The sequence below is a fragment of the Lacibacter sp. genome (assembly GCF_035299325.1).
Lineage (GTDB): Bacteria > Bacteroidota > Bacteroidia > Chitinophagales > Chitinophagaceae > Lacibacter.
Map to the genome: position 1 here is coordinate 1 of NZ_DATGWT010000022.1, position 57671 is coordinate 57671.

Here is a 57671-nt window from a genome sequence, read left to right on the forward strand (position 1 = left end):
GTTTTTATGCTACAAAAACAACTAATCTTTTTATTAACTTCAGGGGGTCAGTTTGCAATGGCCGAAAGGGGTCACATTACTATGGCCAGTGGGGGTCAGTTTAAGCCGGTAGCAGGGGGTCAATTTGAGTGGATTTTCCAATGCGTTTGACAATATGCGTAATTGGAATATTCCACTTATAATAATATGAGTCATCTAACAAATCGTTATAAGCATTGCCAATTTCGTCCGTAAATACTACTGAATTCCATTGATAGAATTCATAAAACTGTTCACTAAATTCCTTTATATTGGTTATGCTTCTGAGGTTGTCCAAAGATGCTGTATCAAGAAATTGTGACTTGCTTTTTTCAGATTTGTTTTGGCGGTCGTAAACTTCATCAGCGTTCAAGCTATCGGCGTACTGTAGGGCACTCTTCTTATCCTGATAAGAATTAGTCATTGTAAAAGATTTTCAGTTAAAAATGATTCAAACCTTGTCTTCGCTTCAAACAAATCTTTTGAAGTTACAAAATCATAAACACTATCGATATCCCTCGGGGGGGCATGGCCCATCATTTTCTTAATTGTAGCCATATCTCTTATGCCAGATTCCCGTATTAATTGGCGGAAGCTGTGCCTGCCAATATTTGTGCTCAGGTTAAAAGGGATGTTCGCTTTCGCACCAATGATCTTTAATTGGCGGTTGATAAATTCACCTACCCGTTTCGGCAAGAGATTTTCAGCACTAGACATTTCCGGGAGCTCTGCAAATTCATTCAGAATAGCCTGGGAGTATTTGTGTAAAAAAATCAGTACTTCTTCATTCGACTTTTCTCTTCGCTTCCTGATCAACACTTCGCCATTATCCCTTTTCAGCAACATAGACTTTTTAAGAGACATGACGTCCTTAATTGAGAACCCGGTAAAACAACAAAGCAGGAAAACATTCTTCGCCAGATTTAAGCTGTAATTGTCACTGCAATCCAAAAGGTATATACGTTTCAACTCACTAATATCCAGTCGGGGCTTCTGAGGATTCTTCGTGGTAATCTTTGTGCCGTAGGTCGGATTCTCAGGAATTAATTTCAGTAACACTGCACGGTTGAACGCAGGGCGTAATTTCTTTACGACACTCCCAGCCGAATTTGGTTTCATTGGCTTGGGCAACCGATTTCGATCTGTCAGGCTTTCATGAAATTTCACAAACGCTGTTTTGTCAAATTCCTTTAGCTTGATTTTTTTGAGCGCCGATGATTCCAGATACTTGGTTAATATGGTTAATGCGGTTTTGAAATTCCTTGGTGTACCACCGGCAGAATCAAACTGTTTTAGAAGCACTTTCTCATAGTAATCTGTCAGGTAGGTTAACAAAAAAATGTCAGTAGGATCAGCTTCAATATCAAATATTTCGGCAATTTGTTCAACCTCCAGTTTGCCTAATTCAAAATAGTTATCAGATACAAACTTGTCAAATTTCTGTTGCCAATCTGAGAGCAATTTATTATAGAATGGAGGAGCGGAAGGTTTAAATCTGCTTTTTATCATATCCCAATTGCCTAACTGATCCTCAGGTATTCGGATTACAAGCCTCTCTACTTTTTTGCGCTTAAATATAATTCTGGCTTTTAATGGCACCGAGCCATTAGCAGAGCGTCTTTGCACTGCCAATTCAAATACAAGCGTAGCTGTACCCATGTCTTAGTTTTTTTGAGTGAAACAATTTCGTGACTTCGGTGAAACATTGGCGAAGCAAAAACCGACGAAAACCGACTTCAAGTGAAGGTTTGGGCATGAAAAAACCCCTCATTCAGCCTGAAGTGAGGGGTTTTGAAGCCTTGTAAAGCTATTGTTGTGACCGCGTCAGGATTCAAACCTGAAACCTTCTGATCCGTAGCCCCTTTTTTATACTTTTCGAATTTGAATTTATTTTAATCAATTTTATCCTAATCAAAAGAATTTCAATTTGTTGCACGAAATTTGCTTTTTTAGCTTAATTCCGGTTTAGGCTGGTTTAACAGTGTTTTGTTTGCAAATTGTTTGCAAATCCATTGATGGTTTATGATGTGAAAAACGAATTGTGAAAACGTAAAATCATAAATTATGTCAGCTACCATTTCTGTTATTCTTGACACAAGAAGAGCAAAACAAACTAATAAGTACCCTGTTAAATTGAGGGTCACTTTTCAGCGAACTACCGAGTACTATCCAACTATTTTTGATCTCACACAGGCCGACTGGAATAAGTTATCAGCGACAAGGCTAAGCAATGAACTACAGTCGAAAAAGGACAAGTTGAAAGAAATTGAACGAATGGCCACAACTGCCATACTTGAAATCTGTCCGTTTGTATTTACTGAATTTGAAAAGATTTTCATTAAAGATCATCCGTTTTTCAAACAACGAAAGACAAAAGAGGTTTCGTTTGAATCAAACGGAGATAGCTTTGACTACTCCCCTTTTTATAAAAAATTCCCCCTTTTACTGAAACCACTCGGCACACCCGGATTTATTTCCTACTCATATACTATACAGATTAAAAAGCTGCTACGGGAAGGCCGTATTGGCACTGCAGTTAATTATCACTGCAGCTATAGGTCGTTGAAAAAATTTCGAGGTGATGTTATGTTTCATCAAATCACTCCTACCTACTTAGTAGAGTTTGAGAACTTGCTAAAGCAACGGGAACTTTCTAAAACAACCATTGGCATGTACATACGTCCGTTAAGGGCAATATTTAATGAAGCGATTGAGGATGGAATTATTAAAAGAGAAAAATGCTACCCTTTCGGAAAACGTAAATACCGGATTCCAACTTCCAGGAATGTAAAGAAAGCATTGGAACTTTCTGATATAGAGAAAATATATTTCTACAAATGCAATCCCAATGAACCAGGAGAACAACAGGCTAAAGATTATTGGCTTTTCAGCTATTTCGGGAATGGCATGAACCCAAAAGATATTGCCAACCTTCGCTATAAAAATATTGATGGCGACTATCTCATCTTTGAGCGCAGCAAAACAGAAAACTCATTGCGCAGCGATCCAAAGCCTATCACTGTTTTTCTGAACGAGGATATGAAAGCTATTATAGAAAGATGGGGCAACAAAAATAAATCAGCCAACAACTACATCTTTCCAATACTGGAACCTGGTCTTACACCACTCCGACAATATGAACTCAATCAAAACTTTGTTGGCTTTATCAATGGATGGATGAAAACAATTTTATCGAATCTTGGTATTGATAAAAAAGCCACCACCTATGTGGCCAGACATACATTCTCTACTGTGTTGAAGCGTTCAGGAGCAAGTACTGAATTTATACAAGAAGCACTTGGACATACTGATTTAAAAACTACAGAAAGTTATTTAGGCAGCTTTGGAAGAGAAATGAAGAAAGATATTGCGCAACGTCTTACTTCATTTAAAAAAGAAGCACAGTTATAAACTGATTTAGCGTGATAATTGAAAACTCAAAAAAATAGTTATGCAAATTGACAGAACCTATGTGGACTTAATTACATCCATTAAAAAACAAATTATACAAAGCCGATACAACGCTGCAAGGCTTGCAAATAGTGAGCAACTGATGCTATACTTTAAAACCGGATTGATGATTTCGGAAAAGATAAAAGCTCAGAAATGGGGCGCAAAAGTTCTTGATCAAATTTCGGCAGACCTGCAAAAGGAATTGCCGGGGCTAAAAGGCTTTTCGCCGGGGAACCTGAAGAAGATAAGACTGTTTGCAGAGGCTTATACCCCATATCTTACAATTGGTTCGGCGGCAACGAACCAATTACAGCAGCCTGCTTCAGAGGGTTTTTCAATAAGTTCGTCACTAACGAACCAATTTGAAAATAATGCCTTTTGTGAAACTTTCACTAGTGTGAGCTTCACCCATCATTTTACCATCATAACCAAAATAAAGACTTTGGAAGCAAGGATATTCTATATCCAGTCAACCGCTTCTAATTTATGGTCTGTTACAGTTCTGGAACATCATATTGCGAACAACCTTTTTGGCAAAGAGGGTAAACTGCCAAATAATTTTGGTGGTACATTGGCTGAAAATCTTAAGACCTCTGCTATTAAAATGTTTAAAGATGAATACCTGCTGGATTTTATTGCCGGTGATGAATTGGATGATGAACGGCATATTGAACAACAGGTGGTATTAAACATCCGAAACTTTATCTTACAAATGGGTAAAGGGTTTTGTTTTATTGGCAACCAATATCGGCTGGAGGTGGACGACGATGAGTTTTTTATTGACCTGTTATTTTTTAATCGCTACCTGCAATGCCTGGTTGCTTTCGAATTAAAGAAAGGGAAATTTAAACCCGCTGATGCCGGGCAACTCAATTTTTACTTAAATGTGCTGGACGAAAAAGTAAAACTACAGCATGAAAACAGCAGCATTGGCATTGTTCTTTGCAAAGAGAAAAATAATACTGTGGTGGAATTTGCCATTAAGAGTTTTGATAAAGCTATGGGTGTGGCAACATATAAAACCTCCAAACAAACACCGGTGCATATGAAAGGGATATTGCCCAATACGGATAGGTTGGGGGAGTTATTGGAATAAAATTAATCAAACCATATCAAGCTAATTACATACCCATAGCTATCGGAATAGTAACACTGCTCATGCATAGTCCTGTTTGCCCTTTTATCATTTGCATAAAACCAATTATCAGGATCAACATCTTCTACCGATGTATACTTACTCTCAGTCCTAGTAAAAAACTCTCCAGCAACCGTTGCGGGCGGAAGTTGCTGACCTACTTTAAACCGAAAAGACCATTTCGGAAAATCCTTGCTCTGGGCAAACCAACTAACGATATTGTTTTTAGATATTACGGCAGTCATTTCATGCGTACCAACTTCGGCAAATCGAATTACAGTAGCCAGAATGCTTGTCTGAAAAGCATTTGAAAGATTAATAATTGTATCAAGTGAAAAATTTTTGCCCCTTCCTCCTGAAAAGCTTCTAAATCGCTGTTCTGGCATTAGAAGACAACTTGCAAAATAGTCAGCTTCATATTCAATAATATTTTTTTGATTGACTTCATGAATCGAACCATGTGCTTCAATTTTACCTGTTTGTAAACCTATTCTGTGTTCATCAATAAAATAATGGCCTAATTCATGAGCAAACGTGAAATTGCCCCGCTTTGTTAAAGAGCCGTTGCCTCTGTCAATATTTATGTGAATATGAAAATCTTTTTCATCATAAAGCAGCATCCCATCAAATGTATCTTCATAATGGTCATGATAAAAATTCAGTCCTTCAAATTTTGCAATAGCAGCCAAGTCTGTTGCATTTGACTGATAAAATTGTGATGCAACATTATGTGCAGCATCACTTATTATTTTCTTCCTCAGAGGTGCTATCATCTGACTTTTTGTTGGACTGATTTTTTTTCATTTTATCAAGAATATGCTTAGGTAGATTACTTCCGTTTCTCGCTACCATCTTATACGTTGAGAAATCTGGCTCTATCGAGTTAGAGTTATTCATTTTTACAACTTTTGCAGGAGTCTGTCCATTAAGAATTCTTTGCGGGTCGATTTCTTTTCCTGTAAGTTGTTCATCTAAATCACCAAACAACTTATTGAACCTGGCTAATTCAAGTTCATTAGTAGGAAACAAGAAACCCGTTGAAGCCAGCCAACCGTCAAAGTTATCGGCGTTTATGATTTTACTTTTTTCCATAAATAGTAAGATATTCAGTGATTTTATCAAAAGCCTCTTTTTTGTAAACCTGAATTGAACTCTGTGTTAAATTCAATTCTTCTCTTAGATTTTCCAGTAGCTTTCTTGGTAGTTTATATCCCTGCTTGGTATAATATTCATAGCCTTTGTAAGTAAGATAAATTATTTTATGCTTTGGCCCCAGGCTACCTAGCACCCGCTTAACAACTTCGTATTCATTTTGAAGTATAGCCTTCCTCTCTGCATTGAATTGCATGTTCTCAATATCAGGGAACTCCCGTATTATTTCTTCTTCGCCTGTAAACGGGCTTCCTTCTCCGTTTGCGGATTTCCTGTAATCGGCCAGTAAGTGAAAAGCTATTTTGAACAGATATAAAATAACACCTGTATCCCATTCCTTAGACTTCGATTTTTTTATATCAAAATTTGGGTACTTCCAAAATCTATCAAATGCTTTCTCGGCAACCAAATCTGCTACTTCATTGTCAAACCCCCAATTACGGGCAACTACTCTCGTTTTCCTGATTAATTCTTCCTGGAATCTGAAAAAGAACTGGAGGAAAGCATTTTTGGCCATGTCTTCATAACCGGCCTCATCTTTCCATTGCATATATGCAATCAAATTCTCAGTTGTTTCATCCGTCAGAACTTCTGAACTCATTTTGCAGGTTAAGGTTCAACCTTACTACCTGAAACCGTTAGTCATGGTTTTAGTAGTAAAGAGTAATTAGTGTTTCAATTTCTAAAATAACACATAAATCATTAAATATGAGCCAGTACAGCACAAAAAGTAAACTTCATGTCCGCATCAGGAACTTTGTATCCTGGATTGCTCCCGAGAAAAAAACAAGGGATGTCATAAAAAAACAATCGGATGAGATTAGGGAAAAAATTAAGAAAAAGGCAGAAGATGATGGCGTTACAGTTACGAACATGCCTTACTCTGGTTCTTTTGCCAAAAAAAATGGGTTGCGTCGTCATCTTCAAGGTGAAACCACCAATGAAGGTCAGGATGTAGACTTGGCATTCGTGGTTAAAAGGGATAAGGAAACTGAGTTTGCACCACTGATTGAAAGATTTAAAAAGTATGCAGAACAGGCATACCCTGATACAAAAATAACTGTGACCAAAAGTTCGGTAAAAATGGAGTTTACAGGTACAAAACTAACCTACGATATAGTGCCAATGTTTGCAACTGATGACCCGGAAAAACAGTTGCTTATTAGGAATAATGGCGATGAGATTAAAACATCTGTACAAAAGCATACTGCCTTTGTACGTAACCGAACAAAAGAAACAAATGAAGAAGATGGCATAGTGGTATTTAATGATTGCAGCAGATTGTTTAAATGGTGGCGCAGCCATAAAGAACAATCAACAAACGACATCATTGTTCTGCCAAGCTTTTTGATTGACATGCTGGCTGCAAAGGCATTGGAAAAAGCCGAGATTAATACAACCTATGCTCAAACGTTGGCAAACTGGTTCTCTTATCTTGAGCATGTTGTAAGGAAAAAAGAAACGATATGGTTTGATGATTATTATAAAACGCCTAAGCCCGATAATTCGAAACCCTGGAATGTGTTAGATCCTGTAATGCCAGATAATAATGTAGTTAAATCCTGGTCAGGCTGGCAGGTAGATGAATTGGCTGACTGGCTAAGAGACGCTGCGGAAATAATGAACAGGGCGATAGTTGCTGATCTTCAAGGTCGTGATAGCGACAGTCTGGAGCAAATGAAACTTTTATTTGGGAAAATATTTTCATCACATTGCGATTAAACAATAAATTTTAAATAAATGAGTACATATACATTTACAGGAACAGACTCCTACTCAGTATCAGATGTAAAAGCAGTTATGCAAAACACCTATGAAGACATCATTGGCTTTGCAAATCGGCAGATAGTGGAATATGGAAATGCAGAAAAATGGATTGACGATTTAACCTACGCCCTCAACAAGAAAGCAGTAAAATCTTTTGAGATTCAATTATATAATTCATTGGGTGTAAGGTTCAAAAGTTATCGGTATGACGTCTGCACATCGGGGTTAGTAACATCCGGCGATAAGTCAGGCGGTATTAATTATTTTGATTTTCCCACCACAACTAAGGTTGGGCTCTTTGCTCAGCTTGACAAGGATAGTTCAAATTATGCGGCCGTGTTAAAAGAGCTGACTGAAAACCGTGGATGGGGTACCAACGGAAGTGCAATGAATGGTACTACTACCCGTGAAAGAAACTATGTCAGCAATAGTCTGCAATTAAGCAGATCTGTAATTACAAAATAAAAAATCATGGATTTACAATTATACGAAGTACGACATCCAAACCCGGTTGCTCAAAACAACTATGACAACCTTATCGCAATTGATGAGCAGAAGTCTGCATTACTGAATACTCTGCATCTTTTTTTTGATACCGATAAGGTAAACAAATGGCATAAAAAATACCACCATTCAAAACTCAATTTCTTTGAAAATATTCTTTCGGGCACGCCGCTTGTTATTTTAGAAGGTGATGTTGGATGTGGTAAAACAGCCCTAGCACACACGATCGCTACGCCATTGGGTAAGTTGATTGATAAAAGGGTATTTTGTTTTGAAACGCCTTCCAATATTCGTGGTGCTGGAAGAGTTGGAGAAATATCTAATCGCATTACTGAAGCGTTTACCCAAGCCAAGAGCAAGGTAAGGGGAAATGATATTGGCATTTTGATAATTGACGAAGCAGACGATCTTGCCACTGACCGGGAGCAAAATCAAGCTCACCATGAAGACAGAGCTGGGTTAAATGTACTTATTAAACAAATTGATTCTGTAGGAAGAGAAAAAACAAATCTTGCTGTAGTGTTAATTACAAACAGACTGAAGGCCTTAGATCCGGCGGTTGTGAGAAGGGCCACTCAAATAATCCGCTTTGACAGGCCAGATAAAGACGGTAGAAAAGAAGTATTCAAGTATATTTTTGCCGGAACTGATATTTCGATAAAAGAAATTGATGAGTTAGTGAAAGCATCAGAAAGAAAGGATACTGCCTATAGCTTTTCTGATTTAATTCAAAAAATTGCAAAGCAGGCTCTTTTTCATGCTATTGAAGAAGATAAACCCTTGGATAAAAATATGTATATAAAAATACTGGAGAAGGTTCAGCCATCTCCATCAATAAAATAAGGAATATGAAAATAATTGTAATAGCTCATTACGGACTAGACAGAAAGATAACGAAAGGTGAATGTGTTGCAGCGTTGGGTGCCGAAATACCACATGAGATTGAATTCATAGATTTTGAAGCAGGCCATGCGAAGTTGAGTGAATTATATGATTTGCCTTTTGAAAATCTTGCACTGGCGCAACAGCGGAAGTTTGCCGAAATCTTAAAGCCAGTCCTTGATAATAATCCTGATGCACACATTGCCTACTTTGGCCTTACACCAATACCCATATCTTTTCATTTGGGGTATCTCGTAGGTAACACTCATACTTATACCGTTTATCAACTTCACCACAAACAAAACAAATGGTTGGCTGATGCTACAATTCCTTACGAGGGTTACAAATTTGAAATTGTTGGGCCCACTCTTCCAAAAGAAATTCAAAAGGGTAAAGGTGATGTCGCTATACGAATAGGTACATCATTCAATGTTGATCCACAATCAACTTATGAAGTGTTACCAAACCCTGCAAACGAATTTGACATTACACTGGAGACGCCCCATGTAGATTCGCTTTTTTCGCAGAAAAACATTCAGGCTGTTGTCGAATCATTTCAGGAAGTGCTTAATGCTTATGCCAATAAACTTACTGACCGGGAACAAATTCATTTATTCGTTGCAGGTTCTGCCGGCCTGCCTTTTGCACTGGGCACCAGAATAAACCCAACAATATATCCCTATATTCAAACGTACCAATTCAGCAGGGAACAAACTCCGAAATACAGAGAAGCAATCCTTATCACAAAAGAAATTAATGACAGGGTTGATCTTGACGAAAAAGATAAAGAGCAAGCCCATAAATTAAGAGAAGCATGGGAGTCTCAGTTGCAAAACAAATTAAAACCATTCATTAAAACAATTACCGCAAGGAAATGGAATGACTGGGTACATTCGGTATGTGAGTCAGATGATGAATACAATTCTCTAAGTAGTTATTTGAAAAGACCCTGGAGTGATGTAATAAACTTAGGTCTTACTACTTTAAAAGACGACAAGATAGATTTAAGTCAGAGAAACATTGATGACGGATTTGAATACATTGAGAAAACTAATTCATGGTTACTGGATGATGGATTTTTAAGTAGTGTAAGAAAACGTCTGGAGAAAAATGCGAATACTGATATCATGCAGGCGGGCAGATTATTCTTGTTTCATGAAGCCTTGCATTACAGCAGTGATGGGCACAGATTGACAAGAGAAGTGGCAAACGGTATTGGGCAGTTCCCCAAAGTAATTGAGGAAGCAGATTACCAGGCGGATGTTTGGGCTTTGCTTACAGAGTATAAGTATTGCTGCATTTATGAACCAGACAAATTAAGAAATGGTATTAAAGAGTTTTTTTGCAATGCTATTGAAAGCGCAGTGGAAACTATGTGGAGTTTTATGGACACTGGCATTGAATTAAGTGCTATTCAAATAAGAGGGATGAACCGCTTTCTTAACTGGTACTGGCAATGGACGTTAATAGAAAATATAAAGGATAAAGGCAGCTTAGTTGAAATTGTCCAGATTCTTTTAGATAAGCCAATTATTGAGTTTGCTGGTGTTCCGCTTGACCTCCGAGGCTATAGAACCTATTATAAGCTAAACGTTCGTCAGCAATCAAGAATGCAGTTATCTGCATTTGCAAAAAACAGAGTGTATAGATTTGCATCAAACGAAATACAAGGTATTGTTGACGGCTTCAGGCAGTTAAATGGAGAAAAAGTAAAAGCAGCCTTAAAGAGTTATCAGGTTACATTGTAAAATCAAATGTGCGGGAGGAAGAAGCCAGCGGTAATCAATTCGCTTTCTCTGTCCTCAACCTTCTTACTTCCTCCCCAATCAACCTTTTAATATCCATCTTCACCTGATAAAAATTATCCATTACCTGTTGTTGAGTCACACTGCAAATCACAGGTATGTTTTTATATGTAGCCGCTTCAGCATTTAACTTATCAGCATCATTGATAATTTCTGCATGAAACATCTTCAGCTTGATCTTCTCATCAGGGTTGTCAGCAATCAAACCCACAAATTCCCCGGAAGAAAGAGCAGCGATCTTTGAAGCAGGTATCGCAGCATCCAACTGTTTAGAGTGACTGACAGAAGTATCTGTGCGATTAACAGAAACACTTTGCCTGTCCTGCATAATTTTTCCAAAGCGTTCACTTAACAGTTTAGAAGTCTCTCCCATCACCTGCCCGCTGATAATATTTCCTGTGATGTTTACAATCACATCTGCCTGTTCACGCCCATAATCTTTTTTCAGCTGGCTAAAATCCTGCATAGCCAGTGTGGTTGCCACTTTGTTACTTCTTGCAGTTGCAATCAAACTATCGATGTTATTAAAATAGATCGTCGGAAATTCATCAAACACAAGACTGCATTTGTGCATCCCTTTTTTGTTTACCTGACGCACAAGTCTTGAAACATACAAGGACAGCACAGCACCATAAATCTGTTGCTTCTCAGGATTGTTCCCAACGCATACAATTTTGGGATGAAGAGGATTGTTGATATCGAGTGTAAAATCATTCCCGGATAATACCCAATACAATTGCGGAGAAGCTAAACGGGCCATACCAATTTTTGCAGAAGCAACCTGTCCTTCGAGTTGTTCCATGGCATCATTTTGATAAGCAGTGATAAATGGATTTACCAGTACTTCTATTTCCGGTTGTGTGTTGAGTACAGGGAACAGTTCATCATATTCCGACTGCATGAGTTCAATCACATGTGGAAGAGTGCAGTATTTTCCATTGGCGTATTTACGCAGGAACCAGATTATAGCCGTTACAAAGTTGATCGGTGACTCTACAAAAAAATCTCCCTGCTTATTGATCCACTCCCTGTTGAGTCCCAACAAAATTGTACGGGCACTTTCCGTTGCATCGGTAATATCATTCATCGTAGAAGGATCGAGCGGATTGCAACGATGCGACACAGAAAGGTTGTCAAAGTTGATCACATAGAACGAAGGTGCGTCTGAATATCGATGTTTGTTTTGCAGCAGCCAGTTGTAAACGATTCTGCTCAGATCATCATACTTAAAATCATAGACAAACATGGCAAACCCTTTTTCAATATGCTGTTTGATCACATGCTGAATCACAAACCAGCTTTTGCCTGCACCGGGACTTCCGATCACCAGTAATCCCCGAAACGGATTAATGATATTGATCCAGCTTCTACGCTCCCTGCCTTTCAGGTTATATTTCGCAGGAAGGTTAATGGAGAATTCATTGGTGAGTAAGCGTTCTTCCTGCGGGAATGTTTCGTTGAGGGAATTAAATACATCATCGGACAGGTTCAGTTTGATTAAACGACTCAACAGATTACCTCCCGCCAGCACCAATAAAAATCCAATACCTGTAACCAACATATAAACGACTGCTACTGCTTCAATTGTTTCGTTCAATTTCAATAGCCAATTGCTTCCGAAAAAAAGCAGCAGCCCGATCAGTAAATAGGCAGCAATACTGCGCCTGTTGATCTTCTCCTCTTTTTTACCCTGTGCACCTAACAAAGAAATCAACAGCAGACTTAATGCGATCATTTTCGATTTAAATAGATCATCAAACAAACCTGTCCGGCTGATATTTTTCAACAGCCTGTCACTGATCGTACTGGTGATGTCCCATTGCGCAAAAGCCTGGTAGCAGAAATAGTAAAAATGCAGCAGCAAAATAAAGATGCCTGCAAACCTGGTGAGATCAATTATTTTCCGAAGCCCCTGTTCGTTTTCGCCTGTAGCTGACATAAGTTATTTTTAATAGGTTATGTATCCGGGTTCTTCCGTTTTTTCTTTCGTTTCTTTTTCAGCAGTGAGTAGGGTGTATTTCCGGATTGTTGTTCCGGTGTAATCAAAACAGTAAGCAAATTGTCTTTTGATGATAAAAATTCAACGGACTTCTCTTTGATTTTTTCGATGTGTAATTCCTTTCCACCCGTACCTGATGTTTTTCTCTCACCATCATCAATTTGTTTTCCTGCAATTTCAACTGACGGATTTGCAAGCCTGGTTTGTATAGAAGCTACACTATAACCCTTCCCTAAATCGCTCCCATTAAACACACATTTATTCTGGTTGTCAACAAATGTGATTCCGTAAACCCTGCCTTCAGCATTTTGACGCAGTAACGTATAGATATTTTTTTTCTTCAATAATTCAATTAAACCATGCACAGTTGCAGGAGATTTCGCAAGGCATTCCTCCAGCTTTGTTTTTACAAACGGTTTTAAGGACTCTTTTGCCACTTCATTTGCTGCAAACTTTTTCTCCAGGTTTGTCAAAGTAGGTTGGCATCCAATTGCACTTGCTTTGATGGGAACACCGACTTTGCTTCCTCTTTCGTCCAGTACTCTGTAAACCAGTCCACGATTTTTGTATATCCTTCCCTCCTCTTTTCCCCTGTCTGCGACGACATTAAATTGTTTGAGTGATGCATTATATTCCGGAAGTGAACAGAATTTATAACTGCTAAAAACGGCACTCACCACATTAGCGATTCCCCGATGCGTTTCGGATTTTCCATAAATGACTTTTTGAACATCAACAGGCTTGATCATTGGGCTTCCCAATTGCTGTTGACGTTCGGCTTTAATCAATCCATATTGTTGTTCAATTTCCTTTCTTGCTTTTTCAGATTGATTTCTGCCGATGTTATGGGTATTAATCCTGCTTCCATCTGCCTTGATCGTGGTACTGACAATATGAATATGCGGATGCCCGGCATCTTCGTGTTTGTAAACAAGGTAAGGCTGCTCGGCAAAACCAATTTTCATCATGTAATCAGAAGCAATTTGTAAAAGCTTCTCTTCATTCATTTTTTCAGATGGATCAAAGTTGAGTGAAACATGCAGCGTCCTGGTCGTTGCCCGTTCATTTAAACGATTGCGTTGTTCAAAGCCTGCGAGCTTTTGGTAAAAACTCATTTCACCTGCATCCTGTAAATAATTAACAGCCTGCAAACAAACTGCATTCCCTTTCTGCACTTTTTTTTCATTGTAGTTGAGTGCAGCTTCAATACGTTTCGGTGTGGTTATTTTTGCAACCATTGCTCGTAGAGTTGATTCATACGGTTTTTGATTTCATCTACTTTGCTGATCAATCGTTTTTGCAGCCCATCATATTGCTGCACCCAAACCCGGAACTCAGGTATCTTATCAAGGATATGCAGTTTGTGTACAGCCTGGTTAAAATTATTTCCGATAGCGTTGAGCTCTTTTTTCAGATTCAGCATATCAAGTAAAAAATCATCAGCGCTTTCATTTCTGTACTTCACTGTAACAGGTTTTTGCAATGCTATTTTTCGCAGATAACTGCCGGTGTTTTTTTCTGTAGTTTGTTGTTGAAACTTTTTCAGGTATTTATACTCCTGTTCATTCATCCGTACCACCACCATTTTTCGTCGCACATCATGTTCAGGTTTCTTCATCGTTTTAAAGTTTTCTGTTTCAATTCCCCGTAGCGACTCCGGAGCGAAGGGCAAGATGCCCCAAACGTATAACGTTTGTACATCTTGCCATGTGCAAGACCGGGCACATTACACCTGTCAGCAATCCGAATTTCAAAAACTGAACAATGCCATGAATTAAAGGATTTGTTCAGCGTTTTTCGCTCAGGATAATTAACAGCAAATGCGGTGCTGTTTATAAGTTTTGCCTGACTGTTTTTTGGTCTTCTATTGAAAAGAATTATTATTGCTTTATGAGGGACATATTGAAAACAGCTCTTGGCAAACAAATCACATTGGATGACGGAAGAAAATTCCGGTATTTCATTTCCAGGACAGAAGTGCTCAATGCCCTTGGTGTAGTAGCTGCGGTACTGGACGAATACTTCATTACAGGTGAGGATGGAGCAAACTATAAATTACACAAAACAAAAGAAGGTAATTGGTATAATCTTGAAGGACAAAACAATGTTTCAGAGCAGCCGGTTTTGCAGCATCTAAAACGTGCAATCGATGCTCAAGTACAGCAAATTTCCGAATAAAAAAAGGGACTATAAAAGCCCCTCATCAGCAAAGCTGTAATACGCTTCGCTGGTCAGAATAATATGATCCAGCACTGTAATATCGTGAAAAGCTGCGGCTTCTTTTATTTTACGTGTCATCTGTTCATCTGCACGGCTTGGTGTAAGGTTTCCACTTGGATGATTGTGACATAAAACAATTGCAACAGATAAAGACTTCAGTGCTGCTGCCAGTATCAATCTGGGATCTGCAACTGTTCCGGTGATTCCACCTGAAGAAACTTCATACAACCCTATGATCCTGTTTCCTCTGTTTAATAACAGCACTTTAAATTCCTCCAGCATCTCTATTTTATTCTCATCCCATAACTGACGAAGAATATGATAAATGTCTTTTGAAGAGTTTACTTTTGGTCGTTCAGAAGCTTTGATGTTTGTCTTGTAAATGAGTTCAACCTCTGTCACTCTTGTCCATTCCGGTAATTGCATGCTTGACTGTTCCATAACATTCATTTAAAAATTAAAAAATTAATGATGGAACCATGTCCGTCTTTTTGTGACCAAGACCATGAAGCAACGGAATAAATCAACTCTCAAAGAGCAACAGCGCAGCTTTGTTTATGCCGGAATTTCATGGTCGCCACAGAACAAAAAGGCGAACTTTGTGCAGGCATGAATAAAGAAAATACCGGTCAACAAACACCCATCTCCACTGCAATAAAATCCAAGCTGCCCCGCCATTTAACAGCGTCTTTCAGCATAATGCGGGGCAGCTTTTTTAAAATAAAAAAGGGCATTTTGCAATGCCCTTTGATTTCGGGTTTAATTCAATAAACCAATCAATTCATCTTTTACAAAATCAGCACACAACTGAAACGTTTTTTGTGCCCTCAACTGTGCAGTTCCGCTATACAATAAGGATTTCATTTTCGCTTCATCGTCTTTGTAATTGCGGACGTTCTGAAAATAGCCAGTGATCGCATTGTATGCACCAAACACAGTACCTTTTGAAGTATCGAGTTGTTGCGACGGGCTGCACATATTGTATTGGTAAACATCATCACAGATATTTTTAAAACTTGTGCTTAATTCATCGGGTTCGCCCTTCTGAATATTCTGCAAGACTTCTTTGTTCGGAACCATTGCCAGTTGAATCAGGTGTTGTACTTCTTTATCGGTGATACGAACTTTTGCCCACTGATTAAATATTCCTTCCAGCTGAACAGAAAGTTGATTAGAAATACCCATTACCTTGTGTGCCTGTTCCAGTCGTTCTTTTGCATTGGCAGTATGACGGATTTTAATGGAATTACTACAGTTTCTGAGTGCTGCATTTAATGTATTGTTACAAACAATACGTATTGGTGTAAAGGCTGCCATGATACTGCCGAACCCATCATGCGAGGTGGTCAGGAATAAATATTTTTCAATCAGATCATCACTGCCTACTTTGATATAGCCGGGAAGTTTCGCAGTAATAAAAATCTTCTCCCCCTTTCCCAATGCGCCGGCTGTTTCATACTGGATACCATCACCATCGACGATTGCATCAAAAAAACGGAAAGCTTCTCTGTTCTGTACCACTTCATAATCTTTGCCCAAACGGTCACCAAGTATGGCACCTGTGTCAGGGCGATAGTTATAAAAAGATGTTTTCGAAGTCACTTCGGTACCGTCATCAAGATGATGCGTATTGGGTCGTTTATACACTTCAAAATCAAGTCCGGCGAACTGTAATGCTTCGGTACTGTTCGGGCAATCCTGTACAATCTGCCCCAGACCATGCCAGGGCTTTTCTTTTACACTGAAAAAGCTGTGTTTTCCAGTCAATTCATTCAAATTAATATTGTGTGCCATACTTGTAAAATTTAAAAATGAATCAATGACGGCATCCTCCAAAGTCAGGATGCCGTCCTGTTGTTTAAAATGGTAAATCTTCATTGGTATCTGCCACTGCAATTGTTGTAGTTGTAGTTGCAGCAGATGACATTTCTTCCGGTTTTGCTTTGCCTCCGCCATGCAGTTTTATTCTGCTGGCATTAAACGTAAGTACTGCTTTTGCTTCACCCTCCCTGGTTGTCCATGCGTTTACGCCCATGCGTCCTGCGCATTCCACCAATGTTCCTTTTGTGAGATATGAGGCAACAGCAGCATTCAGCCAGTAGGAACAGTTCACATAAGTCACCAGTTTTTGTACTTCATTACTTCCTTTTGTTTTGTAAGTGTCATTAATCGCAATAGAAAAGTTCACCACTTTTTTCCCTGCCTTTGTTTCATTGACCACCGCATCTGCGGTTGTTCTTCCGATGATTTCCATAACATGAAATTTAATTGTGAAAAAATGTTTACTGAATTCAGCTTCGCCTCATTCATATTCCCTTAGCGACCAGGCATCAGGACTGCGGAGGAGGAACAAGGTTTTTCAAAAAAATACGACCTCATTAAATGTGCACTCTCATAAAATCCGGTGGAGATTTTTTTGAAAACCGCAGGCAACTGCAAACTCATAAGAATGAAGGAAGAAGACCTTGTTCGGCACAGAGCAGGACAATAAGTTTGCGGCAGGGAAAGCTGAATGAAATAATCAAAAGCTATTGATAACAATTGTACAATTGGCTTTTAACGGATACGATTGATATTTCCTGCTCGGTATGTCACAAATACTTGAGATGTTTTTTACCCAAAATGAGAATCATGCATACAATGACAGCGAAAATGGTATTTCAAAGATGCAGGCATTGACACAAAAGAACAATGGAGCATATTTAATGAATACAGAAATCCCGAAAAAAAATGAACATTTCTTTGCTTTGATTACAGACAATCTGCATTTATTTCAGCTGCAGTAAAAGCTAAATCAACCAACTTACGAATAAACTATGGGATCATTAACAACAGCCGACCTTCTTGTTTTTTTTATCTACTTCGCATTTGTATCAACATACGGTTACTGGATTTACAATAAAAAAAGAAAAGATACAGTTGATACAAAAGACTTTTTTCTTGCGGAAGGCTCACTGACATGGTGGGCAATCGGTGCTTCACTGATTGCATCCAATATTTCAGCAGAACAATTTATCGGGATGAGTGGCGAAGGTTTTTTTGCAGGAATTGCAGTCTCAGCATACGAATGGATTGCAGCAGTTGCATTGATTATCATCGCTGTCTGGTTCATGCCGGTGTATCTGAAAAATAAGATTTTCACAATGCCTCAATTTCTCAAAACGAGGTATAATGAATCGGTGGCACTGATCATGGCCATATTCTGGTTATTTCTGTATGTCTTTGTAAATCTTACTTCCATTTTATATCTGGGTGCAGTAGCCATTGATGGGTTACTTGGTGGTGGTTATTTACATATCATCATGATTATACTGATGCTTTTTGCATTGATCATTACACTCGGAGGTATGAAAGTAATTGGTTATACAGATGTTATCCAGGTGGCAGTTTTAATCGTAGGAGGAGTGGCAACCACCTATCTGGCACTGACAATCGTCAGCGACAAATTTGGCAGCGGCGGGTCTGCCATCGCCGGTTTTAACGATCTGATAAAACAGGCACCTGATCACTTCCATATGATCATACCAAAACCCGATGTTACATCAGCAACCATTGACCAGCCTGCTAATCTTGCCATCCAGAAATACATTGTATTGCCGGGTATCGCCATGTATTTTGCCGGTCAATGGATTGTCAATCTGAACTACTGGGGTTGTAATCAATATATCACACAACGGGCATTGGGTGCAGATCTGGATACTGCAAGAAAAGGAATCCTGTTTGCAGGTCTTATTAAAATCATCATGCCATTCATTGTTATGCTTCCCGGCATCGCAGCTTATGTACTTTATAAAAACGGGCATTTACCGCAGCTGGCATCCGGCAGTAAAGACGGCGCCTATTCCGCCATACTTGGCTTTTTACCTTCCGGTCTGAAAGGCTTATCAATTGCGGCTCTTACTGCAGCAATTGTTGCATCGCTTGCAGGAAAAGCAAACAGCATTTCCACAATATTCACATTGGACATTTATAAAAAATATATGTCAAGAGATGCATCGGAAAAAAAGCTGGTATGGACAGGAAGACTGACGATTATTGCTGCCATGATCATTGCACTCATATTCACCTGGAAGGATACGCTTGGAATCGGCGGTGAAGGAGGTTTTACATTTATTCAGAAATACACGGGTTTTATCAGTCCCGGAGTATTTGCAATGTTTATCCTAGGGATGTTTTGGAAACGTACAACAGGCGCAGCTGCTTTGACAGGTGTTATACTCGGGTTTGTGTTGGCTGTATTTTTCAATAATTATGCGGTAAGTATTTTTGGCAGGGAAACGCTGCTTTACACAGCATACGAATATCAAAAAACAGAAGCAGGTGTCATCAAAACAATAACGGAGATACCGTTCCTGATCAATATGGGCTGGTCATTTTTCTTTACTGTTCTTGCAATGGTTTTGATCAGCCTGGCAGGTCCTAAAATAAATCCAAAAGCATTTGTGAGTGATCCATCCTTGTTAAAGCTAAAGCCTCAAATAATAGCGATGATCGTTGCCACATTGATGATTCTGGCAGCATTATACGTGAGGTTCTGGTAATTTTTCTCATGTTCAGCAATCGACAAACCGGCCGCTGTTTCTACAGCGGCTTCTTTTTCAATTTTGGAAGCTGACATAAAACATTATGTTACCCTGGGATTTTATGCAAACAGAACCATCGTTTACAAATCAGAAACAGAAGTTGACAACATTGTTGCACTAACAAAGACTATTGAAACACGCCACAGAAATCGAACACAAGAAGAAAATCAAATTCACAAGCTAACCTTCGGCTATGCGTAACTGTAATATTCAGGCTCATACTTTTGCGATATGAATAAAATTGAAAGATGAGCAACGAAAGGCACAAATTTAAAGCGAATGACCTCATTGAGAGCCATCGTTCATACGATAAAGTAATGTTTTATTCTCCTGATGAGAGAACGCTTATGGCCGGTGTATATCCCTTCACCCGGAACCTGTAGTTACCGGTATTCTTAGAATTAGCATCAGCACCACGTCTGGTATAAATGGCAACAGCTGCGCCATTACCTCCGGGATTTCCGATAAAGGGAGGTGGCATTATTTTTAAAAACGCAATGTCCGAAATACTGATGGAACGGACATAGTTTACTTCCAACGGAATTTCATCAAGATAAAACTGAACAACGGCGTTCCGCATGAATACATCTGCATCGCCGTTTTTGTTGTAACGGATACGCATGTTTGGAACTTTTGCCTGCAAATATTCAAAAATATCAGTGCTTCCAAGTGCGAGCGGATCATTGATCAAATCAAACATTCGGCTGTCAGCATCTTTAAATAAACCACCTACATAATTTTGCTCATACCGGTCAATAACATTTTTCTTTGTGCCATATACGACAATCTCCTGTAAATAATTTGATGACTGAAAAGGAAGTGAATCAATTGCCACAGGCAAAATGGAATCAGAAAAATCCGCAAACGCATCTCCCCCAATTTTTATGCGCCTGGTGCTAATTGCTATTGGTTGATAGGCTGAATCAAGCAGAGCTTCAATTCGAATGTCCAATTTATTTTGCTTTCCTTTTTTATCGGAGAAAATAACATTGGCAAAATGCTCAAATATATAGTTACCGAATTTAAAATTATTACTTTCATCAACTGTTATTTCTGAAAGGGTTACTTCCCCTCTATTATTTATCAGCACAGTCTTCAATGTTGATTGTTTGCCTGGGCTCAAGACTTTTCCGTTCAATTGAAAAATGCCTCCCTGTACATAAAAGTAAAAATCATAGAGCCCATGCTTTAATTTTTTATCAAGTACCAGCTGCACCACACCGGATTTGTTCAGCAGCGGCCACCTCAGTCTTTGTTCAAAACCTGCATCATTTTTAATTACACAATTAATTGTTGCTTTATTGTGAATTCTATTCGTTGAAAGCAGGTTAAATTCAATTTCAACCGTATCACCTGAATTAAAAAAGTCTTTGCTGAAACTTACAGTTAATGCTGCTTGCTGGCACTTAGATGAAACTGAATAATTAACAAACAGTAAAATACACAGCAACGATTTTAACATGTTATCGTACATTTTATTTGGCTATTGTGCATATTAGAATCCGGTAACTTTTTTCAATAAACCAAAAAATCCGTTCTTTCTGTCCGTATCAATTTTCCAGCTTGCCGGCATACTTTGATAACCGGTTTCAAAGGGCTCCTCTTTTTTTCTGAAATCAAAATATCCCCAGCTTACATAGTTCTGAAAAGATGTAAGCATGTTGTTCTGCGGTTTATCAAAATTAAAATGGTCATCTTCATTATTAACAATGGGCATTTTCTTATCACCCATTAAATTCTTAAACTCATTATAGTAAGCAACTAATGTATCCTGGTTACTGATGCCGTTACCATGTACCAATAAAAAATCTGACGCTGCAATCACTTGTGGCGTCGGCCTGTTTTTGCCTACATAACTTGTGCTTACCAGGTAACGGTGTCCATTCTCATCTTTCAGGCCCCTCACCATTTCAATTAATTGATGAACACCTTTCGGTTTCAAAATGTCGTGCTGATAACCACCAGGACTGCACTCGTTATTGATTTCAATAATTACATTTTTGTAATTTGCTCTGTGCAACCAATTAATGGTTTGCCGAACGGCCTTTTTCACTGCTTCTTGATCTTTCACACGTTCATCCTGACCAAAATAAAAGAGACCAAGGATGCAAACCATTCCCAGCTCATCAGCCTTGTTTAAAATTTTACGCAAACGCATCATGTATTCCTTACGTAATACCCCATTGCTATCAATGGCAGAATTATACCAGGGTTGTTTGTTGGAGTAACCGTAAGGACTACCACCTTGCAAATTGAGTGTAAATGCCAACAAACCATGTTTTTTCCATTCAGGCATGGCTTTTACAAACTCATTGGTATTACGTTCCGGATCCCAGACCTTTGTATCAGGATAAGCCCATAAATGTCGTGTACTGTCGTTCAGGTCATCAAAAATTCCCTGTACCATACGGCTGTTGGGCAACAATCCCTGAATTTTCATTCCGTTGTAAGTCCTCCCTTTAAATGTAGGTTCGCCATTTATATAAAACTCCTCTCCAACGATTGTTACTTCTGTTTTACCAACTCTCTTATCTTTCAGATTTTTCTGTGCCTGTACATGAACACAGTAAAAAGCAGTGATGGCGAATATGATTGTTTTCATTTTACTTTGTTTTTGATAAGCGCAACATTAAACTTGCATGCGGTGCAACCGTATACTTCATTTCTTTCTTCGTTTTCCCAATATCCGTTTTTTTCCAGGCATCACGAATCGTATAAGTTCCTTTTAAACCCAGTTCACTTAACAAAACAGTGATTGGCTTTTCCTGATCATTCAAATTGAACAATGCGATGTTGATGAATTTCCCATCGAGTGATTCGGATGCCCAACAAACCATTTCATCTTTTCTGAAAACCTGGCGGCTGTTTTTACTTCTTTGATTGATATCAATGATTTCAGTATTTGTCATCAACTCAGTTTCCAAAGCTGTGTTCTCCGGCAGGTTTCCACCCATCATCAATGGGCTGCGGAAAATGCTCCATAATGTGATATGTGTTCTTGCTTCCTCCGGCGAAAAAGCTGAGCGACGAGGTTGACCAACCGGGCCACGTTTGGCAATTGCACCAATTTGCAGCATGTCAGCATCGGGCCAGTTACCCGGACCTGTGTGTGGTGCCCATTGTGCAAGAATTGCAAATTGCTCTTTCAACTGCTTGAATTCATCCCAAAAATCATGACTCACTCTCCACAATTCACTGTTCTCTGCAGCATGTTCCCTGTTTGCATATTTCATGTTCAAACTCAGGCTGAGCGTGATTGGCTTCTGTAATGTTTGAATAGCTTTATGAAAAGCGGTAACCTCTTCTTTTCGGTAAGGATATTTTTCATTCAGATCGGTATCGTCCAGTTTAATATAATCAACTCCCCAGCTTTCGTATTGTTTTAAAATTGAATTATGCCATTCCTGTGCTCCCGGTTTGCTCATGTTTACACCCCACATATTATTTAACCAGGGACAAACAGATGTAGTATCCACAATATCTTTTGCACGGATACCACTTGTTCCCATCACCGGCGTGTTGTACCAAACAGCCTGGCGAGGAATACCACGCATTACATGAATACCAAATTTTAAACCGAGTGAATGAATATAATCAGCCAATGGTTTAAATCCTTTACCACCTGCTGATGATGGAAACCGGCGCACATCAGGATGCAAGCGCCCATACTCATCCATTTCAAAATAAGGAACCAATGAACCATCAAATTTATTGGCAAACTGCGGAGGGTTACTTTGTCCGCCACCCGGCGGATGTGGATACCACCAGCAAAAATCAATTACTACATAATCCCAGCCATACTGTTTTAAATTTTTTGCAATGTACTCTGCATTTTCTCTTACTTCTGCTTCAGTTACTGTTGCTCCATAGGCATTGTAACTGTTCCAGCCCATAGGTGGTGTGGGGGCTATCTCAGCAGATGTTTTTTGACCTATAGCCAAACCTGAAGTGAACAACATTAAACATAATAGCAAACAAATCCTGATCATAAAGTTGATTTTGAATAATTTAAAAATATACCAGAACGCTTTTTTATGTTAAGCTGTTTATTCATAAATTTTGCTGTATTGTTTCATTATTCCTTTTTATTACTCAAAAGCCATGCTTTACCGCCGTTGCAAACCACTAAGAGCTGCTTTTCATTGCCTATCTTAATGGGAATGGTTTTTCTGATTTCTGCGCCCGATGGCAACTGGATTATACCTTCGGTTGTTGTTAAACTGTTTGTTTGAAACAATACGGGCAGCAGCCCATCCATACTGCCATTATAATTATTGACACGGGTTCGGTTCCCACCTGCAAAAAAACAATTCGTTTTAAATGGCACTTCAGAAAAAGCCATTATTACCCCTCTCTGTAACTCATCCGGCAAAAAATCGATAGAAAATTTGTTATCCCCGTCATTTCGAATCATTAGCGAATGCATGGTTTCTGCCTCATAAATCAACGACTTTTGAATTAATGGAGGCGTAAGAATATCTTCCACTGTTTTACCAGCGAAAACCTCATAGTTAATATACCTTTTATTAATAAAGCCCGCCATTTGCTGTGCCAATTCATCTTTAGAAGCAGCCGGGTACCATTTTCCTGATCTGTTATATGCCAGCACTTGCTCTATTCTACCGTTTTTATCAAAATCTCCCGCATACATTCGTAATCCCTCAGAATTGCCATGCCGGTATTTATTGTTTAACCCTATGTTGCCGGCTAAAATATCCACATCGCCATCTTTGTCTGCATCTGTTAAAGTAAGCGTTTGCCACAAACCTTTACTTCCGTTTATTTGAATCAATGAGGCTGATTGTAACTTTCCTTTTTGGTTGATATAAATTGCTATGGGCATCCATTCACCTGCAATTATCAAATCAGGAAAACCATCATTATTCATATCTCTCCATTCGGCATCTCTTAGCATTCCGGGATATTGCATCCCGGCATCCGAAACATCTGTAAACTTTCCTTTCCCATTGTTTTGCAACAAGTAAGAACGGGGCACTGTACCATAACTGTTTGTTACACTTCTGCCCCCAACAAATAAATCTAAATCACCATCTTTATCATAATCTGCAGCAGCAACGCAGCTTTTATTAAAAAGCATGTCCGGTAAGGCGCCCCTTGCTTTTGTAAAATTTCCTTTACCATCATTAAGCAATAACCGGTCGTTTAAAAAAGAAGAACCTGCTGCAAATTCATTTCCTCCGCTTACAATGTACAGGTCTGCATCTTTATCATTGTCTGCATCAAAAAATAAGGCATCAGTACTCTCATAAAGTGAGTCAGCTAAAAAATCTCCTGTTATAAATGGTTTAAAGCTGTTCGCAACTGATTGAAGGTACAATTGACAGGGCCTGCCTTTAGCAACACCAAAAAAAACATCTTCCAATCCATCGTTATTTACATCTGCCACTGCACAAGCCGGACCTTCGTTTGAAAGCATATAAGGTAATAATGGCTGACCCAAAAAATCATTGAATTCATTTTCATGATGTGTAAATGGAAATTCTGCAACTGTTATCCCTGTTTGTTTGTTTTGCGCTGATGGTGCATTTCTAAAAACAGTAACAGCATTCTTCTGTTCAAAAGAAAGCACGGTATTGTGAGCAATATTTTTTTTCATTTCCCAACTTCCGCCGGGCCATTGTACCAATACTGAATCAACCAACTTCCCCGCTCTTACACCGAATAACAACTCTGGTGGTACAGAAGACTGAAAACCTCGTACAGGAATATTTTGCTGCAATTGCATATTTCCATTTTGCCAAAGCCAGATTTTAGCACCTACTCCGAATTTATTTTTTTGAAACCCGTTAAATCTTACTTTGATATACGCAATGCTGTCTTTTTGCTGTTGCATAGTCATGTTTTCATAAACAGCAGCCTCATCATTTACATTATTCGTTATTATATCCGGGTCTCCGTCATTATCAAGATCTGCATAAACAGCACCATTACTTATATCGTTGCGGGTAAAGCCCCACGAGCTGCTCTTATCTTCAAATTGCAGGTTTTTATTTCCTTTGTAGATGTAATTATGCCAGGCTCCGTCACGCATTTTTTCAAAAGAAGTGCGGTAGTAATCTATTTCATCTTTTACAAGTGATTTGTTTTGCTGCAAAGTTGCATAGAAGCTGATATAGTTAAGGTCATTGGGGCGGTTCATAACCCCGTTGGTAATAAATAAATCTTTGTATCCATCCATATCAAAATCAGCAAAAAGGGGGCTCCAGCTCCAGTCAGTTGCATGCACGCCGCTGTAAAAGGCAATATCAGAAAAATGTTTACCACCGTTATTGAGATGAAGTGCATTTTTGGAAAACTGCGGATGGTAACCGTAATTGAGCTTATACTGAAACATGGTATAAACATCATCGCCCAATGTTGTTTTTTCAATTACTTCATCATCCGGAACCATGTCTAATGTGTACACATCCTGCCATCCGTCGTTATTAATATCAGCCACATCGCACCCCATACTGAAACGGCTGTAATGAGGAAAAAACTGCCTGCCGCTTTCTTTAAATGTTCCGTTGCCCATGTTCAGGTAATAATAATCGTCTTCATAAAAATCATTGGTTATATAAATATCATCCCATCCATCGTTATTAATATCGGCCACAGATACACCTAATCCAAAGCCATTAGGCCCCTGATGTATCCCGGCAGTTTTACTCACATCTGTAAACTTGCCATTATCATTACGCATGAGTCTGTCGCCTGCATACTCACTTATCATTTCTCTTGCTGATACATGTTGATACCTGTCTGCATTGGCAATGGCCTGTGTAAGAACAAAACAGTCAAGATCACCATCATGATCATAATCAAAAAAAGAAGTTTGAGAAACATAGCCGGCTATATCAAGTCCAAAATCCATACTCATTTCTGCAAATCCGTTTTTACCGGTATTCATATAAAGCCGGTTAGAGCCGGAGAGTTGCAGATGACCTGATACGGCTGATATGTAAATGTCTAACCAACCATCGCCATTAATATCCGCCATTGTAACACCGGTAGCATAGAGGTCGTTAAATGTTATTCCTGCAGCAACGGTAATATCTTCAAAAGTAAGATTTCCTTTGTTGAGATAAAGTTTGCTTTCACCTTGGTTGGCTGTAAAGAAAACATCAATCAGTCCATCATTATTAATATCACCTGCTGCCACTCCTCCTCCATTATAGAAATAAGGATAGGTAATGAAGTTGAGATCAGGTGCATCTGCTTTATTATTTCTGAAATCAATACCTGTTTGCGTATATTTTTTTTTAATAAACAATGGGTGCTCCTTTTGTTGTGTGCACCCGTAACCTAAAAAAGAAATCACTACTAAAAATACCATCGTACGCATGGGCAATGCAATTGTGCTGTTACATTTAAAAAAGATTTACTTATAAAATAACCCACTTCAATGATTCTATTGAGTGGGTTATTTACAATAATTAATAAAGACTTAGTTATATCCCGGGTTCTGTTTCAGATTGGGGTTGCCACTAATAAAGAATTGAGGAATTGGATAGATGCGGCGGGTAATGGTATTATCAGTTTTCAAACCAAATGCACTCTCCCATTTCCCAAAACGAATCATATCATTTCTTCGCCATCCTTCGTATGCAAACTCACGGCCACGTTCATCGAGCATTATATCCCATGTTAAAGCAGGTAATGCAGCCGCATTGCTTCTTGCACGAACCTGATTAAATGCAGCAAGTGCAAGATTTGGGTTATCTGCTTTTCTCGCTTCAGCCTCTGCTTTCATCATTAATACATCGGCATAACGAAACAATACAAAATCATTACTTAAGCCGGAAGAAGTTGAAGTGGGATCAAAACTATACTTCATATTTTTTGCACCCATCCAGTTACAGGTATCGCAAGCACCAACATTAAACGGATTGGCCGGATCTACAACACCCCATTTTAATTCTTTTTGAATTTGCACCTGCTTTGTTCCTTCCATTACCGGAGCTCCATTGGAAAAAGCCTGCAACCCTATTCTCCATTGTTTATTACGCTGATCGTTAGGATCATTGAATTTGTCATAAAATTCAGACAACGTGCTGTAACCTGCCCATGTACCGGCTTTATAATCTACACTGTTACTAAAGCCGCCCGGTAAAAAGCGTTGCGGAAAAGTAAGTTGAGTAGCTTTTTGAGGTTCATCATTTACTATGGAAAAAATAATCTCTTTTATCTGAGGGCCGTTATTGTAAGCAAAAATAGAAAGGAAATTAGAGGTTAAATCATATTTACCTGAGCTAATCACCTCTGTGCATTTACTAATGCAATCATCCCACTTGGGTGTGCCGGTATATGCCAATGCATTAACGTATAATTTTGCTAATAACGTTTTAGCCATCCACTTTGTAATTTGACCGTAAGTAGATGCATCCACTTTCTCAGTTAAATCCACCTCTGCTTCTTTGAGTTCTTTTTCAATAAAATTAAATACTTCTGTTCTTGTTTTAGTGCCTGGTAACCCCTCAGATAAATCAGCCTTTGTTACAATTGGCACATTGCCCCACAAATCCATCATTAAAAAATGATAATAAGCACGTACCGTTCTTACTTGTGCTATATATTCCTTTTTTGCCGGGCCATCATCCGCTTTTTCAAGAACCAATAATGCAGTGTTACAACGGCTGATACCAGTTTGAATAGTTGACCATGAATCTTTTAATACTGGATTGTCAGATTTATACGTATGGAAATGCATATCTCTCCATTTACCATTATCAAACCAACCACCACCACGGATGGGTACTACGCATTCATCTGTAGAAGTTTCATGCAACTCCCAGGTTTGCTGATTCGCCAGCAAGTTGCGCAAATGGGCAATTGGTGCTGCAGCAAATAATTGAAAAGAAACGGGATTGGAGTTTGTGGGGAAATTAGATTCGGTAAAACTGGAAGGATCATTTTCATCCAGTTTGGTGCATGAAACTAAAATTATACATGCAGCCGTATAAATTGAAAGTTTTTTTATGAGTAGCATAACCATCATTTTTTTGAATTAAAAATTAAAGTTTACACCTATTGTAAATGAGCGTATCTGGAAATAAACGGGCCTAACTGAACTAAACCCTCCCAAACCTACAAGGCCGGGTTCCTGGCCATCCAGCTTTACTTCCGGATCCACGCCTGTAAACTTTGTAATAGTAAACAGGTTATTGGCGGTTATATACACCTGGGCATTTTTATACACTTTTGAATCAGGCAGTTTGTAATATAATGTAGCATTATCTAAACGCACATAATCTCCGCTTTCAAGATAGAGTGTGCTGTAGGTGATGGCATCCCGATTGCCGTTTTTAATAGCTGATGATGATGGGTTGTAAACAGTAGCTTCCACTGCCCTGTCCCGATCCATTTCCATTCCATTATAGATTTTATTACCAAAGGAACCTCTCAGTAAAAAGTTAAGACTAAATTGTTTGTAGCTTACTGTATTTATCCATCCAAGCGTAAACTTGGGTAAGGCGGTTGCATTATTAATGATTGCCTGATCCTGCGGCTTTAAAGCACTTTGCCTTACTGTATTTTTCCCCGAAGAATCATAGTAGAGATAATTGCCCTGCGCATCCTGTCCCGCATAGCGGAACAGATAAAATGTACCTAAGCTGTAGCCTGGAACCTGGCGTTGTGCAAAAAAGCCGGTTAAGCCTCTTCCGCCTAATGAACCTACATCACGATAAAGTAATGGCAATGCCTGTAAGTTTTTATTGGAAGATTGCAGTGTAAGAATTTCATTTTTATTGGCAGCAAAGTTTAAACCTGTATTCCAGCTTACATTGTTTTTGTCTATCACCTGATAATTTACCAGTACTTCAACTCCCTTGTTTTGCATTTTTCCACCATTACCTGATACATTTCCTACAGGAAAAGGTGGGGAAGGCAGGAGGTAATTAAAAATCATGTCTGTAGTTGTTTTGATATAGTATTCTACAGTACCGGTAATTTTGTTATCTATCAATCCAAAATCCAACCCAATATTTGAAGTGGCTGTTTTCTCCCATTTTAAATCAGGGTTTTCAATTTGTGCCAGCCCGTAAGCACTTTGCCATATACCATTTACATAAGCAATTAAATTTGTATTGTAACGAACAAACGACTGATACGGATTTACATTGGCATTACCTGATACACCATAACCTGCACGCAACTTCAAATCACTTATAAACGATACCTTTTTCATAAACTCCTCGCCGCTAATGCGCCATGCGGCTGAAACAGCAGGGAACATAGCCCATTTTTCATTAGCTCCAAAACGTGAAGACCCATCACGACGCAGTATTGCCTGTAAAATATATTTACTGTTAAATGTATAATTCACCCTGCCGTAAAATGAAATAAGGTTAGACTCAGAAAGACGTGGAAAACCGTTTGCGAAATAAGAGAAACCTGTTTGAAGAGGGTTAGAATTAGCAATGCCATAATAACCCTGATCATCTGTGAGGAAACCGGTTGTTTGTATGCTGATACCATCATTAAATCTATCTCCCTGCCATGAATAACCAGCTAATAATTTCAAACTGTGTTTATCAAAATTTTTTTCATAGTTGAGATAAGTTTCCAGGATTTTGGAGCTACCTTCTGTGCTTGAGCGGCGGGCATATCCGCTACTTCCCCTGTTATCATACGACAGGCGATCAGAGTAATTATAATCACTGAAAAACCTCTTTTCATAAGTGCCACTTGCAGTAAATGTTAATCCTTTAAAAATATCCCATGATATAACGCCATTGTTAGTAAGTGCTGTGTATTTGTTTTCGAAATCATTTTGCTCAATTAAAGCAAGTGGATTTTTATAACCCTGGCGGCTGTAGTTTTCTTTAAAAGTACCATCAGTGTTATAAACTTTAGCAGTAGGCAAATATTGGGTAGCCTGTTGTAATGCATCATAATTAATGGTACTGGATTTACGGAAAGAGGCTGCAAGGTTTCCGGAAAAACGAAGCTTATTATTAAACATGGAATGATCAAGTGTAAGCCTGCCGGTATAACGGGTAGCCCCGGATTTTTTGATGACACCTTTTTGATCGAGCAACCCCATAGAAAACAGAAAGCGTGATTGCTGATTACCTCCGCCAAAACTAAGACTGTGGTTTTGGCTTACACCATTTCTGGAGATAACATCCTGCCAATCGGTACTGACATTATCCTCATCAGAAGCAGCCAAATTGAGATTTCTTGTTTTAAGATAAGCTCTTAATTCATCGGCTGTGGCAACCGGAATTTTTTTAATGATGTTGTCTGTACTTACAAAAGCACTATAACTCAAAATTTGCTGTCCTGATTTTGCTCTCCTGGTAGTTACCATTATTACACCGTTAGCTGCACGTGTACCATATATAGCAGTTGATGTAGCATCTTTCATAACATCAATAGACATAATATCCTCGGGGTTTACTGTTGATATATCAGCCCCGGGCACACCGTCAATAACATAAAAGGGAGCTGTTGAACCGGTAAGTGTTGAAGGGCCACGTAACAACACTGAAGCAGCAGCGTTTGGATCGCCACCTTGTCTCGATACAACTAACCCCGGTACTTTCCCTTGAATAAGGCTGGTTACACCTGTTACCACCCCTTTGTTAAATTCAGATTTGCCAATTGTTGTAATAGAACCTGTAATATCTTTTCTTTTTTGAGTACCATAACCAATAACTACTACTTCATTTAAGTTTTTTGAAGCTTCGGAAAGAGTTACCGTTATTGTAGTAAGACCGGCAATATCAATTTCCTGGTCTGCAAAACCAATTGCACTTACAAGCAGTGATTTTGCGGTGGCCGATAGCGAAATGCTGAAATTTCCTGATGCATCTGAAACAGTACCCAATGATGTTCCTTTCACGGTTACAGATGCTCCATTAACAGGCTTTCCATTACCTGTAATAATTTTTCCTGATAAAGTTTTTTGCTGGCTGAAAGCCGTTAAAAAGAAAAGCAAAGAGATAAGCAGGCAGCTACCCTTTCGGACGTAAACCGGCAATGCAATCATAATATTAAGTTTTGGTTGTTAAGGAATAAAAACAAGTAAATTTCTGCTGCAATACAGCATAGAAGTATTCTCAGCTTCCTGAAAATTGGCGATTTATTCCATTAATTACCCGGAAAGTGGGAAATCAGAACAAAAAAGGTTTAAACTATTATGAAGAGTGCTTGCTGAAATCTTTTACATATTGAGTAGGCGTTTTTCCAAACTCCTTTTTAAATGCTTTTGTAAAGTGGGAAGCGCTTTGAAACCCGGTTTCAAATAACACTTCTGATACTGTGCGATGTTGGGCTACCAATAATTGTGCAGCATACTTCAGCTTTATTTTCCGCACAAAATCGCCAATTGTGTGCCCGGTTACCTGGTGCATTTTAATATAGAGTTTACTTTTACTGATAGCCATACCCCGGCAAATAGTTTCTACGTCCAGCTCAGGTTTATCCATTTGCTCATGAATAAAACTCACAAGTGTATCCAAAAATTCTTTGTCTTTGGCATTGCCGGCTAATTCTCTTGCTTCAGACAAACCATTATGAAGGTATAGTTCCTTTAGTTTTTTTCTTGAAGCAAGAAGGTTGTGCAGATTGGTCTTTAACAAGCGTAAACTAAAAGGTTTGCTCATATAAAGCTCGGCACCCGACTCTGCCCCGCTCACACGGCTATCTACTGAATTTTTGGCTGTGAGTAAAACTACCGGAATATGTGATATTTCAATTGTTGATTTTATTTTCCGGCAAAACTCTATGCCATCCATGCCCGGCATCATTACATCACTTACTATAATATCAGGCAATTCTTTCAAAGCAATATCAAAACCTGTTTGTGCATTAGATGCTGTAAACACTTTATAAATTTGAGATAAGTGTTCAAACAAAAAATTTCTGAGATCAGCATTATCTTCTACTACCAAAAGCTTAGGTAACAAAGGCTGCTTTCCATCTATTTCCTGATTGTGAACAAATGAGTGGCCCGGCTTATACTTTTTCTCCAAACCTGTAATTGACTGATCGCTTAACTCATAATCACTAACAAGTGATATTTCGTCGGGGTGCAGATAATGATACCCTTTTGGCAACCCAATAAAAAATTCACTTCCCATTAAGCGTTGACTGCATACATATACTGAACCTCTGTGAGCAAGGGTTAAACTCTTTACCAACGCAAGCCCTATACCTGTACTTACTACCTGGTGGTTATGTTCATACTCTTCTCCCTGGAAATAACGTTCAAAAATTCTGTTGAGTGAATGGGCATCTATTCCGGAGCCGGTATCAGTAACTTTGATCCAGTATAAATCTTTTTCAGCTACTGAACCACTCACCTTAAAGCTGTTGCTAAAAGAAGAAGAAGGCAGTTCATCTGTTAACAGCTTTATATAAATGTTACCATGTGCAGGTGTGTACTTAATTGCATTTGCAAGGATGTTTACAATAATTTTTTCAAGAATTACAGGGTCTGTCCAGGCATGAAAGCTGGCAGGGCTTTCTGTAAAATGGAGCTTAATATCTTTTTGTGCAGCTACTTCTCTAAAGTCATTTGTTAAACTGGAAATAAAGGATATGATTTCTGTTTCTGATGCTTTTAATTTTACTGACCCTTCTTCTGCTTTTCTGAAGTCCATCAGTTCATTTACCAATCTTAATAAACGCTGTGCATTTTTTTGTATTAATAAATAAAGCCCTTTTTGTTTGTCAGCTTCATTGGCATCTTCAATCAATTTTTCAGCAGGGGCAAGTATTAATCCAAGGGGCGTACGTAACTCATGCGAAATATTGGTAAAAAAATCAAGTCTCATGCGATGATGTTCTTCATGCTGCTTTTCTTCCAGTTCTTTTATATGCAATGCCCGTTTAAGGCGTATCATGCGGGATGTATATTTCCATACAATGTATGCCAGTGATAATGCAATTAACGTATAAAGTAATTTTGCCGATGTTGTTTTCCACCAGGGTGGCGCTATAGTTACGGGCAACATGCTGCTGCTAATGTTCCATGTTTTTTTGTCAACTGAAGCCTGTACTGAAAAATGATAATGACCAGGCGAAAGATGTGAATACGATGCAAATGCGTGTGATGCATCAGCCTCTACCCAGTCAGGATCAAACCCACTTAGTTTATAGCGGTAATACCATTTGCCTGATGTTGCAAAATCAAGCGCAGCAAACCTTATAGAAAAATAGTTTTGCCTGTGGTTGAGATGTATCCGGGGCATTGTATTAAGATCTTCCTGCATTACACTTTCTTTACCCGGCTGCACTGCCTTATCATTAAGCAACAGATCAGTAAATACGAGAGGATAGTACCGGTTGCTCTTATTAATTTCCTGCGGATAAAAATAATTTACACCATGAATACCTCCAAAGTAAAGACGTCCGTCTTTTCCTTTACAGGCAGCTCCAATTTTAAAACTGTTGCTCTGCAATCCATCATATACATCGTACTGTGTAAACACTTCTGTTTTGGTGTTGAACATTACAAGACCGTTGCCGCCACCCATCCATAAATTACCATCGTTATCTTCCAGCAAGGTTTCTACATCAACAAAAGGCAAACCATTTGATAGGCCATAGGCCTTTGCATGATATGCAGTTCCTTCAAGTGTAATTTTATTGAGCCCGCCACCGAGTGTTCCTACCCAAAGCGTATTGGCATTGGTACGTACCACAGGCCATATAAAATTTGAACTAAGCGTAGTTGGATCGGATTCTTTACCCCGGTAATGTAAAATTTCAGAAATACTGCCATCCGCTTTTAACAGTATACGGTCGAGCCCGCCTGAAGTACCAACAAAAATTTCCGGCCTTTCCTGATCAGCATAAACAAATGACACCTGTTTGCCGCTTATACCCTCCTGGCCGTGAAAAAGCTTTTGAATAGAAAATTGTCCTTCATTATTCTCCGTTATTTTATTAAGGCCACTATGCCAGGAGCCTGCCCATAACTGGCCAAATACATCTACTGCAATTGAATAAATAGCATTACCTGTAAGTTGCTGTTCATAAATATGTCTGAATTGTTTACCGTCATATATATCAATACCAAAATCATTTCCTATCCAAATACGGCCTTTCTTATCTTTTGCAAGCGCTCTTACATTATCACTCATGAGGCTGTTTGAATTTTCCTGCTGGTGCCGAAAGATCGTATTGGAGCCGTTAATAAAATCATACCTGTTTAATCCCTGGAAACGGGTACCTACCCATAATCCGTCATTTTCATCTTCCAGCAAGGCACGTATATGATTACCACTTAAAGCAGCAGTAAGATTTGAAGCTTCATCAGACAGTAGGTAGAATTTTTTCTGATAAAGATTTATGAGGTTTACCCCGCCACCATAAGTTAATACCCAAAGACAACCAGACCTGTCTATAAAAAGAGTATTTAAAAAATCGGAGGATAAATTGTAATGAATATCCTTGCCTTGTTTAATAAATTGTACTGTTTTTTTCCCACCCGGTGTGCTTTTTGAATATTGATATTTCAAAACACCATCAGGTGTGGCCATCCAATATGAACCAGGCACAACATCGGGTGCTATAAACAAAATATCCAGGTTTTTACGTCCATTGTATTTAGCCGCCGGCAATGCAGTGCTTATATTAGTAAAATAACTGTTTATTATTGAACCTGTTTTTCCTGCAGTTGATAAATTAAAGGAACAAAAACCATTATTAACTGCTGCAATGAATTTCCTGCCGGCTTCCTGAAATATCCCTGATACGTTCTGGTGCAGTTGGCCGTGCTGATCCTGCAAATAGTATTTCTTAACACTTACAGGGCGGTCTTTCTTTTCATCATAAGAAACAGCAAACACGCCATTATTACTGCTGATGAGCAATTGATTAATACCGGATGGTGTAATTGAAAAATAAGTACAGGAAGGAAAATAATCAGCAAAAGGAATTTCCTGCAATTGTGTTTTGCTTATTCGTTTAAATGCAGTCACCCGTTGTAAATTATTACTCAACGCAACAATTAAACTATCTGACACCCATGTAAGGCGAACAAAAATTTTATTGACATTCGATTCCGGAAGTAATTTCATTTCCATTTCAGTAAACACTTCTTTGGCCACATCAAATAAAACAATGCCATCATCGGTACCCAGCCAAAGCTGATTACTGCTATCTATAGCAATACTGTTAATACGGTTGTGATATACGCTTTGGAGTTTTGTATTTTGGTTGCGATATTGTTTAATGTGTTGGCCATCATAGCGGTTCAAACCCGAAAAAGTTCCAATCCAGATAAATCCTGTTTTATCCTGCACGATAGAAGTTGCATCTGAATGACTTAAACCCTCTGTTACAGAAATATGCTTTACACGGTATTTAATATCCTGTGCAACTGAAGATACGGTATGGCAAACCAAAAGTGCAAACAGAAGTTTTATTTGCAAGCTGTAACTCATAATCATAAAAAATAACAATTCAATTTATAAATGTTGCTGTTAAAACAACTTGTTATAAAAATGAATTGTGATAAAATTTAATTATTTCCCTCCCCAACCGGGCCGTCTTTTTCATTTTCTGCCATATACTTATTATCCTTGCCTCTTCTTTGCTCATATCTTCCTCCAAGGCTTTCCCGCATTTTTTTGGGCACCAGCTTTTGCAATTTCTTTTTTACACCGTTCATATTTTTTTGTGAAGCAATATTATTCCACTCCCAGGGGTCTGTCGTGTGGTCGTACAACTCTTCGGTTTTATCAGGATAACGGATGTACCTGTAACGGCCATCAGTAACTGATGTATATCCTGTACCATAGGTAGTTAATGAATAACTTCTGAAAGAAGCATTGCCATTCGTAAATATGAGCACCATGCTTTGCCCCTCTAACTTGTGAGGAGGTTTATTAAGTTTGCAATACTCAACAAGGGTTGGGTATAAATCTATTAAACCAACTGTTTGATTGATGACCTGGGGTTTGCATCCTGGAAAACGGATGAGCAAAGGAGTATAAGCACTCATTTCCCACATCGTACCTTTTTGCCAGCGTATTTTTTCACCATTATGATAACCATTATCACTGCAAACTATTACTATAGTATTGGCGGCATAAGGGCTTTTATCCAATGCCTCAATTACACGGCCCATATTCCAGTCGGCAAAAGATGAAGTGGCGCAATAACCACGAATTAATTTTTCAACAGTCTGTAATATTTCTTCCTGCGATTTACCAAATTGTTTCAAACTATCCACCAACTCTCTGGCAAGAAAAGGCACATCATTTAAATCGCCGTCTTTATATCCTTGCGGTAATTCAAAGTGCATACCCTCATACAAATCAAAAAAACGTTTGGGTGCTGTATAAGGTGTATGCGGCCGCCACAAACCATAAAATAAAAAGAATGGCTTATCATGTTTATCTTCTAAAAATTTTACTGCCGCATCTGCATTTACAATATCAGGAAAATCACTGTCAGGCCCTGTCCATGCTTTTACTGAAGAAAACTGGCCGTTTCCTAACCAGTATTCTTTTTCAGCAAAGGGCCCAAACCCACCCATGTAGATGGGCCGGTTGTCAAACATTTTTTCATAACGGCCACTGTCAACCTTTGCATGAAATATTTTTCCTCTTGCCCATGTTTCATAACCGCTCTTATGAAAAGTTTCGGGAAAAGATTCCGTATTACGAAGTATTGATTTACCACGCCATGGATCGCTGCCGTTTAAATAAGCTCCGGTGGTGTGCGGATACAACCCGCTGAACATAGATGCACGGGAAGGCACACATACAGGTGCCTGGCAGGTGGCTTTTATAAAATTCAAAGCCTCCTGTTTTAACTTTTGGAGGAAAGGGGTTTTTACTTTAGGGTAATAATCGGTTGCTCCAAAACCATTCATATCATCTAACTGTATTATGAGCACATTGGGACGTTGCTGCGCCATTGCAAATTGACAAAAGCAAAACAGCAAAAATAGAATTGTAATAGCCTTTGCAAGCATTTATAAATCGTTTATACCAGCAATTTCTTCAAAACCCAATGAATAAAGATGTTCTATTATTCTTCTTTATTGCTTTATCATTCTTTCTTCCGGTGCAATAAAGCTGTTTAATAAGATAATCTTTGTGAAGCAGCTTTTATAATTTTATAACAAGTGGATGTTTACCTGCCTCCGTTGCAATATCTATATTTTCTACACCATCGTTTTCATGGCCGTATGGCTCAGCGGCAAGCCCCCCTTGTATTGTTAACCGACCAAACACTACCACTCTGCGTAGCGGTAGTGTTTGGTGCAAATGCTGTAACCAATTTTATTATTTTCCTTATTATTGGGCCAAAAGCGGCCAAGCAAAAACTGGCTGTGTGCACTGTAGTTCCACTTAGCTGATGGATTTTTCAAGAGTGGCGAAAAATTATTACCCAGCGTTTGTGATGGTATAGGCAACCCGGCCAATGCACATAAGGTGGAATAAATATTCAGCAGTTCAATAAGCCCATCAGTATTCTTTCCTTTGGCAGTAACATTTTTTCCGCTGATGATTAGCCGTATCCTGTATCAATTTCAAAATTGGTTTGCTTGGCCCAACTGTTGTGTTCACCCAGTTTCCAGCCATTGTCGCTCCATAGTTCAATGATGGTGTTATCATACAATCTTTCATCCTTTAATGTTTGAATAAGCTTTCCAATTTGTGCATCAATGTAAGGATGCAGGCATAATACCCATGAAGGAGTTTTCGTTGCCATTCTTCCTAAATACATGCTTTGTTTGGAAGCAGCAAGTTTTCAAAATCATCGTAAAACGTAATTCTTGGTCGCCGTCTACTGCATAACCGGGGAATTGATGGGAATGAATTAAATATTGGGGCGTTGTGTTGTTGCGAATTGAAATATAAAGAGTATCAGCAGAGTTACATAAACAGAACGCATAGATATGATGTTGAATTGGCAATTACATTTTTCCCTGAACAACATTTATGTTTTCATAAAACATTATTTTGCAAAAGTTATTTACGATAATTTTACTAAAATACAATTTGCTGAAGTCAACGTATATTAAATGAAACAATCAATTTTCAAATTTCTACTTTTAGTACCAATTTTATTTACTTGCAAAGAGTCTTTTGGTTTAGAACCGGGCACAGATGGACCATTGAAAGATGAGTTACTAAAAAATTATGTGAATTATTTCAATGCCGTTGACCAGGAATTGTACAAACAGCATATTCCTAATTCTAAGTCGTATGATTTTTTGGCTAAGAATATCCCACTTTTTGAATGCCCTGACAAAAGTGTAGAACGTACTTATTATTTCAGGTGGTGGACATATCGTAAGCACATAAAAAAAACACCTGTTGGATACATTATTACTGAATTTTTACCAGATGTATCATGGTCGGCAACTTATAACGCAATTACATGCCCGGGGTTATTTCATTTTAATGAAGGAAGATGGTTGAAAGATCCAATCTATCTAAATGATTATGCTAATTTCTGGGTTTATCATTCAGGATATCATAAAAATGAAAAATGGCGTCACTTTAAAGCTGTATTAGGTCATGCGTTTCCTTTAAGCGATGCCATTTTACAATTTCATAAAATACATCCGCAAAATAAACTGATTGAAAAAGTAATCAACGAATTGGCTGCAAATTATGAAGAACTAAAAAAACTAAGAGCTACTGAACTCGGGCTTTATTGGAGCAATGCGGGTGGTTGGGAAGGCGACGGAATGGAAGTTGCAGTTGGTGGAAACGGCATAAGACCTACTGTAAACTCATATATGTATTCGCAAGCGAAAGCTTTGTCTGAAATGTATTTGATGGTTGGTGATAAAGCAAAAAGTGAAAAATATAAAAGTGAGTCAGCACAAATAGCTGATTCAATGATGAAACTTTTATGGGATGATAAAGATTCCTTTTTTAAGGTTGTAAGAAAAGCAGATTATTCTACCAAAAAATCTGCAGACGTAAGAGAACTCTTTGGCTATGTGCCCTGGTGTTATTCAATTCCACCTAAAAATAGCGGCTATGAAAAAGCATGGCTTCAAATTCTTGACAAGGATGGATTTTATGCACCTTACGGACTTACTACCTGCGAGCAGAGACATCCCGGATTTAAGATTAATTATGAAGGTCACGAATGTCAATGGAACGGTCCAAGCTGGCCTTACGCAACATCACAAACGCTTGTTGCAATGGCCAATGTAATCCAGGAATATCCTCAGAATATTTTAACCCGTAAAGACTATTTAAATCAATTCCTGATTTATACAAACAGTCAAACATTGCAAAAAGAAAATGGATTTACAATTCCCTGGATTGATGAAAACCTTAACCCATATACAGGAGACTGGATTGCCAGAACAATGTTGAAAAGAAAAAAAGAACAGTATGTTGAACGTGGTAAAGACTATAATCATTCAACCTATGTTGATTTACTCATAAGCGGATTAATAGGGCTTAAACCCCGCATGGATAATGTTATTGAAATAAATCCCTGCTTACCTGAAAACACATGGGATTATTTTTGCTTAGACAGAATTCCTTATAAGGGTCATCAACTTACTATCATCTGGGACAAAACAGGTAATAAATACAATTCAGGGAAAGGGCTGACGGTTTTATCTAATGGAAAAGTAATTGGGAAATCAGAGAACTTAAACAGAATACTGTGTGAAATAAAATAAAACTTATAATTAATAAACAGGATCAGCAGCTAAAAATTCTGAACAGGTATATTTTCACGGGCAGATACATAAATTGCTTCCTGAACTTTTATATTAGTAAGATAATCATTGCCGCTTGTTTCAAATGGTTTATTATTTATTATACAATCAATAAAATGATGCTGAATTTGATACACACAATCTCCTGCAAAATTTATATTCTGGTGATGATAGGCATACACCCTTTCAGACAAACCTAATGTTTGAATAGAGATGTTTCCATTATTATATAATCTTATACTGCCTTTATCACCTTCGATAAGCATTTCACCAAAGGTATAACGGGCATTATCACTATTACTTTCATTATAACGGTTGGCATCCCATACTGCCTGTACACCATTTTCAAATTCAAAGTGAACGATGCCTGCATCTTCTCCTTTAATAACAGGATTTAAATTTCTGAGTTTGGCATATACTTCTTTTACTTCGCCAAATAAATAACGAAACGTATCAATAAAATGAATCCCTGTTTCATATACAAGCAGCCGTTCCATTTCTCTGAAGTAAGGCTGGCGGTTTAAGTAAGCATCTTCACCCCATCCATCTCCCATTCGCATTCTGAAGTAAGCAGAAAAAATAGTTTCACCAATTACTTTTTCATCCAAAAGTTTTTTGATTTCTCTGTACCAGGGCTGGAAACGAAAATTTTCATGTACCATCAATCGCACACCCGCTGCTTCTGCTTCGTTTACAATTGTACTTGCTTCCTGTAAAGTTGGTGCCAATGCTTTTTGCACAATCACGTCAATTTTTCGTTTGAATGCCTCTCTGCAAATTTGCAGATGTGTTTCAGGAGGAGTGATGACATCAATAAAATCGGGATCTTCATTGTCAAGCATTTCGGTTACTGAATTGTAAACGGATGCTATCCGAAATGTTTCAGCCATTTCATTAGCTTTATCTTTATCGAAGTCGCATAAGGCCACTATTTTAACTTCCGGTATGCGGCTCCACGCCTCATATTGAAAACGGCTGAAATAGCCTGCACCAACACAAACAGCTTTAAGCATAGTTTTAATTGATCGTTTTTTCAGGGTTCATCTTTAGCCATGTGAATATTGCTGCAATATTTAGTACTGCGGCAAGATAAAAAAATACAGATGGAGATCCAACCCAGCTAAGTAAATATGGAAAAGCAAGTGAAGTTATGAACGCACCTAAATTTCCAGCCATGTTCATATTACCGGAAACAGCCCCAGCCTGTTGTTTACCAATATCTGCGCAAAAAGCCCAGGAGGGAGGCAAGGTCATATCTGCTCCAAAAATTGCCAGACTTAAAAACAGAACAGCAGCATTAACATCAGTCATAAAAGAGCTGATGATCAGACCAGCTGCCGATAATGAAAAACCTGTTGCAGCAGGCAACCACCTTGATTTTCGATAGTTGCCCTTTGTATAAATGTTGTCCATCCACCAACCACTAAACCAATTGCCCGCTGCACCTGCTATTAACGGCAATGATGCATACCATCCCGCAGCCACTGCTTCCAAGTGAAATTTTTCTTTGATGTGCGGATATAACCAGGTAAGCGCAAAGAAGAACGTAAAGTTGCTGCAGAAATATTGCAACATTGCCAACCACATATTACCTTGTACAAGGATATTTTTAAATGGCAGCTTTGCAACAACTGTTGTAATGGGCTGACGGTTAGTAACAATAAATTCTTTTTCGCTTAATGAAAGTAACGGATGCTCTTCCGGTTTGTCTTTAAATAACCAATACCAAATGAATGCAAACCCAACCCCTATGGCACCTAATAAATAAAATGTATTTTGCCAGCCCCAATTGGTAATCAAAACAGATAACAAAGGCAATGCAAAAGCAGCTCCCAACCTGCTGCCCGAAAAATTGATCCCTGTTACAATGCCTCTTTCATTTAATGGGATCCAACTTACCACAGCCCTGTTAATAGCCGGAAACGCACCTGCTTCACCGGCCCCAAATAAAAAACGTATCAGAAGCATAGAAACATAATTCCAGGCTTTAGCAGTAAAGCCGGTAAACAAGGACCACACAATTACAATTACAGTTAATACCTTTCTTGCACCAAGCTTATCAGCCAACATGCCGCCCGGTGTTTGAAATAATGCATACCCCAATGCAAATGCACTCAATACCCATCCCATCTGTTCCTTCGATAAATCCAATGATTTTGCAATAGGGTCTTTCGCCACAGAAATACAAATCCTGTCAACATACAACAGTAATGTTAAAAAGAAGGTACCCAATACAAATATGAAACGTCCTTTTATCAATGTTATAAATTATGATCTTACGGGCTTTCGTTTTTCACTGCATCTTCGTTGCTTCGCATTTATCCCTTTTTTACCGGACACTTGCAGGGCAACACATCAATCATCATTTCAATTTTTCATAAAGAATTTTGAGTGCATTTTCATCGCCGACATTTCCTGGAAAAATAATGTAAGGCAAACCAGGAAACTTACTTTCAACTCCGGCTAACCATACGGGAACACCCGGCAAAGCCTGTCCTGTTACTGTTGCTCTTTTTATCTCCAGCGATTTTGTTGCAATATCACTTGAAGTAATACCACCTTTGGCAATGAAAAACCGGGGAACACTTTTTAATCTGCATAGGAGACCAGTAATATAATTTGATACTTGATTGCCAATCAGCAGGCTTTCATTTTCATTGGCACCAGCCTGCAGCAACCGGCTGGTGTAAATCAACACATCTTTACCTGTACTTATGAATGTTTCCATCCTGCCTGCATCATGTGTTAAATTTGTTTCATTGTTTATTATTTTAGTTACATCCAATTCAATGGCAGTTAAAGATTCGTTGTGAAGTAAAGCCTGCAACTGGCTGGTAGATTTAGGCACATACGAACCAATTATAATTAAACCGCCATTTTTATTATTAGCCGTTGTCAATTCATTTTTTCCCAGAAGATTTTTTTCTTCACTTCCTGAAACAGCTTTTACAAAAGAAGCTGCCGTTCTGAAAAACATCTGAACACCCGATTGCAAATAAGCCGCTGCAAATTTTTCTACATCATAGTACACAGCAGCGTTAACAATACAGGTTGAAAATTCCGGCATAACTGCTATTTTCTTTGCGAGCATTTCTATTGATTCTTCTCTTAACTCTGCCAGTGAAAAAGAAACAACATTATCAGATCTGATTACTCCTTTTGATTTTTCCTCAACCCATTCTTTTAAATGAGAATGAGAAAAACCAAAGGCTTTATCTTTTGCAAAAGAGGTTTCAGCCACAGGAATTAACTGCTCCCCTTCTTTTACGTAGTGTACATCGTCAATTGTATAGCGCCCGCCTTCAAAAAAAGCAGGAATAACGGCGGTAAGAAAATTTTCAATTTGCAGCCCATCCGCCAATGCAATAATATCGTTCGGGAAGTGTCCACGTAGTGTACTGTCGCCACGGCTGATTAAAATAAATTCCCGGTTATATTTGCCAAATGCTTTTGCAATATTTCCACCAATTTCACGATGCAGTTTGTCAGCTTCTTCAGCATTCATACTGCGAGTGTTGGTAAGTATATAGAACAGAGGGGATCGATTATTTATTTCCTCCTCAATACTTTCTGTATCCCAAACTGTGAGTACCGGAACACTGTGCATAGTTTGTGTACCCGTAGGATCATCATCTAAAACAACAACAGTTTGGTCACACTTCTTCAGTTGCGCATTGATGATTGCTTTCAAATCTTCTTCTTTAAAAGACGGCAAAGCATTCATTGTATTTTTAAAATTCAACTGCATTATTCCTGTATGGCAATTATTCTGGCCGGGGCACCGTCACCTTTATAGATTTTTAATGGCAAAGCAATTAATTGTACGGTTTCTTTTGTCAGTGCTTCCGTATTACAGATTCCTTCTACAATAATGACATTACCGCCCAGTAAAATCTGGTGAATCAATGTTACTTCCGGCAAATTATTTACATCAGCAACGCTTGGCGGCTCAACTGCAAGGATGTTAACTTTTCTGTTTACTAACCATTCTGCAGCATCTTTGCTTATCCGAGGCAAATCATTTCTAAACTTATCTGTTCCCAATAATTTGCTCCACCCTGTTTTAATAATAATGCTTTCACCTTGTTTTATAACATTTCCGATCATTGCAAAATCAGAAACTGTTATCATTTGTTTAGGTTGATTCACTTTAACAGAAACTACATGTGCTTTTGAAATAAACCGTTCAACCGGAATTTCATCTATTCGTACGTCAGTTGCCTCAAAATGAAAGGGTGCATCCATATGTGTACCTGCATGAGAATAAATATGCAGGTTGCTTGCGTTCCAGCCATCCTTAATTTTGGTTCTAGCCGCTTCACAACTAAAACCACTTACTTTATCGGAATATGCAGTGGTTAAATCTACTATCAACTTATTTCATTCTTTCAATTACAGATTTGGTAATATCAGTTGTACTGCTGCTACCGCCACAATCCACACTCAGTATACCTGCAGTTGTACTTTCATTTACAGCCGCAACAATTGCTTTGGCTGCTTCTGCTTCACCAATATGCTCTAACAGATAAGCTGCTGACAAAAACTGGCCGTAAGGATTGGCAATATTTTTACCTTGTATATCTGGAGCACTTCCGTGAATAGGCTCAAACATAGATGGGAATTCCCTTTCAGGGTTTATATTACCGGATCCACCATAACCAAGACTGCCCATAATAGCTCCACCCAAGTCACTCAATATATCGCCAAGCATATTTGTAGTTAGCAATACGTCAAATATTTCTGGCTTTAAAACAAAATTTGCAGTAGCAGCATCAATATACATTTTACGGTACTCTACATCAGGATATTGTTCTCGTACTTCATCTATCACTTTATCCCAGTAATACAAAGTATGGATCATGGTGTTACTCTTGGTAACATTGGTCATGTGCTTTCTTCTTTTTCTTGCTAATTGAAAAGCGTAATGTGCAATACGGGTAATGCCTGCTCTGGTAAACACATTTGTATCTGTTGCAAGGCCGTAAGGTTCGTCAGGATACAATACACGACCATTTTGAACAAACTCACCCTCGTTGTTTTCACGAATGATGACGAGGTCAATATCTTTTTGTGTTTTGCTTCTTAATGGGCTGTTGATACCTTCCAGTAATTTACACGGACGATAATTTACGTACTGGTTAAAACTGGTACGTACAAGATTAGTAAATAATCTAAAGGGCAGCCTGTCATCTACTTCCGGCAGACCTACAGCACCAAACAAAATAGCATCAAATTTTTTCAATTCATCCAGAGCACCCGGTGCGATAAAATCTCCGTGTTTTAAATAATATTTTGCACCATAGTCAAAACTGGTGGTTTCTAAAGTAAAAGCAAATTTTTTGGCTGCCACTTCCATAACTTCCATTGCTGCAGGGACAATTTCATTTCCGATACCATCACCATTGATGGCTGCAATTTTGTACGCTTTCATTTTTGATTTCTATTTGATTTTATTAGTTAATTCCAAACTTTTTTACCAATCTGTCATATTCAGTTTTGGTGATTGTAATGATACTTCCATGTCTTGTGTTTGAAGGTACACTGTACCAGTTGCTGTAGACTTCGTACCAAGGCCCTTCAACAGTTGCCGCTGAAATCACTTCATAACCATTACCCGGATATTGTTCATAATACAAAAGCCAGCCGTTGCCATCAATCTTTTTAACCAATGTAGGCGCCTCCCTCCAATTGGGAGAAATTTGCTCTTGCGGATAAGTCCAAGGGCCATCTAATGAAAGCGATGTACTTAACCGGATACTCTTTCCCGTGGGCCGTGAAGGTGAAGGCATCATTTCTTCCTTTATAAATGCATACCATTTGTTGTCGATGTGTCTAACAATAACATCGATCATTGCAAAATTCCATGGAAACATTTTTTTACTGGGGGCAAATGATCTCAGATCTTTTGAAGTGCTGTAATAAATAACCATGCTTCGCCAGAAAGTATCCATGCTGTTTTTTACCCTTTCTTCGTTGGGTGTTTGCCAACTCAGGATATATTGTTTATCAGTAGTATCGAAATACAATTTTGGTGCACCATAACTTTTCAGGTTTCCCTTACGCATTTGCAAAATATCTGAGGGACCAAATTTGTTGAACAATTTCCAGTTGATTAAGTCATCAGACTGCCAGATGGCAATTTCATTATCAGCATTTTTACCGGTACGGTTATTCCCCGGCATATAATATTTGCCATCGTGGCCACGAATAATATCACTATGGCCCCAATAACTGCTATCCATCACCGGTTCGCCATTATTCATTTTTTTCCAATTCAGACCATCCATACTGACAGAATAATACAGGCGGCCATATTTTTCAGCGGTCATATGGCTGAAGAGATATGCATAGGGAGCTTCCTTTGTCTGCGATTGAGCTAAACAAAAATCTGCTGAATGGAAAAGAAATGTAAGAAATATGATAAGCAATGCTCTCATCTTATTTTATAGCAATTAATTTTAAAACCACGGCTCCGTGGGGCGGCACATTACGCCTTACCTCTTTTGTAATGACCTCCTCATCTGCCTGTTTCCAAATATCTCTTACTTTGAATTTCCCTCTTATTTCTTCCCATTCCAATTCAAAGCGTATATCCTGCTCTATTTCTGAAATATTAAAAAGCGCTACATATTTATTCTTTGTGCCGGGCTCATCAGCAATCCAGATACGGTTATTTTTTGCCAAACCACTGTATGTGAAATTATCGACCTGGTGATTGTTGCTGCTGTTTTGATTTATATACAACAATTCTTTATTGCTCAACATGGCATAATCTTCCTCAGTACTTTGCAATGGGTCGCCACCCCAAATTAAAGGGCTGCGTACCATACACCATAGACTCATTAATGTTTTTTGTTCCTCTCTCGTAAGGAAAGAAAAATGCTCTCTCTTGTTATATGTATTTGGGTCGAAGTTGGCTGGTTGCTGCCGAACAGGAAAACCTGTAAGGCATAATTTACCTATAGGAATCATATCTGCATCAGGCCATGTACCATCGCCAATAAACGCCTGCCACATGTACACTAAATCAAACATGTGCAATACATCGTTCCATTCATCCCAAAAATCGATGGAGATACGATACATATTTGCATTGGCTTCCATATGATGGGCATAACTCATAAATGCTTCTCCGCAAGAAAGACTCAGTAGTATTTTTCGTCCACACGCATCTATGGCATTGCGAATTAACTTTATTTCGGCTGCATGATAAGTAGGCGATGAAATATCATCCACTTTTACAAAATCAACACCCCAGCTTGCATACAGTTTAAAGAGCGAATTGTAGTATTCCTGTGCGCCTGGTTTGCTTGCATCAATACCATACATATTATTATTCCACTTACAAGTGTCAAATGTTTCAGCAATATCTTTTGCAAAATACTTTGTACCAATGATGGGCGTGTTCATTGCCACGGCCTGACGGGGTATGCCACGCATGATGTGAATACCGAATTTCATTCCTTTTTTGTGCACTTCATCTCCAATGCTCTTAAAGCCATTATTGTTTTTTGCTGATGGGAACCGATTTTCCGAAGGCAAAAGCCGCCCAAATTTGTCCATTGTTAACTGTGGACTAAAATTTCCGTTTGCGTCCTGTTGTTGTTGAAGGCCAATCGTTTTCCAGTTATAGTTGGGGTCCCAATCATCAGGGCCTGGATTGAACCAGCAAAAATCTATAGTCACATAGTTATAACCCAACGGAAGTAATTTCGTACGAACGGCTTCAATACTTTCTAAAAACTGCTTTTCAGTAATTGCTCCATGGTAGGCATCATAACTGTTCCAGCCCATAGGTGGTTTGGATGACCAGGTGTTAAACGAAGATGTGATCGGGTTGTCTTTTTTGGATGTTTTTATCCCACTTTGTGCAAAAAACTGAGTGGCTGAGAAAACTAAAACCAGAAAGCTGAGGAAATGCTTCATTTTCAAAATTTAATCAATCGCTAATGGCTGTAATTTCCTGCAATTATACAAGGAGCTTTAGCTTCTGCATACTCACTCTTTGCTGCCACGTACATTTAATACAGGATAAAGGTTGTTTTTTTAAGCTGATATTAAAAAAAAGGCCCTGTTAGAAAACAAGGCCCGGTTTTAACGATTGTTTACTTTGCTTCATGACTGTCAAACATATTTATCCATCATACTTTTGGCTTTTCCTGTTGTACTATATTAACACTCTGTTGTCTGAATCAGAAATATTGCAGTTTTTGTTGCAATCACTGAAGTGAAAAAGGATTAATCAGGTTCATTGCCGGGTTTAAAATCCCGATTCAGAGTTAATAAAAACTTATCCATCCTGAATCCATCCTCCCGCATTGAAAATTGAACAGTGTGTAAGCCGGGCTTATCTATATCTAAATAAATTTGATAAGGTACACCGCAATGTTCTTTTTGTGTACGTTGCTTGCTCTCCAACCACCATTTGTTTTTTCCGGCACACCATTGCATTCTTAAGCCTGTTTCGGGCCAGTTGCCATTAATCCCTACATGCACACTGTTATCCTCGCTGCCGGTACTCATAGCCCTTACCCATACATAATAGCGACCAGGAGTGGCAAAGTTGACATTGTAAGACAACACAGCCATTTCACCTGCCTTGTTTGAAAAGTTGATGCCATTGTACAGCGAATCGCCATGTGTTTTTCGTGTATCAGGCAATATCATCATGTATTTTTTCCCCGATGCAGAATCATTTGTTTGCAAGTGCCACTTTCTTTTTTCATCTTTTGTTTGGTTGGCAAAATTTTCTGCTTCCATTTCCACATAACCATCTTTTTCGTAAGCCATAGGTTTGTTATCCAACTGCAATTCTGATTGTATCTGCAGTAATCCGGTTTTATTTTCAATTATTTCAAATAAACGGCAGCGAATATTTCCTTTATTGGGTTGATGGATACTCATTATCAATTTCCCATCAAATGTTTTGAATAAAGAAGGATGACCGCCATCGCCATCGAATAATGGTTGTGCAATTTGTTTCCAGGGGCCATTCAATTTACCCGATGCTGAAACTGCTTGCCCTACCGCATAACCATTTTTTGCAAAGCTGCTCCAGAGCATTAGCAATTGTCCTTTTTTATTTTTATAAAATGCAGGGCCGTCAGTAACAAAACCTCCACCGTGTAAATCTAAACCTCTTACCCAAGGTGCTGCTGTGGCTTTAAATAATGTTGTTGGTTTTGATAACAATTCAGATAAATCATTTTTTAAAGGAACCATTTCAAGTGTACCGTCTTTTACCTGAATCCATTCTCTGCAAAAGACCATGTATGGTTTACCATTTTCTACCATTAATGTACCGTCTAACGCCATCCATTCAGGTGGGGTTTCGGCTTTACTACTAACGGGCAAAAAAGGGCCTTCAGGTGAATTGCTTTTAAGAATAACGGTTGCTCTGCGGGTAACTACACTATCCGGTCTGTTTGTTAACTGATGCTGCAACTTTATTTTACTATTCGTAAATGTTGTAAATAAAAAATAGCTTCCGTTAAACTCATGAACTTCCGGCGCCCAGCAACCGTGTGTGGTATCTGCCCAAAATCCGTTACCGGTTTCAAAAACCTTATAAGGCCCTTCCCAGTTTTCGAGGTCTTTGCTTTTGTAAACTGTTACTCCCATTCGTTTGCCAGGCATCCCATTGTAGTTATAGGAACTGGAATACATATAATAGGTTTTGGATTTCAAATCCGGAAAAATAAACGGATCACGGATATAGATTTGCGACCGTTTAAGATTATTCTGCCTTGCAGAAACGGGAAAACAGATGTGCAGAATAAATAAGAAAAGGCATGTTTTCAACACAATGAGCTGAGTATTTTTTGCAGCAACCATATATACAAAAAAACACAGCCGACATGAAAAATGCCGACTGTAGAATATTATTCTTTTGCTCTATTGTGCAAACAATCCTTTTAAATTTAAATTCTTACTGTTTTTTGAGTGGCCATTGGCGCACCAGGTTACGCATTGCCCATGCTTCATAGTTTGCCTGCATCTCTTTGAGTAATCCGGGCATTTTGAAAGCAAGGTTCGTCATCTCGGTGGGATCTTCTTTTAAATTAAAAAGTTCCCATTCCCCCTTGTCTCTTTTAGCAATTTTGTAGTCCCCATCTCTGTAACCTGCATTACCGATATGTTCCCAACCGATTGTGCGTTTTTTAAGAGAAGAGGACGGATTCAGAAGCCATGGCAATAAATTAATTCCCTCGCCTGCACTGATTTTTCTCTTTTGATAAACGGATGGATAGGCGGCTCCTGCAACAGCACAAAGTGTTGGCATAATATCAATTAAGTGTCCAACCTGTCTGGCAATTGTACCCCCGTCTTTTATTTTAGCAGGCCAGTGTACAATCATAGGTGTTGCGATTCCGCCCTGGTGCACTTGTTGTTTATATAACCGAAAAGGCGTGTTACTGAAGTTTGCCCATACCTGCCCTTGGCTGACACTCCATCCACCTTCCTTTTTCCATTGACCGTAGTTGCTGATTTTATACTGATCGAAATTCATTCCATACATTCCCCGTTCAGCTGAAGCTCCGTTGTCAGAAAGAAAAAGGATTAACGTGTTTTCGTATTCTCCGTTTTGTTTCAGCCATTGTATCACTCGTCCAATATTCTGATCCATCCTGTCAACCTGTGCAGCATAGATGGCCCTTCTGAATTCGAGTTCTTTTTTATCAGCTGTATTTACGGTGTCCCATCGGGGATTTTCAGATGGAGAAAGTCTTGCATGCTGTGGAACAATACCAAGTCGCTTCATTTTTTCCAATCGTTCCTCTCTCATTTTATCCCAACCTTTTGAATATGCATTCGTATAGTTGGCAATATCCTCATCAGGCGCTTCTAAAGGAAAATGTGGAGAGTTATATGCGAGATAAAGAAAAAATGGTTTCGCAGTATCATGTTTGGTTTCCTTTAAAAACTGAATGCCGTAATCTGTAAACGCATCAGTGGTATAAAATTCTTTTTCAGGGAAAAGTGTGTTTACAGGCTTAGCAGTATGTGGTACCAGTAAGCTCCCGTTATAATAAATGTCACAACCTTCCAATACTTTATAATAACTGTCAACGTGTAGATTGATACCATAAAATTTGTCGAATCCTCTGTCGGTGGGCCACTGCGCTTTTTTATGTCCTACATGCCATTTCCCACTCATCATTGTTTGGTAACCTGCTGACTTGAGAACTTCTGCCAATGTAACGGTATTATCAGTTAAATAACCAACATAACCAGGACCCTGATTGGCATACACCATGTTACCAATCCCTGCTTTATGGGGATATAAGCCGGTCAATAAACTTGCTCTTGTCGGGCAACATCTGCCGCCATTATAAAATTCAGTAAAACGAACACCTTCTTTTGCCAACAGGTCAAGATTCGGTGTATTGATTTCGCCACCATAACAACCAATATCAGAATACCCCATATCATCTGCAAGTATCACAATAATATTCGGCTGTTTTCTTTTTGTTTGTTGTGCATGCAATTGAAATGAAAACACATAACTGATTACTAAAAAATAAAAATACTTTGTAAACATCATGGATTACTTATTTTATCGGCTGAAATAAAATCAACGGCGAATGGAATTCCTTTATTTAACAACGAAATTGCATGCGCCCCTTTCCTCAGAAATATTTTCTTTCGTGTGGTGAGAAAATTGCCATTCATTTTACCCGGCAAAGCATGAAACAGGTATTCTTCGTTGGCAATTTGTAAGAGTACGATAATATTGCCGGTTAATTTTGAATTTTGAATGCTGGCATAGTGAACAGCCAAATCGTAATAGCCTTCTTCAGGCACTACAACAGTTGAAGAAACAACACCTGAATTGGCTTCATTAAACAGTAGGTATTTACCACCTGATACTGTTACTGTATCCCTAATAACTGCTTTATTAATCTGTGTACAATTTTCGGCTTCCAGCAAGAATCCTTTCCCTGTAACAGGCAAATAGGCCAGACGTAAATGACCCGCCCCGTAAGGAATTAGTGAAATAGTTTCCGTTCTGATGTTGTTCATCTGAACTGGACTTGCAGGTGGTTCTTCAGGCATTGTTGCGGCGGTATCCCGGCCTTTATCTGTATAAAAAGTACCCCACGAGTTTACTGGTTTTGCTTTTACGGAAATAGAAACCGGAGAAGTAACAGGATTAAACGGATTTTGATCAGATGGTTTGTAAGAAAAAACAAGTTGTGAGTTAATATTTTTGGACAAATCAATATCTAATGCATAATTCCATTTTGAGCCGGGATATACTTCATACTCATGAAACGGAGCTTCATAATCTTTGAACCTTTTCCATTCTTCCTCAATTTTTAAACTATAAACCAATGGTCCACGTTCTACTCCGGCAGTATTATTTACCCAACGGCTTACAACTATTTCCATTGGAAATTTCAGGTTAATTCTGTCTCCATTCTTCCACTCCCGGTTTACGATGTAAAAAGAACCGGGCTTGATATCACTCATGAACTTCCCGTTAATTGTTACAACCGGATTCTTACACCATTGTGGTATGCGCAACTGCATAGGAAAAATAACAGGATCACCTGTCAGCGTAACAGTCATTTCAATTTCATCATGAAAGGGATAGTTGGTTTTACTCTTAATATTTATCTGTTGGCTGTCGGCCACATACGCAGTAACATTATTGGGGCCATAGGCAATAGCAGCAAGTCCTCCATCTGCTGTAGCCATCCACATATGTTTTACAAAATAGGGCCATCCCATATGAAAATTAAAATTGCAGCAAGGGTAGCCTGAATGCGGACCAGGCATGATGCCATTACGATAATTATCTTTATAAAAATTCCTGCTGCCGTTATTGCTGATTGCCTGATTAGGTGTTTGATAATATTGTAACTGAGTGATATCCGGACTTAAGCAGGCAGGCAATGCATTAAACGTAATTTTTTCCAAATGGTCGGCAATTATTGCATCGCCCAGAATACTGATCGCAATTTCATCTGAGAGCATTTGCTCTACCACACCGCATAATTCAATTCCCTGTCTTGACAGCCTGCCGGAGAGGGGTTCAGTTCCTGAATACATTCCATCAATGCGGCCATGCTCATACTGCAAATGATATTCAGCATTAGCATAAGCAACCCTGTCGGTATCAGACCATGTATATTGAAACCAAACAGGCGAAAATTTTCTGGCTTGTGCCACATTTACATTATGTGAATCCCCGCCTTTTTCAACAAATAAATTTTTATTGAAAATTGAAGTCCACTGGAAAGATTGCTGCTTTAATTTTTCACTTAAATCAAGTAACCATGCTGCACCGGTTCGGTTGTACAACCAAAAAATCACATCAATATTATCACCAGCCCTTGCTTTCGCCCAATATAAAAGAGGCTGACCATCTATTTTTTGTAATTGATACCTGAAGTAATTCAATAAAAAAGGGATTACTCTTTGATCATTTGTTATTTCATAATAATCCCGCAAATAGTAAAGCACTACCATACGTGGCCACCAGTCATCATTGGAACCCGGTCCAAACTGCCCATTTTCCTGTTGGCTGTTCAGTGTCCATTCGATCCATTTTTGTGTTTTAGAAATTAACTTCTCATCCTTGAGTGTAAAAGCAAGTCCGAGAAGGCCTTTTACGTAATAAACAGGTCTTTCCCAATCTGACTTATTTTCGTTACCTCCTAACCAGGCACTGTTGCTGCCAAGTTCCTTATACAACCATTCTGCGTTACCGGTTAGACCGCTTTTCTGCAATTCCAATTGTTGACGCAACCACCCTGTTGCTTCTACAGCTCCATAAGGAAGTCTGAGAAAAGGAACTGGCTTTAAAGGTGCTTTATTTTGTGTATACGTCTGGGCTTTCACTGTAACCGGTGGGCAAAATGTGAGAACCGATAGAAAAAAAATGATTGTATAATGTTTCATTAGCATTGTTAACAGATTGTCGAATGTCTGTTCATACAAAATTGCCGGATAAAGCATTACATGATTTCCCTTAAACTAATAAAAACTTTACAAATATTAACGTCGCTTCATGGCAAACGAATCGATAATACCGGAAATCAAAAACTTCATTATCATATTTTACCCTGTTTTTTACATTTTTTCGCAACAGTGCAGCAAAATCCATCAAAACTTGTCATTTTTGAGAAGCCCAAACTTTAATCATTATGAATGTTCTTCAATTCACCATACCAGTTCCGGGAGATCAGAATATTATTATTAAAGATGAAACCGGAGCTTTCTTTTACCCCCACCTGCATCGGCATGATGAAATTCAACTTACCTGGATTATAAAAGGAGAAGGCACCCTGGTTGTAAATAACGGCATGTACAATTTTCATTCAAATGAGATTTACTGTATTGGAGCAAATCAACCTCATGTATTTAAAAGTGATCCTTCCTATTTCATAACAAGAAGTAAACGAAAGATCAAAGCATTGACTATTTTTTTTAATCCTAATGGCAAACTGAAAAATGTATTTGATTTAGCTGAGTTACGGACGATACAGAGCTTGTTTCAAAAGTTCAGTTCCGGTTTCAGTATTCCTGAAAAATATACACATAATGTTTCCTATTTGATGAATAATATTCTTCATAGAACAGGAACTTCCCAAATGATTTGTTTTATGGAGCTATTAAACCTCCTTACCGGCATTCCCGATCTTCAAAGGTTGTCACAAAAAGAGGGCTTATCAACAGTAAATGAAAATGACGGCTTGCGAATAAGTAATATTTATCATTATGTGATGATGAATTTTGACAAACAGATTACGCTGGAAGAAATTGCAGAAAAAGCAAACATGTCCACCCCGGCCTTTTGCCGGTATTTTAAACAACGAACAATGAAAACCTTTGTTTCGTTTTTGAATGAAGTAAGAATAAACGAAGCATGCAACAGACTTACTCAGGATAATTTTGATGGAATTTCCACTGTAGCTTACACATGCGGTTTTAACAGCATTACACACTTTTACAGAGTATTTAAATCAATTGTTGGACAATCCCCAAGTGAATATCTGAAAACTTATTCCAGCAAAGTCTTTTCTTCAATGACTCACTCTCATTGAAGAACTTCCCCTTGTTAATATATGTAATTCTTTCATTAAATAAGGAGAATAACAGGCTTATAAGCTATATTATCTTTATAGTTAATGAACAAAAAATAAACTATGCAAACTTTTCAATGGAAAGGAGTTTTTCCGGCACTGCTTACACCTTTTAAAAAAAATGATACGATCGATTTCAAACTGTTTGAAAAAAACCTTCAGGCGCAGGCAGGGGCCGGAGTTGACGGAATAATTATCGGAGGTTCATTAGGTGAGGCCAGCACACTGACAAATAATGAAAAAAAAGAACTTTTAGTACATGCAAAAGCATTTCTTCCGGAATCTTTTCCGATTGTTATCAATATAGCGGAACAATCAACAAAAGAAGCGATTCTCCTGGCACAGCAGGCGGAAGCGACCGGGGCAAATGGATTAATGTTACTTCCTCCAATGCGATATGCAGCTGATGAAAAAGAAACCGTTCAATTCTTCAAATCAATCAGTTTTAACACAGGTCTGCCTATCATGCTCTATAATAACCCTGTTGATTATAAAATTCCAATTACAATCAGCATGTTTGCAGAATTGGCATCTGCAAAAAATATCACAGCAGTAAAAGAATCTTCAAGAGATATTATCAATATCACCAGAATGATAAATGAATTTGGTGACCGATTCAAAATTCTTTGCGGCGTTGATCCTTTAGCATTTGAATGTCTGTGTGCCGGTGCGGATGGTTGGGTAGCCGGTCTTGTCGATGCATTTCCGAAAGAAACTGTTGCCATTTACCGGCTGATAAAGGCAGGTAAAATTCAGGAAGCACTTAAAATCTATCGTTGGTTTATGCCATTACTTGAATTAGATATTCATCCGAAACTTGTACAGTACATTAAAATGGCAGCAGCAGCAACCGGAATTGGAAGTGAAATTGTAAGAGCCCCGAGACTTATGATTACCGGCGAAGAAAGACAAAAAGTCGAAAATATTATTCAACGGGCGTTAAAGAACAGACCAACGTTACCCGACTATTTACATTTAGAAAAGGCTGCTGAAAAAGTATTACAATCCTGACATTAACACATTAAAAATGTGATAAGTAATCGTTGTTACAAAAACATAACAACGATTACTTATCATTCCTATTCACCGCATTGACATAATACAATTTTTGAATTTCCCCGGTTTGAAATAACACTTTCAATGCTGGTGACAACGTGATTTCTTTCCATCTGTCCTCAGGGAATAATTTTACTGTTTCTGTTTTCGACTTTAATACAATTGGTAAGTTAAATCCTTTAACACAATTGGTATAGCGAAAGTGCAAACGATCATCTTTCTCAGTAAAGTAAAACTCCAGTCGTGGAATCTGGGTAGTTGTCAGATACTGCGCAAACACCTGCTTAAAATTAAACCCTGCTTTTTGAGATATGTATTCCTGTACCTGCCTGGAAGTAACAACCTGATGATAGAATACTTTATTCAGTCCTCTCAAAATTTTCCTGAACAGTGAATCATTATTTAAGCTATGGCGAATACTATGCAGCATATTTCCGGCTTTTGGATACATGTCGCCACTGCCTTTGGCGTTGACATTATAAGCAGGAATAATTGGCCTGTCGTTTTGTATTCCTTTTCTGGAACCATAGTTATATTCATTGCCGGCCTGTTCACCAAAAATATAATCCACAAACAACGTTTCACTGTAATTTGTAAATCCTTCATGTACCCACATGTCAGCCAAATCTGCAGTCGTAATATTATTTCCGAACCATTCATGCCCACTCTCATGAATGATGATAAAATCAAATTGTAAACCCCAGCCTGAATAAGATATATCTCTGCCCCTATACCCATACTCATACCAATTGCCATAGGACACTGCACTCTGATGCTCCATACCTGTATTTGATGTTTCAATCAGCTTATATCCATCTTCATAAAACGGATAAGGTCCAAACCAATACTCAAATGCATTGAGCATTTTATGCACCTGATCAGGCATATACAGTTTTGCTTTTTCTAAATTATAATCCAATACCCAGTAATTCAGATCAAGAATACCTTTTAACCCTTTATATTGCTCATAGAAATTTACATACTTGCCTATATAGGGTATTAAACAATAATTATTGATAGGATTTACAACACTCCACTTATAGGTTGCAGTACCGTTGTTATTATTATGTTTGAATTCCATTCTTCCATTTGCAATCGCAACTAGCGTATCAGCAACAGTGATTGTTAACGATGCTCCTTTGTCAGGCTCATCGCTTTGATGGTCTTTACAGGGATACCAAATGGATGCACCTGCTTCACCCTGGCAGGTAACTGTCATCCACGGCCTGCCCACCGAATCGGTTGTGAAAGTAAAGCCTCCATCCCAGGGTGGTCTTACAGCCTCGTGAACTTTGCCTTGATAATAAATATTTATTGTGTACTCCTTACCCTTCTTTAATGCA

Annotated in this window: 44 protein-coding genes (1 of these 44 running past the window's edge); 12 read left to right on the plus strand and 32 right to left on the minus strand. The window is 38.5% G+C overall.

Features of this window, described 5'->3' with window-relative positions:
• Positions 1-100: 100 nt before the first annotated feature.
• Positions 101-442, minus strand: coding sequence for a hypothetical protein (locus VK159_RS12150; RefSeq protein ID WP_324230408.1), 342 nt, complete (start codon positions 440-442; stop codon positions 101-103).
• A complete protein-coding gene (locus VK159_RS12155; RefSeq protein WP_324230409.1) occupies positions 439-1677 on the minus strand; it encodes a phage integrase SAM-like domain-containing protein in 1239 nt (412 codons plus the stop codon). Before VK159_RS12155 ends, VK159_RS12150 begins: the two co-directional genes overlap by 4 nt.
• A 405-nt stretch (positions 1678-2082) precedes the next feature.
• Here VK159_RS12155 and VK159_RS12160 point away from each other — a divergent pair, with 405 nt between their 5' ends.
• Both VK159_RS12160 and VK159_RS12165 read left to right on the plus strand, forming a co-directional pair.
• Positions 2083-3429, plus strand: coding sequence for a site-specific integrase (locus VK159_RS12160; protein WP_324230410.1), 1347 nt, complete (start codon positions 2083-2085; stop codon positions 3427-3429).
• 40 nt (positions 3430-3469) lie between these two features.
• Positions 3470-4567 (plus strand): PDDEXK nuclease domain-containing protein, encoded by a 1098-nt coding sequence (locus VK159_RS12165; RefSeq protein WP_324230411.1) that lies wholly within the window; start codon positions 3470-3472, stop codon positions 4565-4567.
• A 2-nt stretch (positions 4568-4569) separates the two neighbouring features.
• On the opposite strand, the gene VK159_RS12170 is transcribed toward VK159_RS12165, so the two are convergent.
• The 3 genes from VK159_RS12170 to VK159_RS12180 are packed head-to-tail and all read right to left on the minus strand — an operon-like array spanning position 4570 to position 6359.
• Positions 4570-5379 carry an ImmA/IrrE family metallo-endopeptidase gene (locus VK159_RS12170; protein WP_324230412.1) on the minus strand — a complete coding sequence of 270 codons (810 nt, stop codon included), beginning with the start codon at positions 5377-5379 and terminating at the stop codon, positions 4570-4572.
• Positions 5345-5698 carry a hypothetical protein gene (locus VK159_RS12175; RefSeq protein ID WP_324230413.1) on the minus strand — a complete coding sequence of 118 codons (354 nt, stop codon included), beginning with the start codon at positions 5696-5698 and terminating at the stop codon, positions 5345-5347. The genes VK159_RS12170 and VK159_RS12175 overlap by 35 nt, the downstream gene beginning before the upstream one ends.
• Complete coding sequence (locus VK159_RS12180) at positions 5685-6359, minus strand: hypothetical protein (RefSeq protein ID WP_324230414.1); 675 nt, start codon at positions 6357-6359, stop codon at positions 5685-5687. The genes VK159_RS12175 and VK159_RS12180 overlap by 14 nt, the downstream gene beginning before the upstream one ends.
• A gap of 107 nt (positions 6360-6466) precedes the next feature.
• Here VK159_RS12180 and VK159_RS12185 point away from each other — a divergent pair, with 107 nt between their 5' ends.
• Genes VK159_RS12185 through VK159_RS12200 form a run of 4 tightly spaced genes read left to right on the plus strand, consistent with a single transcriptional unit; the run spans position 6467 to position 10659 of the window.
• Positions 6467-7480, plus strand: a complete 1014-nt coding sequence (locus VK159_RS12185; RefSeq protein WP_324230415.1) for a CBASS oligonucleotide cyclase — start codon at positions 6467-6469, stop codon at positions 7478-7480.
• Positions 7481-7498: 18 nt separating this feature from the next.
• A complete protein-coding gene (locus tag VK159_RS12190; protein ID WP_324230416.1) occupies positions 7499-7990 on the plus strand; it encodes a hypothetical protein in 492 nt (163 codons plus the stop codon).
• A 6-nt stretch (positions 7991-7996) separates the two neighbouring features.
• A complete protein-coding gene (locus VK159_RS12195; RefSeq protein ID WP_324230417.1) occupies positions 7997-8872 on the plus strand; it encodes an ATP-binding protein in 876 nt (291 codons plus the stop codon).
• Positions 8873-8877: 5 nt separating this feature from the next.
• A complete protein-coding gene (locus tag VK159_RS12200; RefSeq protein ID WP_324230418.1) occupies positions 8878-10659 on the plus strand; it encodes an SAVED domain-containing protein in 1782 nt (593 codons plus the stop codon).
• Between the two features lie 34 nt (positions 10660-10693).
• On the opposite strand, the gene mobC is transcribed toward VK159_RS12200, so the two are convergent.
• Genes mobC through VK159_RS12215 form a run of 3 tightly spaced genes read right to left on the minus strand, consistent with a single transcriptional unit; the run spans position 10694 to position 14333 of the window.
• Positions 10694-12655, minus strand: a complete 1962-nt coding sequence (mobC, locus tag VK159_RS12205; RefSeq protein WP_324230419.1) for a conjugal transfer protein MobC — start codon at positions 12653-12655, stop codon at positions 10694-10696.
• Positions 12656-12672: 17 nt separating this feature from the next.
• Positions 12673-13953, minus strand: coding sequence for a relaxase/mobilization nuclease domain-containing protein (locus tag VK159_RS12210; RefSeq protein ID WP_324230420.1), 1281 nt, complete (start codon positions 13951-13953; stop codon positions 12673-12675).
• On the minus strand, positions 13938-14333 hold the full coding sequence (locus VK159_RS12215) for a plasmid mobilization protein (RefSeq protein WP_324230421.1): 396 nt from the start codon (positions 14331-14333) through the stop codon (positions 13938-13940). The genes VK159_RS12210 and VK159_RS12215 overlap by 16 nt, the downstream gene beginning before the upstream one ends.
• Positions 14334-14605: 272 nt before the next feature.
• Here VK159_RS12215 and VK159_RS12220 point away from each other — a divergent pair, with 272 nt between their 5' ends.
• Positions 14606-14893 carry a hypothetical protein gene (locus VK159_RS12220; protein WP_324230422.1) on the plus strand — a complete coding sequence of 96 codons (288 nt, stop codon included), beginning with the start codon at positions 14606-14608 and terminating at the stop codon, positions 14891-14893.
• A 9-nt stretch (positions 14894-14902) separates the two neighbouring features.
• On the opposite strand, the gene VK159_RS12225 is transcribed toward VK159_RS12220, so the two are convergent.
• From VK159_RS12225 to VK159_RS12235, 3 genes are all read right to left on the minus strand, one after another.
• Positions 14903-15376, minus strand: a complete 474-nt coding sequence (locus VK159_RS12225; protein ID WP_324230423.1) for a JAB domain-containing protein — start codon at positions 15374-15376, stop codon at positions 14903-14905.
• A 318-nt stretch (positions 15377-15694) separates the two neighbouring features.
• Positions 15695-16729, minus strand: a complete 1035-nt coding sequence (locus VK159_RS12230) for a DUF932 domain-containing protein (RefSeq protein WP_324230424.1) — start codon at positions 16727-16729, stop codon at positions 15695-15697.
• A gap of 64 nt (positions 16730-16793) precedes the next feature.
• The gene (locus VK159_RS12235) at positions 16794-17189 is read right to left on the minus strand and encodes a single-stranded DNA-binding protein (protein WP_324230425.1); all 396 of its coding nucleotides are present in this window, start codon (positions 17187-17189) and stop codon (positions 16794-16796) included.
• Between the two features lie 352 nt (positions 17190-17541).
• Between VK159_RS12235 and VK159_RS12240 the strand changes: the two genes are divergently transcribed.
• Both VK159_RS12240 and VK159_RS12245 read left to right on the plus strand, forming a co-directional pair.
• Complete coding sequence (locus tag VK159_RS12240) at positions 17542-17721, plus strand: hypothetical protein (RefSeq protein ID WP_324230426.1); 180 nt, start codon at positions 17542-17544, stop codon at positions 17719-17721.
• Positions 17722-17751: 30 nt separating this feature from the next.
• Positions 17752-19476 (plus strand): sodium:solute symporter family transporter, encoded by a 1725-nt coding sequence (locus VK159_RS12245; protein WP_324230427.1) that lies wholly within the window; start codon positions 17752-17754, stop codon positions 19474-19476.
• A gap of 364 nt (positions 19477-19840) precedes the next feature.
• On the opposite strand, the gene VK159_RS12250 is transcribed toward VK159_RS12245, so the two are convergent.
• From VK159_RS12250 to VK159_RS12295, 10 genes are all read right to left on the minus strand, one after another.
• Positions 19841-20980 (minus strand): hypothetical protein, encoded by a 1140-nt coding sequence (locus tag VK159_RS12250; protein ID WP_324230428.1) that lies wholly within the window; start codon positions 20978-20980, stop codon positions 19841-19843.
• Between the two features lie 33 nt (positions 20981-21013).
• Entirely contained in the window at positions 21014-22120 is a 1107-nt protein-coding gene (locus VK159_RS12255; protein ID WP_324230429.1) for a hypothetical protein, read from the minus strand.
• A gap of 1 nt (position 22121) precedes the next feature.
• A complete protein-coding gene (locus tag VK159_RS12260; RefSeq protein WP_324230430.1) occupies positions 22122-23507 on the minus strand; it encodes a glycoside hydrolase family 27 protein in 1386 nt (461 codons plus the stop codon).
• Positions 23508-23593: 86 nt separating this feature from the next.
• Positions 23594-26863: a VCBS repeat-containing protein gene (locus VK159_RS12265; protein ID WP_324230431.1), complete on the minus strand. Its 3270-nt coding sequence runs from the start codon at positions 26861-26863 to the stop codon at positions 23594-23596.
• A 102-nt stretch (positions 26864-26965) separates the two neighbouring features.
• On the minus strand, positions 26966-28507 hold the full coding sequence (locus VK159_RS12270) for a RagB/SusD family nutrient uptake outer membrane protein (RefSeq protein ID WP_324230432.1): 1542 nt from the start codon (positions 28505-28507) through the stop codon (positions 26966-26968).
• Positions 28508-28525: 18 nt separating this feature from the next.
• Positions 28526-31513, minus strand: coding sequence for a SusC/RagA family TonB-linked outer membrane protein (locus tag VK159_RS12275; protein WP_324230433.1), 2988 nt, complete (start codon positions 31511-31513; stop codon positions 28526-28528).
• A 148-nt stretch (positions 31514-31661) separates the two neighbouring features.
• On the minus strand, positions 31662-35918 hold the full coding sequence (locus tag VK159_RS12280; protein WP_324230434.1) for a hybrid sensor histidine kinase/response regulator transcription factor: 4257 nt from the start codon (positions 35916-35918) through the stop codon (positions 31662-31664).
• 77 nt (positions 35919-35995) lie between these two features.
• The gene (locus VK159_RS12285; RefSeq protein WP_324230435.1) at positions 35996-37399 is read right to left on the minus strand and encodes a sulfatase; all 1404 of its coding nucleotides are present in this window, start codon (positions 37397-37399) and stop codon (positions 35996-35998) included.
• Positions 37400-37592: 193 nt separating this feature from the next.
• Positions 37593-37751 carry a hypothetical protein gene (locus VK159_RS12290; RefSeq protein ID WP_324230436.1) on the minus strand — a complete coding sequence of 53 codons (159 nt, stop codon included), beginning with the start codon at positions 37749-37751 and terminating at the stop codon, positions 37593-37595.
• Positions 37752-37995: 244 nt separating this feature from the next.
• On the minus strand, positions 37996-38199 hold the full coding sequence (locus VK159_RS12295) for a sulfatase-like hydrolase/transferase (protein ID WP_324230437.1): 204 nt from the start codon (positions 38197-38199) through the stop codon (positions 37996-37998).
• Between the two features lie 313 nt (positions 38200-38512).
• Between VK159_RS12295 and VK159_RS12300 the strand changes: the two genes are divergently transcribed.
• Positions 38513-40141: an MGH1-like glycoside hydrolase domain-containing protein gene (locus tag VK159_RS12300; protein WP_324230438.1), complete on the plus strand. Its 1629-nt coding sequence runs from the start codon at positions 38513-38515 to the stop codon at positions 40139-40141.
• Positions 40142-40170: 29 nt separating this feature from the next.
• On the opposite strand, the gene VK159_RS12305 is transcribed toward VK159_RS12300, so the two are convergent.
• The 10 genes from VK159_RS12305 to VK159_RS12350 form a co-directional block, all read right to left on the minus strand.
• The gene (locus VK159_RS12305) at positions 40171-41193 is read right to left on the minus strand and encodes a Gfo/Idh/MocA family oxidoreductase (protein ID WP_324230439.1); all 1023 of its coding nucleotides are present in this window, start codon (positions 41191-41193) and stop codon (positions 40171-40173) included.
• A gap of 4 nt (positions 41194-41197) precedes the next feature.
• Positions 41198-42439 carry an MFS transporter gene (locus tag VK159_RS12310; RefSeq protein ID WP_324230440.1) on the minus strand — a complete coding sequence of 414 codons (1242 nt, stop codon included), beginning with the start codon at positions 42437-42439 and terminating at the stop codon, positions 41198-41200.
• A gap of 103 nt (positions 42440-42542) precedes the next feature.
• On the minus strand, positions 42543-43928 hold the full coding sequence (locus VK159_RS12315; protein ID WP_324230441.1) for a four-carbon acid sugar kinase family protein: 1386 nt from the start codon (positions 43926-43928) through the stop codon (positions 42543-42545).
• Positions 43928-44554: a cyclase family protein gene (locus tag VK159_RS12320; RefSeq protein ID WP_324230442.1), complete on the minus strand. Its 627-nt coding sequence runs from the start codon at positions 44552-44554 to the stop codon at positions 43928-43930. Before VK159_RS12320 ends, VK159_RS12315 begins: the two co-directional genes overlap by 1 nt.
• 1 nt (position 44555) lies before the next feature.
• A complete protein-coding gene (locus tag VK159_RS12325; protein WP_324230443.1) occupies positions 44556-45611 on the minus strand; it encodes an isocitrate/isopropylmalate dehydrogenase family protein in 1056 nt (351 codons plus the stop codon).
• 22 nt (positions 45612-45633) lie between these two features.
• Positions 45634-46617 (minus strand): glycoside hydrolase family 43 protein, encoded by a 984-nt coding sequence (locus tag VK159_RS12330; RefSeq protein ID WP_324230444.1) that lies wholly within the window; start codon positions 46615-46617, stop codon positions 45634-45636.
• 1 nt (position 46618) lies between these two features.
• Positions 46619-48106, minus strand: a complete 1488-nt coding sequence (locus tag VK159_RS12335; protein ID WP_324230445.1) for a glycoside hydrolase family 27 protein — start codon at positions 48104-48106, stop codon at positions 46619-46621.
• A gap of 312 nt (positions 48107-48418) precedes the next feature.
• Positions 48419-50014 (minus strand): family 43 glycosylhydrolase, encoded by a 1596-nt coding sequence (locus VK159_RS12340; protein ID WP_324230446.1) that lies wholly within the window; start codon positions 50012-50014, stop codon positions 48419-48421.
• Positions 50015-50108: 94 nt separating this feature from the next.
• Positions 50109-51725, minus strand: coding sequence for an arylsulfatase (locus VK159_RS12345; protein ID WP_324230447.1), 1617 nt, complete (start codon positions 51723-51725; stop codon positions 50109-50111).
• Positions 51722-54088 carry a beta-L-arabinofuranosidase domain-containing protein gene (locus tag VK159_RS12350; RefSeq protein WP_324230448.1) on the minus strand — a complete coding sequence of 789 codons (2367 nt, stop codon included), beginning with the start codon at positions 54086-54088 and terminating at the stop codon, positions 51722-51724. The genes VK159_RS12345 and VK159_RS12350 overlap by 4 nt, the downstream gene beginning before the upstream one ends.
• Positions 54089-54333: 245 nt before the next feature.
• On the opposite strand from VK159_RS12350, the gene VK159_RS12355 reads away from it, so the two are divergent.
• Together VK159_RS12355 and VK159_RS12360 are read left to right on the plus strand one after the other, a co-directional pair.
• A complete protein-coding gene (locus tag VK159_RS12355) occupies positions 54334-55233 on the plus strand; it encodes an AraC family transcriptional regulator (protein WP_324230449.1) in 900 nt (299 codons plus the stop codon).
• Positions 55234-55335: 102 nt separating this feature from the next.
• Complete coding sequence (locus tag VK159_RS12360) at positions 55336-56283, plus strand: dihydrodipicolinate synthase family protein (RefSeq protein WP_324230450.1); 948 nt, start codon at positions 55336-55338, stop codon at positions 56281-56283.
• A gap of 55 nt (positions 56284-56338) precedes the next feature.
• Here the strand turns inward: VK159_RS12360 and VK159_RS12365 are convergent, their stop codons facing one another.
• Positions 56339-57671 carry the 3' portion of a M1 family metallopeptidase gene (locus tag VK159_RS12365; RefSeq protein ID WP_324230451.1) on the minus strand. It continues 344 nt past the right edge of the window, so only the last 1333 of its 1677 coding nucleotides appear in the window; its start codon lies beyond the right edge, outside the window; the stop codon is at positions 56339-56341.

Coding starts and splice junctions, on each gene's coding strand:
- VK159_RS12150 (WP_324230408.1), bottom strand. CDS start 442: ATGACTAATTCTTATCAGGATAAGAAGAGTGCCCTACAGTACGCCGAT.
- VK159_RS12155 (WP_324230409.1), bottom strand. CDS start 1,677: ATGGGTACAGCTACGCTTGTATTTGAATTGGCAGTGCAAAGACGCTCT.
- VK159_RS12160 (WP_324230410.1), top strand. CDS start 2,083: ATGTCAGCTACCATTTCTGTTATTCTTGACACAAGAAGAGCAAAACAA.
- VK159_RS12165 (WP_324230411.1), top strand. CDS start 3,470: ATGCAAATTGACAGAACCTATGTGGACTTAATTACATCCATTAAAAAA.
- VK159_RS12170 (WP_324230412.1), bottom strand. CDS start 5,379: ATGATAGCACCTCTGAGGAAGAAAATAATAAGTGATGCTGCACATAAT.
- VK159_RS12175 (WP_324230413.1), bottom strand. CDS start 5,698: ATGGAAAAAAGTAAAATCATAAACGCCGATAACTTTGACGGTTGGCTG.
- VK159_RS12180 (WP_324230414.1), bottom strand. CDS start 6,359: ATGAGTTCAGAAGTTCTGACGGATGAAACAACTGAGAATTTGATTGCA.
- VK159_RS12185 (WP_324230415.1), top strand. CDS start 6,467: ATGAGCCAGTACAGCACAAAAAGTAAACTTCATGTCCGCATCAGGAAC.
- VK159_RS12190 (WP_324230416.1), top strand. CDS start 7,499: ATGAGTACATATACATTTACAGGAACAGACTCCTACTCAGTATCAGAT.
- VK159_RS12195 (WP_324230417.1), top strand. CDS start 7,997: ATGGATTTACAATTATACGAAGTACGACATCCAAACCCGGTTGCTCAA.
- VK159_RS12200 (WP_324230418.1), top strand. CDS start 8,878: ATGAAAATAATTGTAATAGCTCATTACGGACTAGACAGAAAGATAACG.
- mobC (WP_324230419.1), bottom strand. CDS start 12,655: ATGTCAGCTACAGGCGAAAACGAACAGGGGCTTCGGAAAATAATTGAT.
- VK159_RS12210 (WP_324230420.1), bottom strand. CDS start 13,953: ATGGTTGCAAAAATAACCACACCGAAACGTATTGAAGCTGCACTCAAC.
- VK159_RS12215 (WP_324230421.1), bottom strand. CDS start 14,333: ATGAAGAAACCTGAACATGATGTGCGACGAAAAATGGTGGTGGTACGG.
- VK159_RS12220 (WP_324230422.1), top strand. CDS start 14,606: ATGAGGGACATATTGAAAACAGCTCTTGGCAAACAAATCACATTGGAT.
- VK159_RS12225 (WP_324230423.1), bottom strand. CDS start 15,376: ATGGAACAGTCAAGCATGCAATTACCGGAATGGACAAGAGTGACAGAG.
- VK159_RS12230 (WP_324230424.1), bottom strand. CDS start 16,729: ATGGCACACAATATTAATTTGAATGAATTGACTGGAAAACACAGCTTT.
- VK159_RS12235 (WP_324230425.1), bottom strand. CDS start 17,189: ATGGAAATCATCGGAAGAACAACCGCAGATGCGGTGGTCAATGAAACA.
- VK159_RS12240 (WP_324230426.1), top strand. CDS start 17,542: ATGTTTTTTACCCAAAATGAGAATCATGCATACAATGACAGCGAAAAT.
- VK159_RS12245 (WP_324230427.1), top strand. CDS start 17,752: ATGGGATCATTAACAACAGCCGACCTTCTTGTTTTTTTTATCTACTTC.
- VK159_RS12250 (WP_324230428.1), bottom strand. CDS start 20,980: ATGTTAAAATCGTTGCTGTGTATTTTACTGTTTGTTAATTATTCAGTT.
- VK159_RS12255 (WP_324230429.1), bottom strand. CDS start 22,120: ATGAAAACAATCATATTCGCCATCACTGCTTTTTACTGTGTTCATGTA.
- VK159_RS12260 (WP_324230430.1), bottom strand. CDS start 23,507: ATGATCAGGATTTGTTTGCTATTATGTTTAATGTTGTTCACTTCAGGT.
- VK159_RS12265 (WP_324230431.1), bottom strand. CDS start 26,863: ATGCGTACGATGGTATTTTTAGTAGTGATTTCTTTTTTAGGTTACGGG.
- VK159_RS12270 (WP_324230432.1), bottom strand. CDS start 28,507: ATGCTACTCATAAAAAAACTTTCAATTTATACGGCTGCATGTATAATT.
- VK159_RS12275 (WP_324230433.1), bottom strand. CDS start 31,513: ATGATTGCATTGCCGGTTTACGTCCGAAAGGGTAGCTGCCTGCTTATC.
- VK159_RS12280 (WP_324230434.1), bottom strand. CDS start 35,918: ATGAGTTACAGCTTGCAAATAAAACTTCTGTTTGCACTTTTGGTTTGC.
- VK159_RS12285 (WP_324230435.1), bottom strand. CDS start 37,399: ATGGCGCAGCAACGTCCCAATGTGCTCATAATACAGTTAGATGATATG.
- VK159_RS12295 (WP_324230437.1), bottom strand. CDS start 38,199: ATGGCAACGAAAACTCCTTCATGGGTATTATGCCTGCATCCTTACATT.
- VK159_RS12300 (WP_324230438.1), top strand. CDS start 38,513: ATGAAACAATCAATTTTCAAATTTCTACTTTTAGTACCAATTTTATTT.
- VK159_RS12305 (WP_324230439.1), bottom strand. CDS start 41,193: ATGCTTAAAGCTGTTTGTGTTGGTGCAGGCTATTTCAGCCGTTTTCAA.
- VK159_RS12315 (WP_324230441.1), bottom strand. CDS start 43,928: ATGCAGTTGAATTTTAAAAATACAATGAATGCTTTGCCGTCTTTTAAA.
- VK159_RS12325 (WP_324230443.1), bottom strand. CDS start 45,611: ATGAAAGCGTACAAAATTGCAGCCATCAATGGTGATGGTATCGGAAAT.
- VK159_RS12330 (WP_324230444.1), bottom strand. CDS start 46,617: ATGAGAGCATTGCTTATCATATTTCTTACATTTCTTTTCCATTCAGCA.
- VK159_RS12335 (WP_324230445.1), bottom strand. CDS start 48,106: ATGAAGCATTTCCTCAGCTTTCTGGTTTTAGTTTTCTCAGCCACTCAG.
- VK159_RS12340 (WP_324230446.1), bottom strand. CDS start 50,014: ATGGTTGCTGCAAAAAATACTCAGCTCATTGTGTTGAAAACATGCCTT.
- VK159_RS12345 (WP_324230447.1), bottom strand. CDS start 51,725: ATGATGTTTACAAAGTATTTTTATTTTTTAGTAATCAGTTATGTGTTT.
- VK159_RS12350 (WP_324230448.1), bottom strand. CDS start 54,088: ATGAAACATTATACAATCATTTTTTTTCTATCGGTTCTCACATTTTGC.
- VK159_RS12355 (WP_324230449.1), top strand. CDS start 54,334: ATGAATGTTCTTCAATTCACCATACCAGTTCCGGGAGATCAGAATATT.
- VK159_RS12360 (WP_324230450.1), top strand. CDS start 55,336: ATGCAAACTTTTCAATGGAAAGGAGTTTTTCCGGCACTGCTTACACCT.